The organism is Mycolicibacterium tusciae (assembly GCF_002086795.1).
GTDB lineage: Bacteria > Actinomycetota > Actinomycetes > Mycobacteriales > Mycobacteriaceae > Mycobacterium > Mycobacterium tusciae.
The window spans coordinates 1-56578 of record NZ_MVIM01000011.1 but is presented as its reverse complement, the minus strand read 5'-3'; the positions used below and the strand labels follow the sequence as shown (position 1 = coordinate 56578).

The 56578-nt window shown below is 65.5% G+C and carries 54 protein-coding genes (1 of these 54 cut by a window edge); 21 read left to right on the top strand and 33 right to left on the bottom strand.

Going from position 1 to position 56578, the window contains the following annotated elements:
* The 4 genes in view from BST47_RS19735 to BST47_RS19720 are tightly spaced (at most 13 nt apart) and all read right to left on the bottom strand, a layout consistent with a single transcriptional unit that may run on beyond the window.
* A protein-coding gene (locus BST47_RS19735) for a RecQ family ATP-dependent DNA helicase (protein ID WP_083127447.1) crosses the window boundary here: on the bottom strand, positions 1 to 1740 show its 5' portion. 345 nt of this gene lie to the left of the window's left edge; the window shows 1740 of its 2085 coding nt (coding positions 1-1740); its start codon is at positions 1738 to 1740; its stop codon lies beyond the left edge, outside the window.
* A complete protein-coding gene (gene dmpG / locus BST47_RS19730) occupies positions 1737 to 2792 on the bottom strand; it encodes a 4-hydroxy-2-oxovalerate aldolase (protein ID WP_083127341.1) in 1056 nt (351 codons plus the stop codon). Before dmpG ends, BST47_RS19735 begins: the two co-directional genes overlap by 4 nt.
* On the bottom strand, positions 2789 to 3742 hold the full coding sequence (locus BST47_RS19725; protein WP_083127340.1) for an acetaldehyde dehydrogenase (acetylating): 954 nt from the start codon (positions 3740 to 3742) through the stop codon (positions 2789 to 2791). The genes dmpG and BST47_RS19725 overlap by 4 nt, the downstream gene beginning before the upstream one ends.
* Positions 3743 to 3755: 13 nt before the next feature.
* Positions 3756 to 4541 (bottom strand): 2-keto-4-pentenoate hydratase, encoded by a 786-nt coding sequence (locus BST47_RS19720; RefSeq protein WP_083127339.1) that lies wholly within the window; start codon positions 4539 to 4541, stop codon positions 3756 to 3758.
* 73 nt (positions 4542 to 4614) lie between these two features.
* Between BST47_RS19720 and kstD the strand changes: the two genes are divergently transcribed.
* Positions 4615 to 6297 (top strand): 3-oxosteroid 1-dehydrogenase, encoded by a 1683-nt coding sequence (gene kstD, locus BST47_RS19715; RefSeq protein ID WP_083127446.1) that lies wholly within the window; start codon positions 4615 to 4617, stop codon positions 6295 to 6297.
* A complete protein-coding gene (locus tag BST47_RS19710) occupies positions 6297 to 7166 on the top strand; it encodes an enoyl-CoA hydratase ChsH3 (RefSeq protein WP_083127338.1) in 870 nt (289 codons plus the stop codon). The genes kstD and BST47_RS19710 overlap by 1 nt, the downstream gene beginning before the upstream one ends.
* Here BST47_RS19710 and BST47_RS19705 read toward each other — a convergent pair.
* From BST47_RS19705 to BST47_RS19630, 16 genes are all read right to left on the bottom strand, one after another.
* Entirely contained in the window at positions 7163 to 8425 is a 1263-nt protein-coding gene (locus BST47_RS19705; protein WP_083127337.1) for a lipopolysaccharide biosynthesis protein, read from the bottom strand. The two genes, BST47_RS19710 and BST47_RS19705, sit on opposite strands and share 4 nt — an antisense overlap.
* On the bottom strand, positions 8425 to 9393 hold the full coding sequence (locus tag BST47_RS19700) for a glycosyltransferase family 2 protein (protein WP_165799827.1): 969 nt from the start codon (positions 9391 to 9393) through the stop codon (positions 8425 to 8427). The genes BST47_RS19705 and BST47_RS19700 overlap by 1 nt, the downstream gene beginning before the upstream one ends.
* An 18-nt stretch (positions 9394 to 9411) precedes the next feature.
* Positions 9412 to 10131, bottom strand: coding sequence for a glycoside hydrolase family 16 protein (locus BST47_RS19695; RefSeq protein WP_083127335.1), 720 nt, complete (start codon positions 10129 to 10131; stop codon positions 9412 to 9414).
* 101 nt (positions 10132 to 10232) lie between these two features.
* Entirely contained in the window at positions 10233 to 10424 is a 192-nt protein-coding gene (locus tag BST47_RS19690) for a hypothetical protein (RefSeq protein WP_083127334.1), read from the bottom strand.
* Positions 10421 to 12664, bottom strand: coding sequence for a hypothetical protein (locus BST47_RS19685; RefSeq protein WP_133056232.1), 2244 nt, complete (start codon positions 12662 to 12664; stop codon positions 10421 to 10423). The genes BST47_RS19690 and BST47_RS19685 overlap by 4 nt, the downstream gene beginning before the upstream one ends.
* A gap of 6 nt (positions 12665 to 12670) precedes the next feature.
* Positions 12671 to 13840 carry a DegT/DnrJ/EryC1/StrS family aminotransferase gene (locus BST47_RS19680; protein ID WP_234809795.1) on the bottom strand — a complete coding sequence of 390 codons (1170 nt, stop codon included), beginning with the start codon at positions 13838 to 13840 and terminating at the stop codon, positions 12671 to 12673.
* Between the two features lie 8 nt (positions 13841 to 13848).
* Entirely contained in the window at positions 13849 to 14619 is a 771-nt protein-coding gene (gene rfbF / locus BST47_RS19675) for a glucose-1-phosphate cytidylyltransferase (protein ID WP_083127331.1), read from the bottom strand.
* Entirely contained in the window at positions 14616 to 15662 is a 1047-nt protein-coding gene (locus tag BST47_RS19670) for an NAD-dependent epimerase/dehydratase family protein (protein ID WP_083127330.1), read from the bottom strand. Before BST47_RS19670 ends, rfbF begins: the two co-directional genes overlap by 4 nt.
* A complete protein-coding gene (locus BST47_RS19665) occupies positions 15650 to 16753 on the bottom strand; it encodes a glycosyltransferase family 4 protein (protein ID WP_083127329.1) in 1104 nt (367 codons plus the stop codon). The genes BST47_RS19670 and BST47_RS19665 overlap by 13 nt, the downstream gene beginning before the upstream one ends.
* Positions 16750 to 17598 (bottom strand): glycosyltransferase family 2 protein, encoded by an 849-nt coding sequence (locus tag BST47_RS19660; RefSeq protein WP_083127328.1) that lies wholly within the window; start codon positions 17596 to 17598, stop codon positions 16750 to 16752. The genes BST47_RS19665 and BST47_RS19660 overlap by 4 nt, the downstream gene beginning before the upstream one ends.
* A 682-nt stretch (positions 17599 to 18280) precedes the next feature.
* Positions 18281 to 19447: a 17-hydroxy-3-oxo-4-pregnene-20-carboxyl-CoA lyase gene (locus BST47_RS19655; RefSeq protein ID WP_083127327.1), complete on the bottom strand. Its 1167-nt coding sequence runs from the start codon at positions 19445 to 19447 to the stop codon at positions 18281 to 18283.
* On the bottom strand, positions 19447 to 19848 hold the full coding sequence (locus tag BST47_RS19650) for a MaoC family dehydratase (RefSeq protein ID WP_272937642.1): 402 nt from the start codon (positions 19846 to 19848) through the stop codon (positions 19447 to 19449). The genes BST47_RS19655 and BST47_RS19650 overlap by 1 nt, the downstream gene beginning before the upstream one ends.
* Positions 19845 to 20822, bottom strand: a complete 978-nt coding sequence (locus BST47_RS19645) for a bifunctional MaoC family dehydratase N-terminal/OB-fold nucleic acid binding domain-containing protein (RefSeq protein ID WP_083127325.1) — start codon at positions 20820 to 20822, stop codon at positions 19845 to 19847. Before BST47_RS19645 ends, BST47_RS19650 begins: the two co-directional genes overlap by 4 nt.
* Entirely contained in the window at positions 20819 to 21982 is a 1164-nt protein-coding gene (fadE29, locus tag BST47_RS19640; RefSeq protein ID WP_083127324.1) for an acyl-CoA dehydrogenase FadE29, read from the bottom strand. Before fadE29 ends, BST47_RS19645 begins: the two co-directional genes overlap by 4 nt.
* Positions 21967 to 22992, bottom strand: coding sequence for an acyl-CoA dehydrogenase family protein (locus tag BST47_RS19635; protein WP_083127323.1), 1026 nt, complete (start codon positions 22990 to 22992; stop codon positions 21967 to 21969). The genes fadE29 and BST47_RS19635 overlap by 16 nt, the downstream gene beginning before the upstream one ends.
* 50 nt (positions 22993 to 23042) lie before the next feature.
* A complete protein-coding gene (locus BST47_RS19630) occupies positions 23043 to 24296 on the bottom strand; it encodes a cytochrome P450 (RefSeq protein ID WP_083127322.1) in 1254 nt (417 codons plus the stop codon).
* Positions 24297 to 24426: 130 nt separating this feature from the next.
* Here BST47_RS19630 and BST47_RS19625 point away from each other — a divergent pair, with 130 nt between their 5' ends.
* From BST47_RS19625 to BST47_RS19610, 4 genes are read left to right on the top strand one after another with little or no spacing between them, the layout of a single operon-like run.
* Positions 24427 to 25590, top strand: a complete 1164-nt coding sequence (locus tag BST47_RS19625; protein ID WP_083127321.1) for a steroid 3-ketoacyl-CoA thiolase — start codon at positions 24427 to 24429, stop codon at positions 25588 to 25590.
* Positions 25590 to 25979 carry a DUF8021 domain-containing protein gene (locus tag BST47_RS19620; protein ID WP_083127320.1) on the top strand — a complete coding sequence of 130 codons (390 nt, stop codon included), beginning with the start codon at positions 25590 to 25592 and terminating at the stop codon, positions 25977 to 25979. The genes BST47_RS19625 and BST47_RS19620 overlap by 1 nt, the downstream gene beginning before the upstream one ends.
* A gap of 10 nt (positions 25980 to 25989) precedes the next feature.
* A complete protein-coding gene (locus BST47_RS19615) occupies positions 25990 to 26445 on the top strand; it encodes a nitroreductase family deazaflavin-dependent oxidoreductase (RefSeq protein WP_083127319.1) in 456 nt (151 codons plus the stop codon).
* A 51-nt stretch (positions 26446 to 26496) separates the two neighbouring features.
* Positions 26497 to 26940 (top strand): nitroreductase family deazaflavin-dependent oxidoreductase, encoded by a 444-nt coding sequence (locus BST47_RS19610; protein WP_083127318.1) that lies wholly within the window; start codon positions 26497 to 26499, stop codon positions 26938 to 26940.
* Here BST47_RS19610 and BST47_RS19605 read toward each other — a convergent pair.
* The 4 genes from BST47_RS19605 to BST47_RS19590 all read right to left on the bottom strand — a co-directional run bounded on the left by BST47_RS19605 (position 26864) and on the right by BST47_RS19590 (position 31693).
* Positions 26864 to 28843 (bottom strand): TRAP transporter permease, encoded by a 1980-nt coding sequence (locus BST47_RS19605; RefSeq protein WP_234809784.1) that lies wholly within the window; start codon positions 28841 to 28843, stop codon positions 26864 to 26866. The genes BST47_RS19610 and BST47_RS19605 overlap by 77 nt on opposite strands.
* An 80-nt stretch (positions 28844 to 28923) precedes the next feature.
* Positions 28924 to 29922: a TAXI family TRAP transporter solute-binding subunit gene (locus BST47_RS19600; protein ID WP_165799826.1), complete on the bottom strand. Its 999-nt coding sequence runs from the start codon at positions 29920 to 29922 to the stop codon at positions 28924 to 28926.
* A 58-nt stretch (positions 29923 to 29980) separates the two neighbouring features.
* The gene (locus BST47_RS19595) at positions 29981 to 30886 is read right to left on the bottom strand and encodes an SDR family oxidoreductase (protein WP_083127316.1); all 906 of its coding nucleotides are present in this window, start codon (positions 30884 to 30886) and stop codon (positions 29981 to 29983) included.
* 33 nt (positions 30887 to 30919) lie between these two features.
* Complete coding sequence (locus tag BST47_RS19590; protein WP_083127315.1) at positions 30920 to 31693, bottom strand: SDR family oxidoreductase; 774 nt, start codon at positions 31691 to 31693, stop codon at positions 30920 to 30922.
* Positions 31694 to 31757: 64 nt separating this feature from the next.
* Here BST47_RS19590 and echA20 point away from each other — a divergent pair, with 64 nt between their 5' ends.
* The 5 genes from echA20 (at position 31758) to BST47_RS19565 (ending at position 36217) form a co-directional block, all read left to right on the top strand.
* On the top strand, positions 31758 to 32510 hold the full coding sequence (gene echA20 / locus BST47_RS19585; RefSeq protein WP_083127314.1) for a (7aS)-7a-methyl-1,5-dioxo-2,3,5,6,7,7a-hexahydro-1H-indene-carboxyl-CoA hydrolase: 753 nt from the start codon (positions 31758 to 31760) through the stop codon (positions 32508 to 32510).
* Complete coding sequence (gene ipdA / locus BST47_RS19580) at positions 32507 to 33382, top strand: cholesterol ring-cleaving hydrolase subunit IpdA (protein ID WP_083127313.1); 876 nt, start codon at positions 32507 to 32509, stop codon at positions 33380 to 33382. The genes echA20 and ipdA overlap by 4 nt, the downstream gene beginning before the upstream one ends.
* Positions 33379 to 34125 carry a cholesterol ring-cleaving hydrolase subunit IpdB gene (gene ipdB, locus BST47_RS19575; RefSeq protein ID WP_083127312.1) on the top strand — a complete coding sequence of 249 codons (747 nt, stop codon included), beginning with the start codon at positions 33379 to 33381 and terminating at the stop codon, positions 34123 to 34125. Before ipdA ends, ipdB begins: the two co-directional genes overlap by 4 nt.
* Complete coding sequence (ipdC, locus tag BST47_RS19570; protein ID WP_083127311.1) at positions 34125 to 35189, top strand: (3aS,4S,5R,7aS)-5-hydroxy-7a-methyl-1-oxo-octahydro-1H-indene-4-carboxyl-CoA dehydrogenase; 1065 nt, start codon at positions 34125 to 34127, stop codon at positions 35187 to 35189. Before ipdB ends, ipdC begins: the two co-directional genes overlap by 1 nt.
* Before the next feature lie 83 nt (positions 35190 to 35272).
* Complete coding sequence (locus BST47_RS19565) at positions 35273 to 36217, top strand: DUF1214 domain-containing protein (RefSeq protein ID WP_083127310.1); 945 nt, start codon at positions 35273 to 35275, stop codon at positions 36215 to 36217.
* A 3-nt stretch (positions 36218 to 36220) separates the two neighbouring features.
* Here the strand turns inward: BST47_RS19565 and BST47_RS19560 are convergent, their stop codons facing one another.
* The 4 genes from BST47_RS19560 to BST47_RS19545 are packed head-to-tail and all read right to left on the bottom strand — an operon-like array spanning position 36221 to position 40799.
* Entirely contained in the window at positions 36221 to 37585 is a 1365-nt protein-coding gene (locus tag BST47_RS19560; RefSeq protein WP_083127309.1) for a WS/DGAT/MGAT family O-acyltransferase, read from the bottom strand.
* Between the two features lie 45 nt (positions 37586 to 37630).
* The gene (locus BST47_RS19555; RefSeq protein WP_083127308.1) at positions 37631 to 38404 is read right to left on the bottom strand and encodes an SDR family NAD(P)-dependent oxidoreductase; all 774 of its coding nucleotides are present in this window, start codon (positions 38402 to 38404) and stop codon (positions 37631 to 37633) included.
* Positions 38401 to 39303, bottom strand: coding sequence for an alpha/beta fold hydrolase (locus BST47_RS19550; protein ID WP_083127307.1), 903 nt, complete (start codon positions 39301 to 39303; stop codon positions 38401 to 38403). Before BST47_RS19550 ends, BST47_RS19555 begins: the two co-directional genes overlap by 4 nt.
* On the bottom strand, positions 39300 to 40799 hold the full coding sequence (locus BST47_RS19545) for a flavin-containing monooxygenase (protein WP_083127306.1): 1500 nt from the start codon (positions 40797 to 40799) through the stop codon (positions 39300 to 39302). Before BST47_RS19545 ends, BST47_RS19550 begins: the two co-directional genes overlap by 4 nt.
* Before the next feature lie 132 nt (positions 40800 to 40931).
* Here BST47_RS19545 and BST47_RS19540 point away from each other — a divergent pair, with 132 nt between their 5' ends.
* The 4 genes from BST47_RS19540 to BST47_RS19525 are packed head-to-tail and all read left to right on the top strand — an operon-like array spanning position 40932 to position 44781.
* Entirely contained in the window at positions 40932 to 42179 is a 1248-nt protein-coding gene (locus BST47_RS19540; RefSeq protein ID WP_083127305.1) for an Rv1453 family transcriptional regulator, read from the top strand.
* 49 nt (positions 42180 to 42228) lie between these two features.
* Positions 42229 to 42876: a SatD family protein gene (locus BST47_RS19535; protein WP_420094048.1), complete on the top strand. Its 648-nt coding sequence runs from the start codon at positions 42229 to 42231 to the stop codon at positions 42874 to 42876.
* A complete protein-coding gene (locus tag BST47_RS19530) occupies positions 42873 to 43610 on the top strand; it encodes a hypothetical protein (protein WP_083127303.1) in 738 nt (245 codons plus the stop codon). Before BST47_RS19535 ends, BST47_RS19530 begins: the two co-directional genes overlap by 4 nt.
* Before the next feature lie 55 nt (positions 43611 to 43665).
* A complete protein-coding gene (locus BST47_RS19525) occupies positions 43666 to 44781 on the top strand; it encodes an NDMA-dependent alcohol dehydrogenase (protein ID WP_083127302.1) in 1116 nt (371 codons plus the stop codon).
* Between the two features lie 3 nt (positions 44782 to 44784).
* Here the strand turns inward: BST47_RS19525 and fadA6 are convergent, their stop codons facing one another.
* Genes fadA6 through ipdE1 form a run of 4 tightly spaced genes read right to left on the bottom strand, consistent with a single transcriptional unit; the run spans position 44785 to position 48501 of the window.
* Positions 44785 to 45933, bottom strand: coding sequence for a steroid 3-ketoacyl-CoA thiolase FadA6 (gene fadA6 / locus BST47_RS19520; protein ID WP_083127301.1), 1149 nt, complete (start codon positions 45931 to 45933; stop codon positions 44785 to 44787).
* On the bottom strand, positions 45933 to 46538 hold the full coding sequence (kstR2, locus tag BST47_RS19515) for a TetR family transcriptional regulator KstR2 (RefSeq protein ID WP_083127300.1): 606 nt from the start codon (positions 46536 to 46538) through the stop codon (positions 45933 to 45935). Before kstR2 ends, fadA6 begins: the two co-directional genes overlap by 1 nt.
* Entirely contained in the window at positions 46535 to 47323 is a 789-nt protein-coding gene (gene ipdF, locus BST47_RS19510; protein WP_083127299.1) for a (5R,7aS)-5-hydroxy-7a-methyl-1-oxo-2,3,5,6,7,7a-hexahydro-1H-indene-carboxyl-CoA reductase, read from the bottom strand. Before ipdF ends, kstR2 begins: the two co-directional genes overlap by 4 nt.
* Positions 47323 to 48501 carry an acyl-CoA dehydrogenase IpdE1 gene (gene ipdE1 / locus BST47_RS19505; protein ID WP_083127298.1) on the bottom strand — a complete coding sequence of 393 codons (1179 nt, stop codon included), beginning with the start codon at positions 48499 to 48501 and terminating at the stop codon, positions 47323 to 47325. The genes ipdF and ipdE1 overlap by 1 nt, the downstream gene beginning before the upstream one ends.
* A 47-nt stretch (positions 48502 to 48548) precedes the next feature.
* Between ipdE1 and fadD3 the strand changes: the two genes are divergently transcribed.
* From fadD3 to BST47_RS19475, 6 genes are read left to right on the top strand one after another with little or no spacing between them, the layout of a single operon-like run.
* A complete protein-coding gene (gene fadD3 / locus BST47_RS19500; protein ID WP_083127297.1) occupies positions 48549 to 50114 on the top strand; it encodes a 3-((3aS,4S,7aS)-7a-methyl-1,5-dioxo-octahydro-1H-inden-4-yl)propanoate--CoA ligase FadD3 in 1566 nt (521 codons plus the stop codon).
* 8 nt (positions 50115 to 50122) lie between these two features.
* A complete protein-coding gene (locus BST47_RS19495; protein ID WP_083127296.1) occupies positions 50123 to 51256 on the top strand; it encodes an acyl-CoA dehydrogenase family protein in 1134 nt (377 codons plus the stop codon).
* A 4-nt stretch (positions 51257 to 51260) separates the two neighbouring features.
* Positions 51261 to 52226 (top strand): acyl-CoA dehydrogenase family protein, encoded by a 966-nt coding sequence (locus tag BST47_RS19490; protein WP_083127295.1) that lies wholly within the window; start codon positions 51261 to 51263, stop codon positions 52224 to 52226.
* Positions 52223 to 53164 carry an acyl-CoA dehydrogenase IpdE2 gene (gene ipdE2, locus BST47_RS19485; protein WP_083127294.1) on the top strand — a complete coding sequence of 314 codons (942 nt, stop codon included), beginning with the start codon at positions 52223 to 52225 and terminating at the stop codon, positions 53162 to 53164. Before BST47_RS19490 ends, ipdE2 begins: the two co-directional genes overlap by 4 nt.
* Before the next feature lie 10 nt (positions 53165 to 53174).
* Positions 53175 to 53915, top strand: a complete 741-nt coding sequence (locus BST47_RS19480; RefSeq protein ID WP_234809783.1) for a phosphate/phosphite/phosphonate ABC transporter substrate-binding protein — start codon at positions 53175 to 53177, stop codon at positions 53913 to 53915.
* The gene (locus BST47_RS19475) at positions 53912 to 55066 is read left to right on the top strand and encodes a pyridoxal phosphate-dependent aminotransferase (protein ID WP_083127293.1); all 1155 of its coding nucleotides are present in this window, start codon (positions 53912 to 53914) and stop codon (positions 55064 to 55066) included. Before BST47_RS19480 ends, BST47_RS19475 begins: the two co-directional genes overlap by 4 nt.
* Here BST47_RS19475 and BST47_RS19470 read toward each other — a convergent pair.
* Complete coding sequence (locus tag BST47_RS19470) at positions 55063 to 56484, bottom strand: HNH endonuclease signature motif containing protein (RefSeq protein WP_083127292.1); 1422 nt, start codon at positions 56482 to 56484, stop codon at positions 55063 to 55065. The two genes, BST47_RS19475 and BST47_RS19470, sit on opposite strands and share 4 nt — an antisense overlap.
* Positions 56485 to 56578: the final 94 nt, after the last annotated feature.

The following is a 56578-nucleotide window of genomic DNA, read 5'->3' as shown; positions in this document are numbered from 1 at the left end:
CGCCCAGTCCCAGGACGCCAGCACCTTCACCGCCGCGGCGACAAGGTCGTCGGATACCTCAGCGTCGGCTTCGTCGAGCACGCGCCGCAACCGCGCACCCCACCCCAGATCCGTCAGCCTGCCGATGGCGCGTCCTGGTTCCGGGCCGACGGCGATCCTGCCGCTCAGCTCCACGCCGAGCTTGGCCAGCCCGGACGGCCACTGCTTGCGTGGCGCGAGTTCCACGCCGGGACGCATGAGCCGTTGCCTCGTCTCCTCGGTGGTGCCGGGATCGACATCGGCGCTGACGTGCTCGCCCGTGCAGTTGTCGCAGCGGCCGCACCGCTCCCCCGCCGCGAGTGACGGGTCGTCGAGTTGCCCACGCAGAAACGCCATCCGGCACCCGTCGGTCGCCTGGTAGTCCAGCATCGCCTGCTGTTCGCGCTTGCGGGCTTCGTCGAGCTTGCGATACCGCGGCTCGTCGTACTCCCATGCCGCTCCGGTGCCGACCCAGCCACCCTTGACGCGGCGCACGGCGCCGTCGACGTCGAGCACCTTGAGCACCATCTCCAACCTTGACCGCCCCAGGTCCACGAGGGGCTCGAGCGCGGGCGTCGACTGCGGGCGCTCAGGGTCAAGCACGCCAATCACGTTGCGCACCATCGACTCCGACGGGAACGCCACCGAGGCGAAATACCGCCAGACGTCCTGGTCCTCGTGGCCGGGCAGCAAGATGACCTGCGCGCTCTCCGTGGCTCGTCCCGCGCGGCCCACCTGCTGGTAGTAGGCGATCGGCGAGGACGGGGCACCCAGATGGACGACGAAGCCGAGGTCGGGTTTGTCGAACCCCATGCCCAGCGCCGACGTGGCCACGAGCGCCTTGACCCTGTTGGCCAGCAGATCCGCCTCGAGCTGTTCGCGTTCGGCGGCTTCGGTGGACCCGGTGTAGGCGGCGACGGCGTGGCCCTGCTCACGCAACAACGATGCGACGTCATGCGCCTGAGCGACGGTCAGCGTGTAGACGATCCCCGACCCTGAAAGCGAATCGATATGTGCCGCAAGCCAAGCCGCGCGTTGCGCCGGATTGCCGGCCTTGACCACCGATAGTCGCAGCGACTCGCGATCCAGGCCGCCGCGAAGCACCAGCGTGTCCGTGCCTCCGACGCCGAGTTGGGCGGCGACGTCGTCCACGACCCTGTCATTGGCGGTGGCCGTGGTCGCCAGCACCGGCACGTCGGCACCGAGTTCACCGATCAGGGTGCGGATGCGTCGGTAGTCGGGCCGGAAATCGTGGCCCCAGTCCGACACACAGTGCGCCTCGTCGACGACGACGAGACCCGCGTCATGCGCCAGCGCGGGCAGCACCTGATCGCGAAAGTCGGGATTGTTCAACCGTTCTGGGCTCACGAGCAGGACATCGAGCTCGCGGCGGTGCACGCGCTCGTTGATCTCGTCCCAGTCGGCGACGTTGCTGGAGTTGATGGTGGCGGCGTGCACCCCGGCCCGCTCGGCGGCGGCCACCTGGTTGCGCATCAGCGCCAACAGCGGCGACACGATCACCGTCGGGCCCCGGCCCGCTTCGCGCAGCAATTTGGCGGCGATGAAGTACACCGCCGACTTACCCCAGCCGGTGCGCTGGACGACCAGTGCCCGCCGCCGTGCGACGACGAGCGCCTCGATCGCCGTCCATTGGTCGTCGCGCAGGACGGCGGTCGGCCCAGCCAGCTGTTCGAGCAGCGCCTGTGCGGCCTCGCGAGTCAGGACGTCGGCGCCGCTTCTTGTTCGCGCTTGATCTCCAGCGCGATGTCGATCAGCTGGTCCTCCTGGCCGCCGATCAGCTTGCGCTGGCCCGCCCGGTGCAGCAGTTGGTGCGCGGGCACGCCGTAGCGTTCGGACTGGCGGATGGCGTGCTTGAGGAAGCTCGAGTACACGCCGGAGTAGCCCATGATCAGCGCGTTGCGGTCCAGCAGGCACTCGGTCGGCATGGCAGGTGCGACGACCTCTTCCGCGGCGTCGGCGATGTCGAAGAAGTCGATGCCGGTCTTGACGCCGATCTTGTCGAACACGCCGATCAGCGCCTCGACCGGCGCGTTGCCCGCACCGGCGCCGAAGCGGCGGCACGAGCCGTCGATCTGTTTGGCGCCCGCCCGCACGGCCTCGATGGAGTTGGCGACGCCGAGGCCGAGGTTCTCGTGGCCATGAAAGCCGACCTGGGCGTCATCGCCGAGTTCGGCTACCAGCGCCGCGACCCGGTCGGCGACGCCCTCGAGCACCAGCGCACCCGCCGAGTCGACGACGTAGACGCACTGGCAGCCGGCGTCGGCCATGATGCGTGCCTGCGCCGCGAGCTTCTCGGGCGGAATGGTGTGGCTCATCATCAGGAAGCCGACCGTCTCCAGGCCCAGCTCGCGGGCCAGGCCGAAGTGCTGGATCGATACGTCGGCCTCGGTGCAGTGGGTGGCGATCCGGCAGATCACCCCGCCGTTGTTCTGCGCTTCCTTGATGTCCTCCTTGGTGCCGACACCGGGCAGCATCAGGAAGGCGATCTTGGATTCCTTGGCCGTCTCGGCGGCCAGCTTGATCAGTTCCTGCTCCGGAGTCTTGGAGAACCCGTAGTTGAAGCTGGACCCGCCGAGCCCGTCGCCGTGGGTCACCTCGATGACCGGCACGCCCGCGGTGTCGAGCGCCGCGACGATCGCCTGTACTTCATCCTTGGTGAACTGGTGCCGTTTGTGGTGGCTTCCGTCGCGCAGCGACGTGTCCGTCATCCGGATGTCCCACATGGGATCGAAGTAGATCTCGTCGGCGCTCATGAGAGGCCTCCCGCCGCTGTTGTCTGCTCTTCGCGCGAGCGCTCATCGCCGGCGCGATCCTTCGCGATCTCTTCGCCGACCTTGGTGGCCGCAGCGGTCATGATGTCCAGGTTTCCAGCGTAGGGCGGCAGATAGTCGCCCGCACCCTCCACTTCCACGAAGGTCGTGACCAGGTGGTTCCCACCGTTGTACACCGTCGGCTCGTCGAACTGGGGCTCGTTGAGCAGCCGATAGCCCGGCACGTAGGTCTGCACCTCGGCGACGACGTCCTTGATGGACTGCGTGATCGCATCGTGGTCGGCATCCTCGGGGATGGCGCAGAAGATGGTGTCGCGCATGATCATCGGCGGGTCGGCCGGGTTCAAGATGATGATCGCCTTGCCCCGCTTCGCGCCGCCGATGACCTCGACGCCGGCACTCGTGGTCTTGGTGAACTCGTCGATGTTGGCCCGCGTTCCCGGCCCTGCCGACGCCGAGGACACCGACGCGACGATCTCGGCGTACGGCACGTCGACGACGCGACTGACGGCGTAGACCATCGGGATGGTGGCCTGACCGCCGCAGGTGACCATGTTGACGTTGGGCGCGTCGAGGTGTTCACGCAGGTTGGCCGGCGGGATCACGCCGGGGCCGACGGCGGCTGGAGTCAGGTCGATGGCACGGATGCCCGCCTCGGCGTAGCGGGGTGCGGCGTCGCGGTGCACGTAGGCGCTGGTGGCCTCGAACACCAGATCCGGTTTCTCGCTCTGGGCCAGCAGCCAGTCCACGCCTTCGTGCGACGTCTCCAGACCCAGCTTGCGCGCCCGCGCAAGGCCCTCGCTCTCGGGATCGATGCCGATCATCCAGCGCGGCTCGAGCCACTCCGAGCGCAGCAGTTTGTACAGCAGGTCGGTGCTGATGTTCCCCGACCCGACGATGGCGACTGTGCTTTTCCCGGACCTTCCGGTCATTGTGATTTCCCTACTATTCGAAACTCAGGTGGACTGAACCTAACCCGGCGAAGTCGGCGACGAAATTGCTGCCAGGCGGTGCATCTATCGCACGCGTGCACGACCCGGGCAGCACGATGTCACCGGCCTTCAACCGGACCCCGAAGCCCTCGACTTTGCGCGCCAACCACGCCACCGCGGTGACCGGGTTGCCGAGCACCGCATCGCTGCGGCCCTCCGCGACGACCTCGCCGTTGTTGGTGAGCACGGCGTCGATGTTGCGGATGTCGATGTCCTTCGGCGAAACCCTGGCCTCGCCGAGCACCCAGCCCGCCGACGACGCGTTATCGGCGATCGTGTCGCAGAGCTTGATCTTCCAGTCGGTGATGCGGGTGTCGATCAACTCGATCGCGGGGGCGAACGCCGCCGTCGCCGCCAGCACGTCGTCCTCGGTGCATCCGGCACCGGGCAGGTCGTCGGCGAGGATGAAGCCGACCTCGACCTCCACCCGCGGGTACAGGTAGTTCGCCGAGGGCACCTTGCGGTCCTCGTGGACAGCCATCTCGTCGAGAAGGTGCCCGTAGTCGGGTTCGTCGACATTCATCATCTTCTGCATGGCCTCCGACGAGAGGCCGACCTTGTGCCCGATGACCCGGGCGCCCTCTGCGACCCGCTGACGGATGTTGATCAGCTGGATCTCGTAGGCATCCACCACATCGATATCGGCGTGCGCGTCAGTCAGCGGGGTGATGGGTACGCGGCTGCGTTCCGCCTCGGCCAAGTCGGCGGCGAGCTGTTCACGCACCTGGGCGCTGAGCATGTTTGCGAAGTCCCCTCGTTTGTTCGACCGGCGCAGTTGTTGTAACGCCGGGCAATTCTATAACGTGTTCTACATGACTGGTCAGGAGTATGACGTCGTCGTGGTGGGAAGCGGCGCCGCCGGCATGGTCGCCGCCCTCACCGCCGCCCACCAGGGACTTTCCACAGTAGTCGTCGAGAAGGCTCCGCACTATGGCGGTTCCACTGCGCGGTCAGGTGGCGGCGTGTGGATCCCGAACAACGAGATTCTCAAGCGTGACGGGGTCCAAGACACGGCCGAAGCGGCCCGCACCTACCTGCACGCGATCATCGGCGATGTCGTGCCCGCGGAGAAGATCGACACCTATCTGCAGCGTGGACCCGAGATGTTGTCGTTCGTGCTGAAGAACTCGCCGCTGAAGATGTGCTGGGTGCCCGGCTACTCCGACTACTACCCAGAAACACCTGGCGGGCGTCCCGCTGGACGCTCGATCGAGCCGAAGCCGTTCAACGCCCGCAAGCTCGGCCCCGACGAGAAGGGCCTCGAACCGCCGTACGGCAAGGTGCCGCTGAACATGGTGGTGATGCAGCAGGACTACGTGCGTCTCAACCAGCTCAAGCGCCACCCGCGCGGGGTGCTGCGCAGCATCAGGGTCGGCGTGCGCTCCGTGTGGGCCAACGCCACCCGCAAGAACCTCGTCGGCATGGGCCGCGCCCTGATCGCACCGCTGCGCATCGGTCTGCAGAAGGCGGGTGTGCCGGTCCAGCTGAACACCGCGCTGACCGACCTCTACGTCGAGGACGGCAGGGTTTGTGGGATCTACGTTCGTGACACCAATGCGCCGGAAAGCGCTGAGCCGCAACTCATCCGGGCACGCCGCGCGGTGATCCTCGGGTCGGGTGGTTTCGAGCACAACGAGCAGATGCGGGTGAAGTACCAGCGCGCCCCGATCACCACCGAGTGGACCGTCGGCGCGAAGGCGAACACCGGTGACGGCATCCTGGCCGCCGAGAAGCTGGGGGCCGCGCTGGAGATCATGGAAGACGCCTGGTGGGGGCCGACGGTTCCGCTGGTGGATGCACCGTGGTTCGCGCTGTCCGAACGCAACTCCCCCGGCTCGATCATCGTGAACATGGCCGGCAAGCGGTTCATGAACGAGTCGATGCCCTACGTCGAGGCGTGCCACCACATGTACGGCGGCCAGTACGGCCAGGGCCCGGGTCCCGGCGAGAACATCCCGGCGTGGCTGGTGTTCGACCAGACCTACCGCGATCGCTACATCTTCGCGGGATTGCAGCCAGGACAACGGATCCCGACGAAGTGGATGGAATCAGGGGTCATCGTCAAGGCCGACACCATCGCCGAACTGGCCGAGCAGACGGGGGTGTCCGCAGAAGCACTGACCGCGACGATCGAGCGCTTCAACGGCTTCGCCCGCTCGGGTGTCGACGAGGACTTCAAACGTGGCGAGAGTGCGTACGACCGCTACTACGGCGACCCCACGGTCAAGCCGAATCCGAACCTCGGTGAGATCGCCAAACCGCCGTTCTACGCGGCCAAGATGGTGCCGGGTGACCTGGGCACCAAGGGTGGCGTCCGCACCGACATCCACGGGCGTGCGATGCGCGACGACGGTTCGATCATCGAAGGCCTCTACGCCGCGGGTAATGTCAGCTCACCGGTGATGGGCCACACCTATCCCGGTCCTGGCGGCACCATCGGCCCCGCCATGACGTTCGGATACCTGGCAGCACTACACATCGCGGGGAAGAACTGATGCCCATCAATCTCGACGAGGCGCTGGGCGCCGAGCTTCCACCCGCTGAATTCTCCTGGACCAGTAGCGATGTCCAGCTGTACCACCTCGGCCTCGGCGCGGGTGGCGACCCGATGGACAAGCGCGAACTGCGCTACCTCACCGACGGCACCCCGCAGGTACTGCCGACGTTCGCCAACGTGGCGCAGAGCTTCCACATGACCGAACCGCCCAGCGTTCGCTTCCCCGGGATCGACATCGAGCTTTCGAAGGTGCTGCACGCCAGCGAAGCGGTGTCTGCGCCCGGGCCGATCCCGCCGTCGGGCACCGGCGTCGCTGTCACCCGGTTCACCGACATCTGGGACAAGGGCAAGGCCGCGGTGATCTGGTCGGAGACCACGGTTTCCACACCGGACGGCACGGTCCTGTGGAAGCAGAAGCGGTCGATCTTCGCCCGCGGCGAGGGCGGCTTCGGCGGCGAACGGGGCCCGTCTGGGTCTTCTACGTCATCGGACCACACGCAGCGCGCCGCGGATTTCGAGATATCGATCGCGGTGTCGCCGCAGCAGGCCCTGCTGTACCGCATGTGCGGTGACCGCAATCCGTTACATTCGGATCCCGAATTCGCGGCCGCCGCAGGCTTTCCGAGGCCGATCCTGCATGGTCTGTGCACCTACGGCATGACCTGCAAGGCGATGGTCGACACCTTGCTCGACGGCGACACCGCCCGGGTCGGGAGCTACGGCGCCCGGTTCGCGGGTGTGGTGTTCCCCGGCGAGACGCTGCTGGCCAGCATCTGGAAAGAGGGCGACGGTTTCACCGCCGTGGTCACCGCGCCCGAGCGTGACAACGCGGTGGCACTGGCGGGCGTGGAGCTCGTCCCGGCCTAGCGGCTGCCGCCGAGCCAGCGTCGCTTGAGGTCCCACGCCCCAAAGCCACCGAGCAGGGCAGAGCCGATGGCGAGGCCGACGGCGGCGCCGACGCCCCCCCAGTAGTGGGTCAGATAGCCGATCGTCGGCAACGAGACGACGAACGTCGCCGTGTTGACTCGCAAGATCGTGCGGGTCTCCAGTGATGCCCGCAGCACCGACATCCAGATCGAGTACGGCACGCGCAGAACCGAACCCACTGCGACCACGATCAAGCAAGCGCGGAAATCGGCGCCGTCGTAGCCGTCCCCGAACAGCCGACCTACCCAGGGCGAGCCGATCGCGAGAACCACCGCGCCGGTGCCGACCAGCACCGTGGAGATCAGCCAGATTCGCCGCACGTGAAAGGTCGCCGCCGCGGGTTCGCGGGCCATGTGAGAGGTCAGTGCCGCGCCGGCCCCGTCTGGAACGAAGTCCAATGCCTGCGCGACGGCCATCGCGATCGCCAGCGTCGCGCCCGCAACCGGCCCCGCCAGCCAGGTGGTGACAAAGGGCAGCACCAGGATGAGGCCGAACGACGTCGAGCTGGCGACTCCGTCACGAAAGACGAACGCGCCCATCGCCCGACGGCTGAGCCGGGGATCCGGCACGTCTTGCGACGGGACACCGCCGGGATACTTGACCAACGCGGGAATGATGAATACGAAGGCAAACAATGCCGTCGCGGCGGCCGGTATGACGGTCGCCCACACTGCGGGCAGGTCCAGCCACCCCGCAAGTAACAGTACGAGACCGACCTTGACCAAAACCGAGACCAGGTTGAGGACCGGCAGCCACCGCGTGGCGTGCAGGCCAATCAGCGCCGCGTCCTTGAGCACGAACAATGCCAGCACCAGCGCGCCGGCAGGCACCAACAGCGCAGTTATGGAATCGCCGGCCACAGCCTCGCCGGCGAACTGGCCTGCCAGCGCCCCGACGGTCAGCGACACCACAACCGTGATGATCAGACCGTCGACGAGGCGCTGACGGCGGACGCACCCGGGCGCGGACAGCATGGCTTTGTAGGCACTGCCGACGCCGTAGGCGGTGACGGTACCGATGGTCGTGATCAGCGAGATGAGCGCAGTCTGCACACCGAGTTCGTGGGCAGGTATCGTCCTGGCCGCCACGATCCAGAACAGCATGCCCGCCGCCGCGGTGAGAAAGTACGTCAGGACGATCGCGATCGAATCCCCGGCCAACCCACTGCGGGGCTGCGGGCCCGAAACGGTGATCGACATCAGTGCCGTCTCTCCCGAGCCGCGGCGTACACGTAACCGGCCCCGGCCGCCGATACGCCAAGGACCAGTACCGCCGATCGGGCCAGACCGCCGGGCGCGAAGCGACGAGCCCTCGGCGACAAGCCCTCCCGCACACCGCGCAGCAGCGCCCGCGGCACCGTGACGGTCAGGTAGCTTCGCTCCGCGCTGGTGGCATCACGCGAGCCGACGAGCCGTGATATCTGGCGCTTCGATATGCCTTCTCCGAAGCACCGCCGCACCGCGTACCGAAGTTTGGTGCGGTCGGCCGATACATAATGTGAAACCCGGAGATCGGGATCGAACAGGATTTTCTTCGACGGCCACCGCTGCGATATCCGGATACAGAATTCGGTCTCCTCGCAACCGACCGGGTGTCGTCCCACTCGTCCGAGATCGGTATTGAAACCGCCTACCGAACCGAGGATTTCACGACGAAACGACATGTTGCAGCCCATTACGTTGCGTACCGGCAGCACCGTCGTCGGCAGACCGACGTAGGCGCATCCGACGATCCAGTCGTACTCACCGGGCAGCCATCGCGGTCGTTCATTCGGCCACACCGGTTGGGCAGAGCCTCCCACCACTGCCACCGCGGCATCGGCATAGTGGCCGGTGAGGGCGTCACGCCAGCCGGGATGCACAGCGGCGTCGTCGTCGACGAATGCAACGATGTCACCAGTGGCACAAGCGATCCCGCTGTTGCGGGCGCCAGACAGACCTTTCTTCTCCGTACTGGCGACGATCTGTAGCGCCGGTCGCCCGACGTCGTCGATCTCCCGTTGCGCGCGAGCCAAGAGTTGCGCGTTGTGGTCGACGACGACAATCAACTCGTCGTCATCGAGGAGCGTCTCGGCGGCGTTGCCCACTGAGCGCACCAGGTCGTCCCAGCGCTCTTCGGTGTATGCGCAGATGATCACGCTGACCCGGTGTGTCGCTGTCGTCGTCACGGCAGTCTCCATATTTCGCTATCCGCTGTAGGACCAAACGGAAACCCAATCGACGAGCAGCCGTCCACTGTTGTTTCCGTTTCCGCGAGTTTCGGTTTGCAGCTGCCAGCGCATCGGAGTGTCCGGCACCGACTCGGTGCTATCGAGAACCACCACATCGTCCAGTAGGTAGCGCACCCGCCCCGGTGACCACTCGATGGTGTAGGTGTGCCAGTCGGTGAACCGCGCACCGACGTCCCGGGAAGGTATCTTGCAGCCGTTGCACGAGGCGGGGCCGGCGAAGTGCTGGAAGCCACCGACAGGACCGGCCAATCCGCCTTCTGGGAAGTCCAATTCGCCGTCGTACGGCCAGTTTTCGGATTGCGGCCACAATAACCAGGCGACGTAGTACTCGGTGAGATTGGGATTGTCGACGCGCATCCGTGCGGAGTACCGGCCGTAACGCTGGTACTGACTGCCGCTGCGCAGTATCGGGGAAGGGTTGGCGCCCGCAGGCTGACCGTCCACGTTCTGCAGGTTGAAGATGAGCATCCCGTCGGCCACCTGCAGCACCTGTTCCGACCGGTAGGGTCGGCGATCGATGGTGTCGTTGAAGCAGCGCGGGTAGCTGAGCCACTGTTGGCCCTGCTGACCCTGGTACGCCACCTTCCCGGGATCACAATCGTTGGCCCAACTTCCGATCGGCGCGTCCCGATCGAAGTCGTCGTAGAACACCGGCGTCCAGCCTGGCAACTCCATCCGCGGCGCTTGCCCCGAAGCCGATGTCGGACAGGTAGCCACGACCACGGCCGTAAGCAATATCGCCGCCGAAACGGCACGTCTGGGCAACGTCAAGCCTTTCACGTCTGTAGCACCATTGAGAGGGCTGCGATTGCCACCGCGAAAACAGAGACGGTCACAGCGGCGAAGGTGAGCACGGTTTTCATGTCGTCCTGGCGCAGATCGCCGTAATAGGACACCTGCCACTCACGGCGCAGGGTCGCCAAGACATACAGCAGTCCCGCAAGGGCAAAGAGCGCGATGCCGGTCATTGCGGTATCCCGAGCAAAACGGGCTTGGCACCGGCGCGCTCGAGCACTGTGACGAGCTCGCTGCTGTAAACCGGGGTAAAGGCGTAGTAGGACACCAGCAACTCGATCGCCCGCGCCACCGCATCGTGGTCGACGCGATAGCGGTATTCGAGAAGCCTTTCGTCCTGCCGAGTGACGATGAGATACGACGCGTCTCCTTCGGCGGTGCACTCGGCGAGATCGCGACCCGCCTCGATGCAGGCGGCACCGACGTCGTGACCCCTGGGCAGGCCGAGCAACGTGCCTTGACCCCAGAAGGCAACCGACCCCGGAGCAACCTGCTTTGCCAGTTGCTCCGAGATCGCCAGCTCGGCTGGGTCGGTGTGCTCGAACGATGTGTTCAACCCCCGATTGGTCAGGCCCCACAGCCCCAGGATGAGCAACAGCACACCTGTCACCAGGGTGATGCCCCATCGTCGTTCGCGCCCTCTCGTTCCCAGCCGCAGCACTGACCGAAGTGCGATTGCCGCCAGCGGCGCCAATACCGGGGACGCGTAGAGGAAGCAGCGGATCACGACCTCCCCGCCGTAGCTCTGCACCACGACCAACATGAAGGGCTGCAACGCGAGGGCCGCCGCAATGAGCCAGAACTTGCTCCGCCGTATCCGATAAAGGCCGACCGCGGCCATGACGAACAGAAGGGCGCCGGCGCCGATCCGCAGCAGCTGCATGGTGCTGTAGACGGGATCCCCAGCGATACGATTCGACACGCCGACGCCCAAGCTACTGCGCACGCTGCCGAGTTCGTGAAGCACTTCGCCGAGGTGGCCCTGCCAGTAGGCGCTGGCGCCGTAGGTGAACCACGCGACGAAGATGAGAAGCGCTGCAAGCCAAAGGAGTTTGAGCCGCGTGACGCCGAGCATCGACATCGATAGCAGTGCGCCGATGGTCACCAGCGGTGTCAACTGATGCGACACCACCATGGCCGCGATCAGCACGACCAGCGCAACCTCCATCGCAAGTGACCATCGCGCATCGGTACGGGGAACCAGTCCGGGCAGGCGACTCCAGGGTTTCGTCAGTCCCGCGAATCGACGGCCGTGCAGTACCGGCAGCCGCGCTGCCCGCAGCTGCCAGATCAGCACCGCCAGGATTGTGGCGTAGAGCTGCATCGCGACCGCTTGGGGCGCAAAGTAATCCTGCTGATACCAGTTGAAGAGGACGAAGACGGTGACACCGAGCCAGGCCGTCCGGGCATTCCCGCTCAGGGCCAGAGCGATGGCGTAAACCGGGAAGATCAGCAGAACGCCGAAGAAGAAGGACGCACTGGTGACGAACACTGCGCTGTCGTTGAGCGACCCGATACTCATCAGGTGCGCGGCGCCGGAAAAGAAGCCGCCCCAACTGATTCTGGCGTCGACAGGTGGTGGCATAGCGCCGATGTCGACGATCCAGTCGGCGATGTATCGGTGAACGTATGCCGTCGAGAATGGCGCCGTGCGATCCGACCACGCTACCGGCATGGTCATGTACATCACCAACATCACGTTCGATAACGCGAGCATCGCCTTGTCGATGACGGTCCTGCTGTACTCCACGGCGAGCACCACGCACAAGAGCGCGAACCCGGCAACGTATTTGATACCCAAGATGCCGATCAGCCCGGTGGCGCCGCTGCGGTCGGTATCGAGTTCGGACACTCCGGCGACGAAGAGCGCAAGGGCGATGGCCAACATCGCGATGCTGTATCCGCTGGCTCGCCCGAGCGTTGCGCGAACACTGACAAGGAAACTGCGGCCGGGCGACGCGCGAAGGACACTCGGTTGCGTGCGCCATCGGTTCGCGAGAAGCACGGTGGGCACCGTAGCCATGCCGAGAATCAGAAGCTGAACAGCAAAGGGGTGATGTAGGCCGGCCACATTGCTCAACTGTGACAACAGCAGGGTCGACGCAAGTGACAGCGCAACCGCCACACTGGCGAATATCCCGTTACGCGGCAGGCATAACCACGACGCAATCGGCAAGCCGGGCAGCGTGACGGCGGTGAGGACCACCAGCGCAACGCGGACTGACTCGGGCACCAACTCACTCAGACCGATGATCGAGAGCATCGTCAATATGGACGAGGCACAGATCAATACGGCCGACAGCACCAGGATCGTCGGCGTCTCGAAAGCGCTCGGGGGCGCCGGACCGACGGTGCCACGCCGGTGCTGCCCGGCCGGGTGGGCTCTGCGTGTGGTGTCCAGGGAGCTAACCACCCGCGGCTATGCCTTCCTCATGTGCATCGTCATGAAGTCGCGGACACCGTCGATCACCCTGTCCAGGGTGCTTCTACTCATGTAGGGATGCAGCGGTAGCGTCAGCACACTGTCGGCAGCGACCTCGGTGACCTCGAGACTGCCGCGGCGGCAATCTCGGTAGTAGCTGAAGTGGTGCGCACCAAGGAAATGAATGCCGGTGGCGATGCCGAGGCGTTTGAGGTGGTCGATCAGGGCTCCGCGGACACCGGCGTCGGGCAGCCTGATGACGTAAATGTACGGGGCGACGTCGGTCCAGTCGGTATCGAACAGCGTCACGCCGTCGAGATCGGCGAAGGCCTCGTCGTAATACCGGCAATACAGCTGCCGGTTGTCGATGAACTCATCGACGCGGGCGAGCTGCGAGAGACCGATCGCGGCAGGGACCGAACCCAAGTGACAGCGGTAGCCCTGCCGGACCACGTCGAAATCCCAGTTGCGCTGATTGCGGTATCTGGCGTCGGTGTCTGAGTCGATACCGAGATGCCGTAGCTCGTGCAATGCCTGGACGTCGTTGACATCAGACGTGATCACCGCGCCGCCCTCCAGGCTGGTGATCGTCTTGACGGGCCCGAAGCTGAAGCAGGTGATGTCTCCGAACGAACCGATCGCTCTGCCCTTGCTGACGCTGCCGAAGGCGTGTGCCGCATCCTCGATGACCCTCAGGCCATGCTCGCGCGCGATCGCCATCAGCTCGTCGAGATAGCAAGGGAGACCGAGGTAATCGACAGCCAGAATGGCCTTGGTCCGCGGACCGATCAGCTTGCGGACCTCGGCGGGGTCGATGCTCAGATACGTTGGCTCGATGTCACAGAACACGATCTCGGCGCCGGTGCGGCTGATCGCCTGGTGTCCAGCGACATAGGTGAAGGAGGGGCAGATCACCTCGTCACCGGGTCCGAGACCGATCAGGCGGCCGGCCAGGTGCAGTGCCTCGGTGCACGAGTTCGTGGAGACCACCCGACGATCCTGCAGGCCGAGATAGCGCTCGATGGAGATCTCGAACTCCTGGCTGAGCTTTCCCATGCCCAACCACCCCGCGGCGAGCGCGTCGGTCGCCGCTTTCTGCACATCGTCGCCGAGATAGGGCCGATAGACCGGTACGGGTCCGTCGCTCTTGTCGACGACGTCGGTCATTTCGCGCACTAGTCGTCCCAACCCTTCCACGGCGGGTTGCCCTGATTCCACAGGTCGTTGAGGTAGATCTTGTCCCAGATGGTGTCCATCCCGCGCCAGAAGCCATGGTGCTTGTACGCGGCGAGTTGTCCTTCGGCAGAAAGTCTTTCAAGTGGCTCGCGTTCGAGAAGCGTGCTGTCACTGTCGATGTAGTCGAGGATCTTCGGCGAGGACACGAAGAAGCCGCCGTTGATCCAGCCACTGCTGCCCTTCGGCTTCTCCCTGAACTCTGCGTGCATGTCATCGATCTCGAGGGTTCCGAACCGGCCTGGCGGCTGCACCGCGGTCACGGTGGTGATCGAGCCCGCGTTCTTGTGGAAGTCGACTACCTTCGCGACGTCGATGTCTCCGACGCCGTCGCCGTAGGTGAACGCGAAGTCGTCGTTGCCGATGTGCTCTCGGGCGCGCAGCAGTCGGCCACCGGTCATCGTTTCTAACCCGGTGTCCAGCAACGTGACACGCCAGGGTTCACTGGTGGACTTCAATGTCTTGATCGTGTTGTTCTCGAGGTCGATCGTCACGTCGCTGGTGTGCAGGAAGTAGTTGGCGAAGTACTCCTTGATCATGTAGCCCTTGTATCCGAGCAGCACGATGAAATCGGTGATGCCCGCAGAGGCGTAGATCTTCATGATGTGCCAGATGATCGGGTGTCCACCGATCTCTACCATCGGTTTCGGACGGTCCTGCGACTCCTCACTGATGCGAGTGCCTCGACCGCCTGCCAAAATGACTGCTTTCATTCGGGTGACTCCTCATCTCTGCGATTCCATCTCAATTCGTCGTCCAGCAGACCTTTCTCGATGAGTTGCTGAAGGGTGCGCAACCGTACATAGTCCGGCCCGTCGAACAGTTCGGCCGTCATGTTTCCGGCGGAGAAAGCGTCGCGAAGCTGTGTGATACCCGCTGGCACAGTCCATGTCGGGCGGTACCCGGGCAGCTGCGTCTCGATCTTCGTGAAATCGACGAGGTAGTTTCTGATATCCGGCGCGGCGTGTTCACCGCACGTGACGACGCAGTCGGGAACCAGTTCGGCGACGAGCTTTGCGACGTCGGCGATCCGATAGTTCTCGGTTGATCTGCCCACGTTGAAGGCTTCGTCGTGAACGGATTCGCGTGGTGCGGCGAGCGTCTGGGCGAATGCGTGCGCTATATCGAGAACGTGGACCAGCGGGCGCCACGATTGGCCGTCGCTGAGCAACAACACACGACCACTGGTCATCGCGTGTCCGACCAGGTTGTTGACAACCACATCCTCACGCAGCCGCCTCGACAGCCCGTATGCCGTCGCGTTCCTCAGATAGGTCGGCGAAAAGGTGTCGTCGGCGAGCGCCGACAGTGCGCGCTCGACCTGGATTTTCGACTCACCGTATGGAGTCACCGGATTGAGCGGGGCCAGTTCGGAAAGTGCCTTGTCACCGCCGCGACCGTAGAGGCTGCACGACGATGAGAACACGAAGCGGGTAACGCCCGCGGCCTTGGCTGCCTCAGCCAAGCTGACGCTGGCGTGCAGGTTGATGTCGTAGGTCAGCTGCGGATTCAGTGCCGATACCGGATCGTTCGAAAGCGCGGCCAGGTGCACCACGGCGTCGAACCCTCGCAGCTCGCGGGCGCTCACGTCGCGGATGTCCATGGCGAGCATCGGAACCGGATCGGGCGAGCGCAGGAAGTCGCGCCCGGCATAGTAATCCGTGTCGAGCCCGACGACGTCGTGCCCCAGTTGTCTCAGGACTGGGACCATCTCTGCGCCGAGGTAGCCGCGATGGCCGGTCATCAAGACTCGCATAACACCCCTCCTTCGCTTGGCATCCGATGAGGAACATCGGGCCACGCGCTTGGCTTCACCGATCTGTAGATGAGTTCGACCATGGCCGTCATGCCGTCCTCGGAGAAATCGTCGGCGACCGAGAATGCGTTGGTGGAGTTGCTTTCCCAGAGCAAGCGGTCGGAGGTCAGCGACATCAGGGTTGACGTCCCTGCCTCGAGGTCGGAATCCAACACCGCCCCGCAGCCGTTGTTCTCGATGATGTCGGCGATCTCACCGCAGGGTGTCGTCACCACGGGGGTGCCACTGGCGAGCGCCTCGAGAGCCGCGAGTGGCAGGCCCTCCCACTTCGACGTCAAGAGGAACACCCTTGACTGTGCGATCAGGTCCCGAGTGGCCTCATGGGTGCCGCCCTGCGCTACCGTCACGGTTTCGTTCAGCCCCAGCAGGCGTTGATGATCAATGAACTGCTGCTGCAGCGATCCGGCGCCGGGCGCGATCCACACGGCTCTCAGGCCGGCGTTGTGCCGGTGCAGTCGCGCCACCAAGTCGAGGAAGGCGAGGGGATCTTTCTGCTCCTCGAACCGGCCGACACCGACGATGTCGTAGCACCGGCGTCCGAACGGCAGGGGATCACCGGGACGTTTGCGCGCGCCGTTGGGCACGACGCTCAGATGGCGTTTCGCCAGCCGCGGATATTGCGACTGCAGTCCGCTTCGTACGTGATTCGAGACCGCGACGATGGTCGAGCCCCGAAATGACAGCAATCGGTAGCCCGACATGACGTTGTGGACGTGTTCGATGGTGCGGGCGCGTGCGCCGAGAAGGACGGCAAGCAGGCCGAGAATCCGTTGTTGACAATGGATCACGTCGGCCGACCGGATCAGCCCGACGACCTTGCGACTCGGCACTGTATGGACGTCGACGCCGGATTCGACCAGCCGGTGATCCCACTCTCCGGGGCGCAGTGTCACGACGTCGACCTGGCACCCCCGAGCGCGGAAGTGATTCGCCAGCTGTAAGACGAAGTGTGAGACTCCCCCCGGACTCAACCGGTCGGTCGCCAGGACGATGCGCGGCGGCCGAACCAACATGGTCGACGCCTGGCTCACGATCCCGACCCGGCTGCTGCTTCCGACGCGAGCGAACTGGTCCCGAGCTCGTGGATGAACTGGCCCACATTGCGCCGACGTGGCGCGCGCCGTCCGCGCAGGGTGGTCTCCAATACCCTTCTGCCGTCGCGGATGGCACGCAAGTTCGACTTGCCCGCGCGGCGCGGCATTTCGAGGCTGGGGACCTCGGCGATTCGGAGACCGGATTGCACTGCCCGAACTGTCATCTCCGCCTCGATCTCGAATCCGGTTGCGGTGAGATCGAGGAGGTCGAGATAGCGGCGGTGGAATGCGCAGAACCCGTAGCACAGATCGGTGAGTTCCGTCCCGTACAGGTTGTTGAAGACGGACAGCAGGAATCGGTTGCCGATCCGCCGGAACGGCGTGATGTCCAGTGACCCCCCGCCACCCATGAACCGCGAGCCCTTGACGAAGTCATAGCCATTGGCGAGGAAGTGCACGTAGTGCCTGATCTCCTGGGGCGACATGCTGCCGTCCGCGTCCATCATGACGATCACGTCGCCGGTCGCCGCGAGGAAGCCGGTTCGCAATGCGCTGCCCTTGCCGGTGCCCTCCTGCGCCACGACCTTGACGTCCGGTCGGTAACTGCGGGCAGTGATCAAGGTGGCGTCGGTCGATTCGCCGTCGACGAGGATGATCTCGTCGACATCGTCGGCGATCTGCTCCAGCACCCACGCGATGTTGCGGGCCTCGTTACGTACGGGGATGACGAGACTGACCGAAGAGGTTTGGGCGCCGCCGGATGGTTTGGGTAACGGGCTGAGTATCGGTGCTACGTGTTCGGCAGATCCGTTGCTGCTGCCGTTGGTCACTGCACTGGTCATTTGAGTACTCCGATCAGAGATGGGTGTGATGGGGCAGCAACGAGGTGCCTCGATGAACCAGTTCTTGTCTCGCGTCCGTCCGGCGCGGGGCTCCTGCGGCCTGCCAAGTTCAAGACTCCTGACTTGTTTTCGTCGCCCCCGCGAACGTGATTTCCAGCCGGGCTCGATCACCGTCCCAGCGGCCGATGGACTCTCGTTGTCCGTGAGAAGGCCGCTGTGACTGCTCTTACCTAGATCAGCTTTCCGACTGCGCCATGAACAGAGTAGGAGTTTGCCAGATTTGCAGCAACTCGAAAATTAGCATGACCTGGGCAAAGCTTGCGTTTTCAAGCAAATTGCCCCGCGGCGGCTCTTCGCGGATTGGCTACCAGCGTAGCGTCTTCCCTGCTGCGGGCGCATATCACGCTCAGGGCCTCGATATTTCGCCACGGTCGACTTGCATTTACTTTCGTATCCGTTAGTGACGGATCCCACACGTCTGCACTATTTGTCGACTCCCAGATATGGGACAGCAATGTCGTGCGACGGCCGATATCGCCTACCTATTTGTTTGCTAGATTTGCAGTTTGATGCACGGTTCGGTCTTAACCTGCTGGCCGATGGGCAAGTCGTCGAGATCGTCGACAGACGACCGGTAGCCCGACCGCATCCAGCGGTCGGGCATCGTGATCGAGAGCGGGCGTCAGCCCAGAATCAACCCGGAGGTGGGGACGCCGGTGCCGGCGGTAACCAACACGTGCTCGACGTTGTCCACCGGATTCACCGATGTTCCGCGCAGCTGCCGGACACCTTCGGCGATGCCGTTCATGCCGTGGATGTACGCCTCACCGAGCTGACCACCGTGGGTGTTGATCGGCAACCTACCGCCGATCTCTATCGCGCCGTCCTTGATGTAGTCCTTGGCCTCACCCGGAGCGCAGAACCCCAGCTCCTCCAGCTGGATGAGCGTGAACGGCGTGAAGTGGTCGTACAGGATCGCGGTCTGGATGTCGGCGGGCGTCAGCCCCGACTGCTCCCAGAGCTGCCTACCGACCAAGCCCATCTCCGGCAGCCCCAGTTCCGACCGGTAGTAGCTTGTCATCGAATACTGATCGGGGCTGGAACCCTGCGAGGCCGCCTCGATGACGGCCGGCCGGTGCTTGAGATCCTTGGCCCGCTCAGCGGACGTAATCACCAGCGCCACACCACCATCGGTCTCCTGACAGCAGTCGAGCAGCCGCAACGGCTCGGCAATCCACCGCGAGTTCTGGTGATCCTCGATGGTGATCGGCTTCTCGTAGAAGTACGCCTTCGGATTGTTGGCGGCGTGCCTACGGTCGGCCACCGACACGGCGCCGAAGTCCGCGCTGGTCGCACCGGAGTAATGCATGTAGCGCTGGGCGATCATCGCCACCTGAGCGGCAGGCGTGGACAGCCCGTGCGGATACGAGAACGAATTGTCCACACCGGTGGAGTCGGCGTTCTCCACCAGTCGCATCTGAACCTGGCCGAAGCGCATCCCCGACCGCTCGTTGAAAGCCCGGTATGCCACAACGCAATCCGCGACCCCGGTGGCCACCGCGATCGCTGCCTGCTGGACTGTGGCGCACGCCGCGCCACCACCGTGATGGATCTTGGAGAAGAATTTCAACTCACCGATTCCGGTGGCGCGCGCAATCGACACCTCGGTGTTGGAGTCCATGGTGAAGGTGACCATGCCGTCCACGTCGGCCGGTGTCAGGCCGGCGTCGTCGAGCGCGTCCAGCACGGCTTCGGACGCCAGCCGCAATTCGCTGCGGCCGGAGTTCTTGGAGAAGTCGGTGGCGCCGATCCCGACGATCGCCGCCTTTCCGGAAAACTCACCCGGCATCAGGCATCTCCGATCGTCAACGTCGCGGTGGCGATCACATGGTCGCCAAGGCTGTTGCTGCCAGTCACTTTCAGTGAGATCAGGCCGTCCTCGACGGCGGTGACTTCACCTCTGAACGTCACGGTGTCATACGCGTACCACGGCACACCGAGCCGCAGCCCGATCGTCTTGATGATCGCGTTCGGTCCGGCCCAGTCGGTGATGTAGCGCTGCACGAGGCCGGTGTCGGTCAGGATGTTGACGAAGATGTCTTTGGAACCCTTGGCCTGCGCCTTGTCCCGGTCGTGGTGCACATCCTGATAGTCACGCGTGGCAATCGCTGTCGACACGATGAACGTCGGATCGCCGTAGAGTGCGAGCTCGGGCAGCTTCGTCCCCACCTCGATCGCGGGTGCGCTCACTTTGCAGGCTCCCATGCGTAGTTGGTCCAAGCCGGCCCGGAATCCCCTTCGGGGAAGTCGATATACATTGCGCGGACCGGCAATCCGATCTTCACCTCCGCGGGGTCGACGTTGCGGAGCTCGCCGAGCATCCGCACACCCTCCTCGAGTTCGACCAACGCGATGACGAAGGGCAGCGTGCGGCCGGGCACCTTCGGGGCGTGGTGCACCACGAAGCTGAATACCGTTCCTTTACCGGAGGCGACGACGTAGTCGGTCTCCAGCTCCTTGTCCTGCCAGAGTGCCGGCACGGGTGGATGCTGCAGCGTGCCGTCGCCGCGCTTCTGAATACGCAGCTCGTGCGCGTTGAGGCCGTCCCAGAAGAACTTCGTGTCACGGGACGACGCGGGACGCATCATGCTGTCCGCGTCGAGATCGTCGGGCACCGGCGATGATGATTCGGAATCCTGATCTGTGCCTGATTCCAAAGGTCGGAACTTCATGATGCGCCACATCATCTCGGCGACGTCTTCGTCGCCGACCTGCCAGGAGATGCGCTGGGTGATGAAGAAACCCTCGCCGAGCGCGGTCCGCTTGGGGCCGACGACGTCGGTCAGCTCTGCGGCGACGCTGACCTGCTCGCCGGGACGCAGGTAGCGGTGATAGGTCTGCTCGCAGTTCGTCGCGACGACGCCGATATACCCTGCGTCGTCGAACAATCCGAGGATCTTGCCCAGCGGATCGTCGTCGAGCCGGTTGCCGCCCAGCCCCATCATGGTCCACACCTGGATCATCGCGGGAGGTGCGACGGTGCCCGGATGACCCGCCGCCTTGGCGGCTGCCTCGTCGACGTAAATGGGGTTGTTGTCCCCCATTGCATCGAGCCAGTGGTCGATCATCGGCTGGTTCACCGGGTGACGGGCAACCCGCGGCTTGCTCTTGCCTTCGGCCTTGACCCGCTCGGCGGCCTTCTGGATGTCCTCGACCGCGCTCATCGGGGAACCCTCGGCACCTTCAGTCCGGCCGCCGCGATCATTTCTCGCATCACCTCGTTGACACCTCCACCGAACGTGATCACCAAATTGCGCTTGGTCTGCGAGTCCAGCCACTCGAGCAGTTCTGCGGTTTCCGCATCCGCCGGGTTGCCGTACTTACCGACGATCTCCTCGGCGAGCCGACCGGCATATTGGATCCGTTCGGTGCCGAACACCTTGGTGGCGGCGGCATCTGCCACGTCGATGGTCTCGCCGGAGGCGGCCACCTGCCAGTTCAGCAGCTCGTTGATCCGCCACATCGCCTTGAGTTCGCCGAGTGACCGCTTCACGTCGTCGTGATCGAGGGGGGTGTCGCCGTTCGAACCGGGCTTGGCTGCCCAGTCGTGCACCCGGTCGTACAGTGAGGCGAATCGCCCTGCCGGACCGAGCATTACGCGTTCGTTGTTCAGCTGAGTCGTGATCAGGCGCCAGCCGCCGTTCTCCTCGCCGACCAGCATCTCGGCGGGCACCCGGACGTCGTTGTAGTACGTCGCGTTCGTGTGGTGAGCGCCGTCGGACAGAATCATCGGCGTCCAGCTGTAGCCGGGATCGGTCGTGTCGACGATCAGCATCGAAATGCCCTTGTGCTTGGCGGCTTCCGGGTCGGTACGGCACGCCAGCCATACGTAGTCGGCGTCATGCCCACCGGTGGTGAACACCTTCTGGCCGTTGACGATGTATTCGTCGCCCTGCTTGACCGCGGTGGTGCGCAGCGATGCGAGGTCGGTGCCCGCCTCGGGCTCCGTGTAGCCGATCGCGAAATGGATCTCGCCCGCGAGGATGCCGGGGAGGAACTTCTTCTTCTGGAGATCGGTGCCGTACTGCTGCAGCGTCGGCCCCACGGTCTGCAGGGTGACGGCGGGCAGTGGCACGTCGGCGCGATGTGCCTCGTTGACGAAGATCGACTGCTCGATGGGGCCGAAGCCCAGGCCGCCGAATTCCTTGGGCCAGCCGACACCCAGCTTGCCGTCGGAGCCCATCCGCTTGATGATCGCGCGGTAGGCCTTGCCGTGGCGGTCGCTCTCCATCTCCTTGTGCTCTTCAGGGGAGATGAGGTTCGAAAAGTACTGTCGCAGTTCGGCTTGGAGCTGCTTCTGCTCAGGGGTCAGTTCGATGTACATTGCGCTCCCACCAGATCGAGTCGGTGCGACGGGCCGCCAACCAGCCGGGTCAGGTCCTTGACGCCGGAGTAATAGCGGTCCATCGGATAGTCGATGTCCATTCCCATCCCACCGTGCAGATGGTGGCACAGCTGCATCGCCGGCGGCGCCTCTGAGGCCAGCCAATAGCCGAGGATGTCGGTGTCGTCGTCAGCGTCCAACCCTTCCGAGAGCCGCCACAACACCGAGGTCGCGGCCAAGGTCAGTGTGCGCGAGGCGATGTAGACCTCAGCGAGCTGTGCGGCGACGGTCTGGAACGTCGACAGCGGCTTGCCGAACTGCTCACGGTTGGCCACGTAGTCCGCGGTGAGCCGTAGGGCGCCCGCGACCAGACCCGACGCGAACGCGCCGATGCCCGCCAGCGCCAGCTGGTTCACCCGCCGCGGCTGCGCACCGTCGAGCACCCCGTCGACCTCGGCATCGGAGAACGTCACCGAGTACTCGTCGCCGTGATTGGCGGTCGGCGTCTTGACCACCTGTACGCCCGCGGCCTTCGGGGAGATCACCGCAACAGCGCCGCCAGCGGTCACGATCAGCCAATCCGCCTGCTCCGCATAGGGAACCGCGACCTTGACCCCGTTCAGCTTCAGCCCGCCGGAGACGGCGGAAAGCACAGTCGCGGGCCGGTCCGGCAGCGGTGCGCCGGGCTCGTTGAGCGCCGCGGTGAGCACGGAGCCCTTCGGCACCCCGGCGAGGTAGCGATCCTGCTGCTCGTCGGACGCCAGCTCCAGCAGCGGGATCAACCCGAGACCCAGCGTCGCAAGCGCGGGGCTCACGGTGCCGTGTCGGCCGATCTCGATGAGTGCGGTGCCGACCTCGGCGAGGCCCAGACCGTCGCCACCGAGGCGGTCGGGTACGCCGAAGGCCGTGATGCCGCCGGACACCAGCGCGTCCCAGCTGTTGTCCCTGCCGAGCGCCGACGTCACCACATCGGCGACAGCCTGCTGCCCTTCGTCCGGACTGAAATCCACCGAATCCTCCTTGAGCCGACTGCGCGCACCGCGCGCGTGATCCGCGAAAGCTACTGGGCGACGGGTGCGCTCGCTCCCGTGTAGTCAACCTGCCAGTGCTTGATGCCGTTCAGCCACCCCGACATCAACCGCTCGGGCTCCCCGATCGGCTTGAGATCGGGCATCGCGTCGGCCACTGCGTTGAAGATCAGGTTGATGGTCATGCGGGCCAGGTTCGCACCGATGCAGTAGTGCGCACCGGTGCCGCCGAAGCCGACGTGGGGGTTCGGATCCCGAAGGATATTGAATTGATGAGGACTGTCGAAGACCTCGTCGTCGAAGTTGGCCGAGCGGTAGGACATCACCACACGCTCGCCCTTCTTGATCTTCACGCCCGCGAGCTCGGTGTCCTCGAGCGCGGTGCGCTGGAACGCGGATACCGGTGTGGCCCAGCGGATGATCTCGTCCGCAGCGGTGGCGGGGCGCTCCTTCTTGTACAGCTCCCACTGATCGGGATGCTGGGAGAACGCGATCATGCCGTGGGTGATCGAGTTGCGCGTGGTCTCGTTGCCCGCGACCGCGAGCATCACGACGAAGAAGCCGAACTCGTCGTCGGACAGTTTCTCGCCCTCGATGTCGGCCTCGATCAGCTTGGTGACGATGTCCTCGGTCGGGTTCTTGGCCCTCTCCTCGGCCATCTTCATCGCGTACTGGATCAGCTCGAACGAGGAAATCGCCGGATCGACATCGGCGTACTCCGGATCCTCACCGGCGGTCATCTCGTTGGACCAGCGGAACAGCTTGTCACGGTCGTCCTGCGGCACACCGAGCAGTTCGGCGATCGCCTGCAACGGCAGCTCGCACGAGACCTGTTCGACGAAGTCTCCGGAGCCTTCCGCCGCGGCGGTCTCGGCGATCTTCTGGGCACGGGCGCGCAGCTCGTCCTCGAGCCGCCCCACCGCACGCGGCGTGAAGCCGCGGGAGATGATCTTGCGTAACCGGGTGTGCTGCGGCGCGTCCATGTTCAACAGCACCGCCTTCTGCAAGTCGATGGCGTCGCGGGTCATCCCCTGGGGCCACGTCGGGATGGCACCATCGGGCGAACTGCCGAAGAGGTCGCTGCGCTTCGACACCTCTTTGACGTCGGCGTGCTTGGTGATGAGCCAGTAGCCCTTGTCTCCGAATCCGCCCGTGCCGCCCGGAACGTCCACCCAGTGGACGGGGTCCGAGGCCCGCAGCTCGGCGAGCTCCTCCACGGGTAGACGCTCGAGGTTCAGGCTCGCGTCGAGGAAGTCGAAGTCTGCGGGAATGTTGTGGGGTGCCATGACCGTGCGCTCCTTTTCAACACAAATTGCAACGTGTTCTAGTGCCAGTAAAACATGCCTTCTCCGCAGATAAAAGGCAGGTCACCATCCTCGCTTGTCAGAGTAATGAAACGTGTTCTAGCCTGACGGAATGGGTAACCCTGTCATCGTTGAAGCCACTCGCAGTCCGATCGGTAAGCGGAACGGATGGCTATCCGGCCTACACGCCACCGAGTTGCTGGGCGCAACACAAAAGGCTCTAGTCGAAAAGGCCGGTATCGATGCCGGTGACGTCGAGCAGGTCATCGGCGGCTGCGTCACGCAGTTCGGCGAGCAGTCCAACAACATCACGCGGGTCAGCTGGCTGGTCGCCGGGTTGCCCGACCACGTCGGCGCCACCACCGTCGACTGCCAGTGCGGCAGCGCCCAGCAGGCCAACGGCCTGATCATGGGTCTGATCGCGGCCGGCGCCATCGACGTCGGCATCGCGTGTGGCATCGAGGCCATGAGCCGCGTCGGGCTTGGCGCCAACGCCGGCCCCGATCGCGGGATCCTGCGGCCCTCGTCGTGGGACATCGACCTGCCCGACCAGTTCACCGCCGCCGAGCGCATCGCCCAGCGCCGCGGCATCACCCGCGCAGACATCGACCAGTTCGGCTTCGACTCGCAACGCAAGGCCGCCCAGGCCTGGGCCGAGGGGCGCTTCGACCGCGAGATCAGCGGTATCGAGGCGCCGGTGCTCGACGAGAACAAGCAGCCGACCAGCGACCGTCACATCGTGAGCAAGGACCAGGGCCTGCGGGAGACCACGCTGGAGGGTCTGAACTCGCTCAAGCCCGTGATCGAGGGCGGTATTCATACCGCGGGGACGTCATCGCAGATCTCCGACGGCGCCGCCGCCGTGCTGTGGATGGACGAGGACAAGGCCAAGGCGCTCGGTCTGAAGCCGAGGGCGCGGATCGTCAGCCACGCGCTCGTCGGTGCCGAGCCGTATTACCACCTCGACGGCCCGGTGCAGTCGACGGCGAAGGTGCTCGAGAAGGCCGGCATGAAAATGGGCGACATCGACATCACCGAGATCAACGAGGCGTTCGCGTCGGTCGTGTTGTCGTGGGCGCGGGTGCACAACCCGGACATGGACAAGGTGAACGTCAACGGCGGCGCGATCGCGCTCGGCCACCCCGTCGGATCGACCGGCGCCCGCCTGATCACCACCGCCCTGCACGAGCTGGAGCGCACGGATCAGAGCACCGCACTCATCACGATGTGCGCTGGCGGCGCTCTGTCCACCGGAACGATCATCGAGCGGATCTGATGTCCGCGGCCCCATCGTCCATGGAAGCCCAGCGCATCGCGGCCGCCCAGTCCTACATCGACGCGCTGGTCTCTCACGACGCGGACAAGGTGCCGTTCGCGCCCGGATGCACGCGCATCGAGGTGGGGCTCAAGACCGGATTCTCGGGAGATCACCTGCGCCGCAGCCTGAATCGCGGCTTGCAGTACCGGGTGATCCAGGCGACGACCGTGCCCGAGTTCACCGTCGTCGACGGCAACACCATCCGGGCGAAGTTCGATCTCGTGACGAAGCCTTCTCTGTTGGGGCGCAAGGTCGGCGCGCACATCGACGAGACGTTCCAGATTCCGGCCGACGGTCTGATCCACCACATCCGCGCAGGGATTCGCCCGTTCCTCACCTCGTCTTAGGATCACGTGCATGGCCAAATCGCGCCCCCGCTTCACGGACACGAAGGCGTCCGACACCTTCATCAAGTGGATGTCGAAGCTCAACACCTACATGTACCGACGTAGCGGGGGCGAAGGCTTCGGCAGCGATTTCCAGGGCATCCCGGTGGCACTGCTGACCACCACGGGCCGCAAGACCGGTGAGCCGCGGATCAGCCCGCTGTACTTCCACCGCGACGGCGACACCGTCGTCGTCGCGGCCTCCAAGGGCGGCAGCGACAAGCATCCGATGTGGTACCTGAACCTGAAGGCCAACCCGAAAGTCCAGGTGCAAATCAAGAAAGAGATCCTCGATCTCACCGCGCGCGACGCCACCGAGGAGGAACGCGCGAAGTACTGGCCGCGCCTCGTCGAGATGTATCCGTCTTATGAGGATTACAAATCCTGGACCGACCGGGTGATCCCGCTCGTCATCTGCGAACCCTGACAACGCTCGGTCAAGGGTTTGCCGAGACTTCCAGACGGCTAGACACGCGGTATGGCAGGCGCTATCCGCAACTCCCGGCCGCTGCGGGCGGCCATGAAGTACTTCGCCCGCGCGCACATCTGGGTCTACCGCCGCACCAACGGCCGCGTCGGCGCCAGACTGCTCTGGTTTCCCGCGGCGCTGGTCACCACGACGGGACGCAAGACCGGTCGCCCGCGCACCACACCGACGCTATATCTGGCCGACGGCGATCGGGTGATACTGCCGGCCTCGTTCGGGGGACGCGATTCCGATCCGGCGTGGTATCTCAATATCGAGTCCAATCCCGAAGTGCGGGTGCAGATCCGCGACCGGCAGTTCGATCTGATCGCCAGGGACGCGACCGTGGAAGAGCGAAAGCGCTACTGGCCCAGCCTGATCAAGATGTACCCGCCGTATCGGGGATATCGGGAGGCTGCTGATCGGGTGATTCCGATGGTCGTCTGCGAGCCATGACGACGTTCACCGCCGCGGCCACCGCCAACAGACCCGCACCGACGGCGATCGTCACCGGGTTCAGATAGAGCAGCAGCGCGGACGCCGGTACGCACAGCACGCGCTCGGGCCAGCCCGCCCGCCGGATCATCCAGCCGCCAGTGACGACAGCCAGCGCGGCCACCGCCAGCGCGGCCACCGCGCCTGTCCACACCATGTCGACGAACGACCGCAGACCGAGCAGACCTTCACCGTTGTCGGTCAAGACGAACGCGAACGGGACGAGGAACGCGGGCAGGGTGTACTTCCACGTCTGCATCATCGTGGGGATGACACGACCGCCGGTGATCGCCGACGCCGCCACCGACGCCAGCGCCGTCGGCGGCGTGACTTCGGAGAGCACCGCGAAATAGAAGACGAACATCGCCACCGCCGGCGCGGCGACACCCAGGTCCTGCAGCGCGGGCCCGACGATAACCCAGCTGATCACGAACGACGCGGTGACGGGCACCGCGAGCCCTAGCACCGAGACCGCCAACGCGGCGAATATCGCCGTGAAAATCAATACGACCGTTGGGTTTTCAGATATGAGGCGGGCGGTGTTGACGAGGATGGAGTTCAGCTGCAGACCGAGTCCCGTGCGCGTGATCATCGCGGCGACAACGCCCGCAGCCGCGCACACCGCCGCCACCGAGAGCACGCCGCGCACCCCGGTGGCCAGCGCCCGGTAGAGCCGCACCGGGGTCAGTCGGTGTTCGCGGTCGAAATACGACAGCACGATCTGGACGGCGATGGCGTAGACGACCGCGCGCATCGCCGACACATCCAGCGCGAGGAATACGACGATCATCACCAGCGAGATGAGGTGGTAACCGAACCTGCCGAGCAGACGCCAGAACGATCCTGCGTCGACATCGACCTCGCGCGTGCCGTACCGCCGCGCGTCGATCTCGACGGCCAGCAGAATGCCCAGGTAGTACAGAATCGTCGGCACCACCGCCCAGACCAGGACGGTCAGGTACGGCACCCCGAGGTACTCGGCGATGATGAACGCCGCAGCGCCGAGCGTCGGCGGCGACAGGATCGCGCCGATGCCCGCGGCCGCCAGCATTCCGCCCGCGTTTTCGCGCGGGTACCCGGCGCGGCGCAACACCGGCCACGTCACCGACCCCAAGCTGACCGTCGTCGCCGTCCCGGATCCGGACACACTGCCCATCAGGAACCCGGCCAGTGTCACCGTCCGTCCCGGTGCCGCCCGCGACCGGCGGAACGCGGCGAACGAAAGGTCGATGAAGAACTTGCTCGCCCCTGACGCCTCGAGCACCGCGCCGTAGATGGTGAACAACACGATGTAGGTCGCCGCGACATCCAGTGGCACGCCGTACAATCCCGTCGACTGCATGAACGACGCGCTGACGATCTGCACCCAATCCACGCCGGCGTGGGCGATCGCCGCCCCCTGCGGCAGGTACCCGCCGTAGTAGGCGTAACCCAGTGCAAGCAGGCACACGGTGGGCAACGCCACGCCGGTGGTCCGGCGGCACGCCTCAAGGACGAGTAGGACGACGATCGTTCCGACGACGACATCGAGCATCGCGGGTGTGCTCTGCCTGCTGAGAAACTCGTCGAATCCCCCTCCGCCGTCACCGATTTGGAACGGCAACACCGGATACAGGCAGGCCAGCAGCGCGGTCGCCGCCAGCAGCCAGTCGAACCACGTCGGATTCTGCCGCGGCGCGTCGTCGGTGTTCTCCGTCTTTTCCGTCGTTCGGCGGCGCAACCGCACACCGGATCGGTAACACAGCAGCGTGAGTGGAAGGACCGCCGCCAGGAACAGGATCAGCGAAACCTGATTGCCCTGCGCCAGCGGGAAGAACACCTGATACAGCGCGAACAGCCCGATCAGGACACAGCCCACGGTCACCAGGTGGTGAACCCAGCCGGTCAGCCGCCGGGCCGGCTTCTCGTCCTCGTAGGCGGCCGACGCAGCCGCTTCGGTGGAGGTCAGTTCGCCGCGCCGAGGTCGTCGAGGGCGCGCTTGGCGCCGGGATGCAGCGGCACGGGCATGGTCTCGCGGGCGGTGTCCAGCGAGATGCCTTCGGCCGCCTTGTTGACCTTGACCAGTTCGGGCTTGTGGTCGAACAGCGCCTTGGTCAGCACGCAGGCGGTGTTGCCGTCCATATCGTTCTTGACCAGAAGCAGATTGGGCACCACGACGGTCGCGACGTCCGTGGGCGTCTGATATGTGTCGGCCGGGATGACGCCCTCTTCGTAGATCGGGTTGATGTTCTGCAACTTCGGCAGCGTGTCGGTCACGTCGATGAACTTGACGTTGTCGCGCTGGCTGACGAACAGGTCGGTGATGCCGCCGGTCGGCAGCCCGCCCGACCAGAACATCGCATCGATCGAACCGTCCTTCATTCCTTCGACCGTCTTGCCGAGTTCGGTGCGCTGGGCCTGCACATCGGTCTTCGGGTCGAGACCGGCGGCCTCCAGCATGCGGTTGGCGATCACCTCGGTGCCGGAGTTCGGCGAACCGGTGGACACCCGCTTGCCGCGCATGTCGAGGATCGAGTTGATGCCTGCGTCGCTGCGGACGATCACCTGGGTGTAGTTGGGGTACAGCCGGGTCAGCGCGGCGATCGGCTGGTCGTCGTCGAACGCCGCCATGCCGTTGACCGCGTCGGCCGCGGTGTCGGCCAGCGAGAACGCCACCTGATGGGTGCCGGCCACGAGTTGCTGAATGTTTTGCAGCGAGGCCGACGTCTCGGCGGCGGTGGCCTTCAACTTGCCATCGGTCTGCTGATTGATGGCTTCGGCGTAGGCGCCACCGAGGGCGTAGTACACCCCGGTCGTGTTGCCCGTCGCGATGCTCAGCCTGGCGTCGGACGTGACCTCACACGACGTCGGATCGGTCGCCGCCGCCCCGTTCTCGCCGCCACGCTGACCCCCACAACCGGCCACCACCAACAGGATTGCGCACAGAACTCCGTAGCGTCTCACCACTCCATCATGGAAGGCGGCGCGCTATCGCACGGCGTTTCGGCGCAATCGGCGGCGATCAGGCCCCGTAGACCGGCACGGGTGGGCGCGCCTGGGCCAGCAGTTTGCCGACGACGGGACCGAGCTCCGCCGGATCCCAGCGCGCGCCCTTGTCGATCTGTGGGCCGTGGGCCCAGCCCTCGGCGACGCGGATGATGCCGCCCTCGACCTCGAACATCTTGCCAGTGACGTCCTTGGACTCGACACTGCCAAGCCAAACCACGAGTGGCGAAACGTTTTCCGGTGCCATCGCGTCGAATTCCTTGTCCTGGGTGGACATCATCTCCGCGAACACCGTCTCGGTCATACGGGTCCTGGCTGACGGCGCAATGGCGTTCACGGTGACTCCGTAGCGGCCCATCTCCGCGGACGCGACGAGCGTCATGGCCGCGATTCCCGCCTTGGCCGCACTGTAATTGGCCTGTCCCACACTGCCTTGCAGGCCGGCACCGGAGCTGGTGTTGATGATGCGCGCGTCGACGGCGTTGCCGGCCTTGGACAGGGCGCGCCAGTAGGCGCCGGCATGGCGCATGGTCGCGAAGTGCCCCTTGAGGTGCACCGCGACGACGGCGTCGAACTCTTCCTCACTGGTGTTGGCGAACATCCGGTCGCGGACGATGCCGGCGTTGTTCACAAGTACGTCGAGCCCGCCGAACGAGTCGACGGCAGTCTGGATCAAGCCTTCGGCGTGTGCCCAGTCCGCGACGTTGGCGCCGCTGGTCACGGCTTCGCCTCCGGCAGCGGTGATTTCGTCGACCACGCCCTGTGCCGCGCTACCGCCGCCCGCGGGCGAGCCGTCCAGCCCCACACCGATGTCGTTGACCACCACTCGCGCACCCTCGGCGGCGAACGCCAGCGCATGTGCGCGCCCAATGCCGCCGCCTGCACCCGTCACGATGACCACGCGGCCGTCGAGCAGTCCCATATCTCTTATCTCCTCAGTTGTTCGAAGAATGCGTTACTTGATGTCAGCAGAGGTGGTTGCCAGGTAGTGCGGAGGTTCGCCGCCACCATGCACCTCGATGGAGGCGCCGCTGATGTAGGACGCCGCGTCGGAGGCCAAGAACGCGGCGGCCCAGCCGACGTCGTCCGGTTTGGCGAGCCGTCCCAGCGGGACGTTCTTGGAGATGGCCGCGATGGAATCGGCGTCGCCGTAAAACAATTCGGATTGCTCGGTTTCCACCATCCCGACGACCACCGAGTTCACCCGCACCTTCGGCGCCCATTCGACGGCCAGGGTGGCGGTGATGCTCTCCATGCCCGCCTTGGCCGCGCCGTACGGTGCGGTTCCGGGTGTCGGCCTGCGCCCACTGACGCTGGCGATGTTGATGATCGAGCCGCCCTGGGCCTGCTCCTGCATCACCGCGTTCGCGTGGATAGACACGGAAAGGGGTCCGAGCAGGTTGAGCTCGACGATCTTCGTGTTGAACTTCGCCGACGACTCCGCGGCCAGCACATAGGGCGATCCGCCCGCATTGTTGACGACGACGTCCAGGCGCCCGTGGCGGCTCGTGATCGCGTCGATCAACGCCGCCACCGACTCGTCGTCGCGAACGTCGCAGCTGTGGAATTCGTACGGCGACCCCTCTACCGGCCTGCGGGCACACGTCACCACGGTCGCACCTTGGGCGGCGAACACAGAGCTGATGCCCGCGCCGACGCCGCGAACTCCTCCGGTCACCAGGACGACCCTGTCATTGAGTCCGAGGACTATCTCTGGGCGGTCGGTCACTGTGCTAGCGTACCAAGCAAGTGCTTGCTTAGGTAGAGACCCCCAGAGTAACCGAGGTATCCGCATGACGATCACCACCAAGACGGTCGAACCGGGCATCGTCTCGGTCACCGTGGACTATCCGAAGGTCAACGCGATTCCATCGCGCGGCTGGTTCGAACTCGGCGACGCGATCACCGCGGCCGGCCGCGACCACAGCACCCACGTCGTGATCCTGCGCGCCGAGGGCCGCGGCTTCAACGCGGGTGTGGACATCAAGGAGATGCAGAACACCGAGGGCTTCACCGCGCTCATCGACGCCAACCGCGGTTGCTTCCACGCGTTCCGCGCCGTGTACGAGTGCGAGGTGCCCGTGGTCGCCGCGGTCAACGGCTTTTGCGTCGGCGGCGGCATCGGGCTGGTCGGCAATGCAGACGTCATCGTCGCGTCCGACGACGCGACCTTCGGCCTGCCCGAGGTCGAGCGCGGGGCCCTGGGTGCGGCGACGCACCTGTCGCGACTGGTGCCGCAGCACATGATGCGACGGCTGTTCTTCACCGCGGCCACCGTCGACGCCGCGACTCTGCACCACTTCGGTTCGGTGCACGAGGTCGTACCGCGCGACGATCTCGACGAGGCCGCACTGCGGGTGGCACGCGACATCGCCGCCAAGGACACCCGCGTCATCCGCGCGGCCAAGGAAGCGTTGAACCTCATCGATGTGCAGAGGGTGAACTCGAGTTACCGCATGGAACAGGGCTTCACGTTCGAGCTCAATCTCGCAGGCGTGGCCGACGAGCACCGCGACGCGTTCGCGGGGACGAAGAAGGGCAAATGAGCGACAAGAGAACAACTTTGGACGAGGCCGTCTCGTCCATCGAGAGCGGTATGACCATCGGCATCGGCGGCTGGGGGTCGCGGCGCAAGCCGATGGCGTTCGTTCGCGCGCTGCTGCGCACCGACGTGAAGGACCTGACGGTCGTCACCTACGGCGGTCCCGACCTCGGCCTGCTGTGCTCGGCAGGCAAGGTCAAGCGCGTCTACTACGGCTTCGTGTCGTTGGACTCACCACCGTTCTATGACCCGTGGTTCGCCAAGGCCCGCACCAGCGGCGCCATCGAGGCCCGCGAGATGGACGAGGGCATGGTGCGCTGCGGTCTGCAGGCCGCCGCACAGCGCCTGCCGTTCCTGCCGATCCGCGCCGGGCTGGGCAGCGACGTCCGCGCGTTCTGGGGCGACGAGCTCAAGACGGTGAAGTCGCCCTACCCCACAGGAAATGGCTTCGAGGAACTGATCGCCATGCCGGCGCTGAACCTCGACGCCGCATTAGTCCACATGAATCTCGGTGACGCCCACGGCAATGCCGCATACACCGGCATCGACCCGTATTTCGACGACCTGTTCCTGATGGCAGCGCAGCAGCGGCTCTTGTCCGTCGAGCGGGTGGTGCCGACGGAGGAGTTGATCAAGGCGGTGCCGCCGCAGGCCCTGCTGATCAATCGGATGATGGTCGACACCGTGGTCGAGGCACCCAACGGTGCTCACTTCACCACGGCCGAACCCGACTACCGCCGCGACGAGAAGTTCCAGCGGCATTACGCCGAGGCGGCGGGTTCCGACGAAACGTGGCAAGACTTCGTCACGACGTATCTGTCCGGCAGTGAGGCCGACTATCAGGCCGCCGTGCGGAAGTTTGGAGAGAGCCAGTGATGTCAGTGACCCGTGCCGAGGTATGCGCCGTCGCGTGCGCCGAATTGTTCCGCGACGCAGGCGAGATCATGGTCAGCCCGATGGCGAACATGGTGTCGATCGGGGCCCGGCTGGCGCGCCTGACCTTCTCCCCCGACATCCTGCTGACCGACGGAGAGGCCCGGCTGCTGGCCGATACCCCCGCGCTCGGTGCGGCCGGGGCGATCGAGGGCTGGATGCCGTTCGGCCGTGTCTTCGAGACGCTGGCCTGGGGTAGGCGCCATGTCGTCATGGGTGCCAATCAGGTTGACCGCTACGGCAATCAGAATTTGTCGGCGTTCGGCCCGCTGCAGCATCCGACCCGCCAGATGTTCGGCGTGCGCGGCGCTCCCGGGAACACCATCAACCATGCGACGAGCTACTGGGTTGGCAATCACTCCAAGCGGGTGTTCGGCGATTCCGTCGACATAGTATCCGGAATCGGCTGGGACAAAGTCGATCCCGACAACCCCGCCTACCGGTTCGTCAACGTTTTTCGGGTGGTTTCCAACCTCGGAGTCTTCGATTTCAACGGACCCGACCACCAGATGCGCGCGGTGTCGCTGCACCCCGGCGTCGAGGCCGAGCAGGTCGCCGAGAACACCTCTTTCGAGGTGCACGGCCTCGGGGAGGCCGATACGACACGGCTGCCCACCGAAGAGGAACAGAAGCTGATCCGCGAGGTCATTGATCCGAAGTCGCTACGGGACAAGGAAATACGATAATGGTCAAGCTGCGCACTCCGCTGACCGAGCTGGTCGGCATCGAGCATCCGGTGGTGCAGACCGGCATGGGCTGGGTGGCGGGTGCGCGGCTGGTGGCGGCGACCTCCAATGCCGGTGGGCTCGGCATCCTGGCATCGGCGACCATGACCCTCGAGGAGCTGGCGACCGCCGTCGCGAAAGTGAAGGCCACCACCGACAAGCCGTTCGGCATCAACATCAGGGCCGACGCCGGTGACGCGAATGAGCGAATCGACCTGCTGATCCGCGAAGGCGTGCGGGTGGCCTCGTTTGCGCTGGCGCCCAAACCCGACCTGATCGCGAAGCTGAAAGACGCCGGGGTGGTGGTGATTCCGTCGGTCGGCCTGGCGAAGCACGCCAAGAAGGTGGCCGGTTGGGGTGCCGACGCGGTGATCGTCCAGGGCGGCGAGGGTGGCGGCCACACCGGTCCGATCGCCACCACGCTGCTGCTGCCGTCGGTGCTGGATGCGGTCGACATTCCCGTCGTCGCGGCGGGCGGATTCTTCGACGGCCGCGGACTCGCCGCGGCGCTGTCGTACGGCGCGGCCGGCGTCGCGATGGGCACGAGGTTCCTCCTGACGTCGGATTCGACGGTGCCCGACGCGGTCAAGCAGCGGTACCTCGAGGCGGCACTGGACGGCACCGTCGTATCGACGCGGGTCGACGGTATGCCGCACCGGGTGCTGCGTACCGGGCTCGTGGAGAAACTCGAAAGCGCTTCGCGCCTGCGGGGCTTCGCCGCGGCGGTCCGCAACGCGCAGAAGTTCAAGAAGATGTCCGGCATGACATGGCGTTCGATGATCAGCGACGGCCTGGAGATGCGGCACGGCAAGGAACTCACGTGGGCGCAGGTCGTCATGGCGGCCAACACCCCGATGCTGCTGAAGGCCGGCCTCGTGGAAGGCAACACCGACGCGGGTGTGCTGGCTTCGGGCCAGGTCGCGGGCATCCTGAGCGACCTGCCGTCATGCGCCGAACTGGTCGAGTCGATCGTCGGCGACGCCGTGAAGCACCTGACCGAAGCCTCTTCCTTCATTCAGTCGTAATGCAGCCGGAGGCACGCACCGCACGCTGATGGTGTTCGGTAATTCTGCGGGCGCATGTCGAACATGCGCGAGATACTTGTGGAATGCACGTCAACGTCGACAATTTCGTCCGAGCAGAGACCGACCGAATGTTCGCCGACATCCAGAGGGATGCAGGCGGGATCGACACATTCCGGCACAATCGCGAACCTGCCCCCGTCGACCAACAGACCGTGATCCGCCTCAATCGCGACACCCTTTACAGCTTCGCGATCGTTGACATATCCGCCGGCGCCGCCTTGACACTTCCCGACTCCGGCGAACGCTATCTCTCGGCGATGATCGTCAACCAAGACCATTTCATCAACGCCGTATACCACGACGCCGGCACCTACCGACTCACCGTAGATCAGTTCCACACGCCGTACGTGCTTGTGGCCGTGCGCATCCTCGTCAACCCCCTCGACGAGGGCGACCTCGCCGAAGTCGCCCAACTTCAGGACGCACTGAAACTCGAATCCGGCTCCGGCAAACCGTTCGGGTACCCCGACTACGACGCCGCGAGCATGGACGCCACCCGCGATGCGTTACTCGCGCTGGCCAAGGGCCTGCACGCTTTCGATCGCACCTTCGGTGCCCGCGATCAGGTCGACCCCATCCGCCACCTCATCGGGACAGCCGCCGGATGGGGTGGACTCCCGACCGAGGAAGCCACCTATATCGGCGTCGACCCGGCGCCGTCTGACCACGTCCAGACGCTGACGTTGCGTGATGTTCCGGTCGATGGATTCTGGTCGGTCTCGGTCTACAACGCACGGGGATTTTTCGAGCCGAACGAACACGATCAGTACACCGTCAACAGCGTCACCGGCATCAAGAATCCGGACGGCTCGGTCACAGTCCGGTTCGACCCCAACGGATCCGGCGACAAACCCAACACCATCGCGACACCCGAAGGATGGAACTTCCTGGTCCGGCTTTACCGGCCACGCGCCGCAATCCTCGACGGAACCTGGCAGCTGCCCGACCTGACCCCGGCAACTGACTGAATGCTAAGTGGCGGGTCCGCCGGCTTCCAGCGCCGCGAGGCTGTCCTCGAGGTGGCCGAGCAACCGCTGCAAGTGCGCAACGTTTCGTCGGCAGCCGATCAACCCGAACTCCAGGTTGTTCCCGTAGCTGAGCACGGTGATGTTCAGCGACTGCCCCTCGATCGGCATCGACACCGGATACCACCCCTCCAATTCGGCCCCCTGCCAGTACAACCGCTCCCGCGGACCGGGCACATTCGAGATCACCACGTTGTATGGCGGCGGCGCGGCCGAGCCGAACCCTGGCATCGCATTGAGGGCGGTCGGTCCGAACGACGTCAACATGCCGATCGTCGACAACTGCAGCGGAGTGCGTCCCTGCATCGTCTGCTTGGCCGCGAGCATCGACGCCTGAATGCGGCCGAGTCGCTCGCCGGGATCGGCGATGTCACTGGCCAGCCGGCACAGCACCATCGTCACCGCGTTACCGTCAACGTCGGTGCGTGGCAGCGCGACCGGCACGGCGGCCACCAGTGACTTCAACGGCAACCGGTCCTCGGTATGCAGGTACGCGCGAAGCGCTCCCGAACACATCGCCAGCACGACGTCGTTGAGGGTGGCGTCATACCGCTTGGCCACCAGCTTGATCCGCTCGATCGACCAGGATTGGGCCGCGAAACGGCGGGCACCCGTCAGCGGCCGGTTCAGCACGGTCTTGGGTGCGCTGAACGGCAGCGCGGCATCGGGATTACGAACCCCCTTCACCGCGACGTCGGCGACGGTGGGCAATACGCCCCCGATGTTGGTGGCCAGTGCCCCAGCCCGGGCCAGCGGCGCGGCGGAAACCGCGACGGGCGCGTCCACCGCCACGGTGGGCCGCGGCCCCGGCGACCACAGCGCGCCTAGCCGGCCAGTGGGTTTCACTGAGAGCATGCGCCTCGTGTTGCGGACCGCGTTCACCCCGTCGGTTAGCGCATGGTGGACCTTGGCGTAGACGGCGAATCGGTTGTCGTCCAGTCCCTCGATCAAATGGAACTCCCACAGCGGACGGTGCCGGTCGAGCAGCGTGCCGTGCAACCGGGACACCAGGGCGAGCAGTTCGCGGACCCGGCCGGGACGTGGCAGCGCAGAGTGCCGCACGTGGTAGTCCAGGTCGACGTCCTCGTCGTCGGTCCACCGCACCGCACCGAGCGCGCCGGGCCAGGACGGCTTGCGCCGATACATGGGGGCCAGTTCGGTGCATTCGAGCAGCCGTTGGTGCAGCGTCTGCACGTAGTCGGCCGGGGCGTCTTCGGGCAGCCGGAAGATATGTAGCCCGCCGACATGCATTGGGTGCTCACGGGTTTCGGACGCCAGGAACATGGCATCGAGGGGCGCGATGATCGTCATGATGGGTGCTCCGGTTTGCTCTTGAGTTTGTCTTTGATGAAGTACTCAGGTGAGGCGCATGCCGCCGTCGACGGTCAACTCGCTGCCGGTCATGTAACTGCTCGCGTCCGAGGCGAGGAAGACCAGCGCGGCGGCCAGTTCGTCCGGATCACCCATCCGCCCCATCGGCAGCCGGTCGTCGAGAAGCCCTTGCGGCAACGCGGCGACCATGTCGGTCGGGAAGAACCCGGGAAGTAGCGCATTGACGCGAATTCCCCTGCGCCCGCTCCACTGTCGAGCCAGCGAACGGGTCAGGCCCAGGACCGCGGCCTTGGAGGTGCAGTACGCCGTGGTCGGGATGTCGAGCGTGGTGTAGGCCATGATGCTGCCCACGTTGACGATCGACGATCCGCGCGGCATCACCGCCGCCGCCCCCTGCGCGAGTTCGAAACAGGCGGTGACGTTGACGTCGAGCACCCGGCGGAAGTCCTCGACTGCCAGCCGTGACGCGGGGGCGTGGTCCTCGACGCCGGCGTTGTTCACCAACACGTCGATGCGGCCGAATCGGCCTACTGCGGCGTCGACGACAGAGCGGCAGCCGTCGGCCGCGGCCACGTCGACAGCCACGGCGAGGCCCTCACGGCCCGCGGCGCCGACGAGTTCGACGGTCTGTTCCAGTCGGTCCCGACGACGTCCGACGGCGACGATGTCTGCGCCCGCTTCGGCGCACGCATGGGCGAAGGCGACCCCGAGGCCCGAGGAGGCCCCGGTGACGACGACGACCTTGTCGTCGAGCCGGAACCGGTCCGATAGCGCCCGGCCGGCGGCAACCGTGGTCATTGGGTCACACCAGCCGCCGACTCGGCGGCGTTCCGGACGATCAGGTCGACGATCCGGCCGATAACCCCAGGCGCGACGTCGTGGCCCATGCCGGCGATGGTGACGTGGCGGGCGCCGTGGATCGCCGCGGCGGTCGCCGCCCCGCCGCTGGGCGCCACGATCAGGTCGCGGTCGCCGTGGATCACCATCGTCGGGGCGGTGACGTTACGCAGTTCGGCGGTGCGGTCACCGGATTTGAGTATCGCGTTCACCTGGCGCGCGACACCCTCGCCGGCCGCCTCCCGAAGCCCACGATCCCAGGCCCGGGCCGCGTACTCGGCCGCGCCGGCCTTGTCGATTGGGTAACCGGTGCCCGCCAGGTGGCCCATCAACTTGACGTGCTTGCCGATGAACTCGGCGCGGTTGCGTGCTCCGGGGTTGACCATGCGCAACTGCGTCGAGACGGCGGTCTGGCCGACCCGCTTGGCCCCGGTCGTGGAGAAGATCGTCGTCAACGACGCCGTCCGGGCGGGATGGCGGGCGGCGATCGTCTGCGCGATCATGCCGCCCATCGACATTCCCACCACGTGTGCGCGGTCGACGCCGAGATGATCGAGCACCGCGATCGCGTCACCCGCCATATCCGCCAGGTCGTACCCGTCCCGGCGGTGGCGGCGCAGCGCCCGGCGCAGCAGCCCCGGCGGCGGTGTTGTGGCCGGACTGGTCCTGCCGACGTCGCGGTTGTCGAACCGGATCACGTAGAAGCCCTGTGCGACAAGGCTATCGATCATGTCCTGCGGCCACGAGGTCAGGTCCAGCGTGAGCCCGGCGATCAGCAGCAGCGATGCGGCAGACGGGTCACCGTCGGTGCGATAGCACACCTTCCGATCGACACCGGCCCGGCAGAATTGGTCGTTCATGCGGTCACCGCCATCGCGTGCGCGGCCGCAACCGGGTCGTTGGTGTCGAACTGCAGGTTGGGGTCCAGCACCGAATCGCTGCGCAGGAGTCTGACGTCCGCGGTGTAGCTCGACGACATCATCCACGGGGCACCGTCACCCTGCCTGGGCATGAGATCCAGCGCTCGCTTGACATAACCGGCGGAGAAGTCCAACAGCGGCCGACCCTCCATCTCCGGGTCGCCGATCTCGGGACGTGCGGTGTCGAATCCGTTGTCGTCCATATGGGTCAGCAGCCGGCAGAAGTGCTCGCACAGCAGTCCGACCTTGAGCGTCCACGACGAGTTGGTGTAACCCACGGCGAACGCGAAGTTCGGCACGCCCGAGAGCATCATGCCCTTGTAGGCGAACGTCTTGGCGAAGTCGACCTGCTCACCATCCACACTCAGGCTCACCCCACCGAACATCTGCAGGTTCAAACCTGTTGCGGTGACGATGATGTCGGCATCGAGATGCTCACCGGACTCCAGCTGGATCCCGTTCTCGGTGAAGGTCACGATGCGGTCGGTCACAACGGATGCGTTGCCGTCGGTGATCGCTTTGAACAGGTCGCCATCGGGCACCGCGCACAGGCGCTGATCCCACGGGTTGTAGGACGGGTTGAAATGTGTGTCGACCGGATAGCCTTCGGGCAGCCGCTTGGCGTTCAGGTGACGGATGAGCTTGCGGGCCGGCGCAGGGAAGGTCTGGCAGAACTGGTACACCGCACGTTGTTTGACGATGTTCTTGCGGCGTGTGAGCGCGTACCCGCGCTTGTCACCGAGCATCTTCTTAGCGGTGTTGGCGAACACGTCCTTCGTCGGGGTCGGCATGATGTAGCTCGGCGAGCGCTGCAGCATCGTCACGTGCGCGGCCTTGTCGGCCATCGCAGGCACCAGCGTGACCGCGGTCGCGCCGCTGCCGATGATGACCACCTTCTTGTCGGTGTAGTCGAACGCCTCCGGCCAATGCTGCGGGTGCACAATCTGACCGTTGAAGCGGTCACGACCTTCGAACTCCGGGGTGAATCCCTCGTCGTAGCGGTAGTAACCGCCGGCCATGAAGATCCAGTTCGCGCTGAATTGCAGCAGCTCTGCGGTCTGGGCGTGCTCGACGTCGACCGTCCAGCGGGCCTCGGCGCTCGACCAGGCCGCGGCCAACACCTTGTGGTGGTAGCGAATTTGCTTGTCGATGCGGTTCTCAGAGGCGGTCTCGCGCAGGTAGGCCAGGATCTTGTCGGCGCTGGCGATGGCGTCGTCGTCGCGCCAGGGCTTGAACTCGTAGCCGAAGGTGTGCAGGTCGGAGTCCGAGCGGATCCCCGGGTAGCGGAACAGGTCCCAGGTGCCGCCGGAGGCGCCGCGCGCCTCCAGGATCGCGTAGCTGCGGTCCGGATGATCCTTCTGCAGGTAGTAGGCGGCGCCGATGCCGGAGATGCCGGCTCCGACGATCAGTACGTCGACGTGTTCGGTGTGGACCATGACTGTGACTCCTGTCGGTGCGTTGATGCGATGTGACAATCGTCGCCTTGCCGACAGCTCCAACCAACGTCAAAATGACCCAATATCGGCTAGCTCTTGGTGCAGTCTGCACCGCGGCCCTACAGTGGCCAAATGGCATGGAAAGAACCCTCAGCGCACGTCAGGGACCTGATCCGGCGGTGCGCGCAGGTCGTTGTCAATGCCCAACCGGAATGGCTCGCCGAACTCGACGCGGGCGTCCTCGGAGCCAACCCGACGATCGCCTCGGACCCCGAGCTCGCGGCGGCGGTCAGCGTCAGCAACCGGGCCAACATGTATTTCTGGGGCACGGCCAACGTGCGCGACCCGGGCGCGCCTGTACCCCCGAACACCGGACCCGAACCGATGAACATCGCTCGGGAGCTGGTTCGCAGGGGTCTCAACGCGTACGTCTTGGACGCCTACCGAGTGGGTGAGGGGGTGGCCTGGCGACGCCTCATGGAAATCGCGTTCGAATTGACCTCGGACCCGGCCGAGCTTCACGAACTACTCGATGTGTGCTCACAGTCGATCAGCGCGTTCATCGACGCCACCCTGGCGTTCCTCGCCGCGCAGATGGAATTAGAGCGCGACGAACTCACCCGCGGCACCCACGCCGAGCGCCGCGAAACCATCGCGCTGATCCTCGAGGGCGCACCGATTCCCCGCCGACGCGCCGAAGACCGGCTCGGCTACGCACTGACCGGTAGCCACACCGCCGCGGTCATCTGGAGCGTCAACCCGGACCGCGACCTGGCACGGCTGGACCGGACGGCTGAGGCTTTCGGACTTGCGGCCGGCGGGGCGCGCCCGCTGAGCGTGCTGGCCAGCACGGCCACCCGATGGGTGTGGGCGCACGGCGGCGGCACTGTCGACACCGACACGCTGCTCCGGTCGATATCGACCATGCCCGACGTCCGGATTGCAATCGGACCGACAGCTGACGGGATGGATGGCTTCCGGCGCAGCCACTTCGACGCCCTCAGCACTCAGCAGATGATGGCGCGCCTGCACTCACCACAACAGATGGCGATGTTCGCCGACATCGAACTGGTCGCGTTGATCACCGCCGATGCCGACCGCGCCGCCGCTTTCGTCAATCACGTCCTCGGCGCCTTCGAGTCCGCGAGCACCGAAATGCACGACACGGTAAGGACTTACGTCGTCGAGCAGTGCAATGCCTCGCGCACCGCGACCCGGCTCTACACGCACCGCAACACTCTGCTCCGTAAGCTGTCCCGCGCCGACGAACTGCTGCCCCGCCCACTGGCCGAGTCCAGCGTCGATGTCGCCGTTGCGCTCGACGTGCTGCGCTGGCGAGGTGGCCAGCCCGCAAACCTGCCGACGATCCGCGCCCGATGAAGAATATTGCTTAATTTTGCCCTAGTGAAGCTATACTGTTCATATGGCCATGATGGAGGTATCAGCTTCATCAGATGTGCGAGCGACGATCATCGGCGACGTCGTCGGATCCCGGCGAGTCAGCGACCGCACAGCCCAGCATCGTGCTCTGAATCAGGCGTTGCGCGACATCGGTGCGGGCGCGATCGATCCGCCGGCATTCACAGTCGGCGACGAATTCCAGGGTAGTTACCGCAGCGTCGGTGCGGCGATCGACGCCGCACTGTCCATCAGGCTTGCCGTCGCGACCCACATCGATGTCCGATTCGGCATCGGCTGGGGCGCGGTGTCGGTGCTCGATCCCGAGCGCGGTATCCAGGATGGTCCGGGTTGGTGGGCCGCGCGTGAGGCGATCGAGTGGACGGCCGCCGCGCAACGGCAGCCCGGCCTGGCCATGGTTCGCACGTCGTTCCGGGTCAACGGCGTTGACCGCACCGACGCCGACGCCATCAACGCCGCCCTGCTGTGTCGGGACCATCTGCTTGGATCGCTGGACGACCGATCGATACGGATAGTGAAGGGCCTGTTGACCAACCAGACGAAGAAGGACATCGCCGCCGCCGAGGGCATCAGCGCATCGGCGGTGTCCCAACGCGCCGGGCGTGACGGCCTTGACTTGATCGTCGTCGCATCGCAATACCTGCGTGGTGTCCCGTGAGCGCACTGGCGGTGATGCTGATCGCGATGGGCATCGCCGATCTGACGCGGCGGTTGACCGACCGGTCCTGGGTGCCGCCCGTCGTCGCGGTGGCTGTGGTCATCGGGTCTGCGGCGCTTGCCGGGCTGTGGCACCCCCGCGACATCGTGCTGCTGGAGATCGCCATCGCGGCGAGCGTCACGTGGGTCGTGCTGTGTGCGCGCTCCGAGCGAACCGGCGACAGCCAGCTGGCTCCGCTGGTCGTGTTCGCCGCGGCGGTCGGTCTGCTGATTCTGTTGTCGGGCTTGGGGTCTGAAGCAGGGGGCCTGGTGCGGCGATGGTCGACGTGGGTCGACCTGCCAGGAATCGCAGACCTGGAAACCGACCGGATACTCATGGTCGTCGCGGTGGTGCTCCTGCAAATCGTGACCGGTAACCAGTTGGTGCGGCTCGTCCTCGCCTCGGTCGGTGCGGTGAAGCCCGCCGGCCAACCGCAGGCATCGGATCGACTCAAGGGCGGTCGTCTGCTTGGCCCGATGGAACGGCTGCTGATCCTCGGGCTCGGGCTGGCCGGTCAGCTCGCGGCCGCCACCGCGGTGGTCGCGGCCAAGAGCATCATCCGGTTCCCGGAAATCAATGCGCAGAAGACCCGTGAGAACGGGCACATCGGGATCGATGACGTCACGGAGTACTTCTTGGTCGGCAGCTTCGCCAGCTGGATCGTGGCACTGGGCGGGCTGGTTCTCGCGCAGTAAACAGTGAGCCTTTCGATCCAGCCCAATCCGCGTCCCAGTTTCCTAAACTCGGCCCATGAAGACGAACGCCGCCATGCTGTGGGGACTCAACGAACCGTGGAGCGTCGAGGAGATCGATCTCGATGGTCCGCAGGAAGGCGAGGTTCTCGTCGCGTTCGAGGCCACCGGGTTGTGCCATTCCGACCACCATGTCCAGACCGGTGATCTGGCTGGCGTGACACTTCCGATGATCGGCGGGCACGAGGGTGCCGGCGTCGTGCAGGAGGTCGGCCCCGGCGTGAAGGACCTCAAGCCGGGCGACCACGTGGTGGCGTCCTTCCTGCCCGCGTGTGGCCGCTGCCGCTGGTGTGCCAGCGGACACCAGAACCTGTGCGATATGGGCGCAATCATCCTGTTGGGCCTGCAGGCGGACGGCACGTACCGGCGCCGGGCAAAGGGCAAGGACGTCGGTGTGATGGTCGGCGTCGGAAGTTTCTCCGAACTGAGCACGGTGTCGGAGACCTCGTTGGTCAAGGTCGACGACGACCTGCCGCTGTCGCGCGCGTGCCTGCTGGGCTGCGGGGTGATGACGGGCTGGGGGTCAGCCGTCAACACCGCCGACGTGACTCCCGGTGACACCGTCGTGGTCATCGGATGCGGGGGTATCGGCAGCGGTGCGATTCAGGGTGCCAGGCTGGCGGGCGCCGAGCACATCGTCGTCGTTGACATCGTGGAATCCAAGCGGGACAAGGCGTTCGAGTTCGGCGCCACCCATTTCGTGACGTCGATGCCGGAAGCCATGGAGTTGGTCGCCGATCTGACCCGCGGCGTGATGGCCGATTCCGCGCTGCTGACGGTCGGCCTGCTCAAGGGCCCGATGATCAACGAGGCGATGGACATCATCCGCAAGGGCGGCGCGGTGGTGATGACCGCCATCGCGTCGATGGCCGACGTGACGCCGACCCTGCCGATGGCGATGGTGACGCTGTACCAGAAGCGGCTGCTGGGCAGCCTTTACGGCGAGGCGAATCCGCGCGCGGACATTCCGCGGCTACTCAACCTCTACCGCGACGGCAAGCTTCTGCTCGACGAGACGGTCACCGCGGAGTACAAGCTGGCTGACATCAACGAGGCCTACGACGACATGCTCGCCGGCCGCAACATCCGCGGGGTGATCGTCCACAACCACTGACGGTCAGAGGCGCTCGATGATCGTGACGTTGGCGGTGCCGCCGCCCTCGCACATCGTCTGCAGACCGTAGCGACCGCCGGTGCGCTCCAACGTGTTCAGCATCGTCGTGAACAGCTTGGCGCCCGTCGCACCGAGCGGGTGACCGAGCGCGATCGCGCCACCGTTGGGGTTGACCTTCGCGTGGTCGACGTCGAGCTCTTTCATCCACGCCATCACGACGGGTGCGAACGCCTCGTTGATCTCGACGGTGTCGATGTCATCCATCGTCAGGCCGGTCTTCTTCAGCGCGTACTGGGTGGCGGGGATCGGCCCGGTCAGCATGAACACCGGGTCGGCACCGCGGGCGCTGATGTGGTGGATGCGGGCGCGCGGCTTCAGATTATGAGCCTGCACTGCGTTCTCCGATGCGAGCAGCACCGCGCTGGCGCCGTCCGAGATCTGGCTGGCCATCGCGGCGGTCAGCCGACCGCCCTCGACAAGGGTCTTGAGGCCGGCCATCTTCTCCAATGACGTGTCGCGTGGACCTTCGTCGATGGCGAAACCGTCGACGCCGATGATCTCGTTCTCGAAGTGCCCGGCCCGGATCGCCTCCTGAGCGCGCTGATGGCTGATCAGTGAGAACTCCTCCATCTCCTCACGCGAGAGGTTCCACTTCTCGGCGATCAGCTCCGAACCACGGAACTGCGAGATTTCCTGGTCGCCGTAACGGTGCAGCCAGCTCTTGGATTCGTTGGTCGGCGAGGTGAACCCGAACTGCTCGGCGACGGTCATGGCCGACGAGATCGGGATCTGGCTCATGTTCTGCATTCCGCCCGCCACGATCAGGTCGGCGGTACCGGACATGATCGCCTGCGCGCCAAAGGAAATGGCCTGCTGGCTCGACCCGCACTGGCGGTCGACGGTGACGCCCGGCACCTCTTCGGGGTATCCGGCGGCCAGCCATGACAGCCTGGCGATGTTGCCTGCCTGGGGTCCGATGGCGTCAACGCAACCGGCGATGACGTCATCGACGGCGCCGGGGTCGACGTCGACGCGGTCGAACAGTCCGCGCCACCCGGCGGCGCCCAGATCGACGGGATGCACGCCCGACAGACCGCCGTTGCGCTTGCCCACAGCGGTGCGGACAGCTTCGATGACATATGCCTCAGGCATTACTCGACTCCTTCTTTGGTGATCCCACCGAGAACTATGGATAGGTACTGTCGGCCGACCTCTTCGGCCGTGAGCGGTCCGCCCGGCTGATACCAGCGGACCGAAACCCAGGTGGTGTCGCGGATGAACCGGTAGACCAGGTCGACGTCGATGTCGGGCCGGAAGTACCCGTCTTGGACGCCCTGGTCGAGCAGGTCCAGCCACATCTTGCGCTGCTCTTGATTGCGTTTCTCGACATAGGAGAACCGCTCCTGGCCCGCGAGCCGCTTGGCCTCGTCCTGGTAGATGACGACCTGCGCGTGCCGGTGCTCGATCGCCTCGAACGACGCCATGAACAGGCCTTTGAGCCGCTCCAGCGGATTGGGTTCTTCTGCGACGATCTGCTCGTACCGATCGAACAGCCAGTCCAGGAAACCACGCAGCACCTCGTCGACCATCTCCTCCTTCGACGAGAAGTGGTGATAGAGACTGCCGGACAGGATTCCGGCCGAGTCGGCGATGTCGCGCACCGTCGTCGCCCGTAGTCCACGCTCGGCGAACATCGTCGCGGCGAGCTCGAGGAGCTCGTCGCGCCGTGTCTGTCCAGCGGGACTTTCGGCACTCATGCCCGTTGGCTCGACACCGAAATCACTTCTCCAGTCAGGTAACTGGAGTAGTCGCTGGCCAGGAACGCGATGGTGGCGGCGATCTCCCATGGCTCGGCAGCCCGGCCGAAAGCCTCGCCCTCCGAAAGTCGGTCCAGCAGCTCTGAACTGCTGACCTTTTCCAGGAACTTGTGCCGGGCGATGCTCGGTGAGACCGCGTTGATCCGAACGCCGTGCTCGACGGCTTCGATTGCGCTGCAGCGTGTCAGCGCCATCACGCCTGCCTTGGCGGCGGCATAGTGCGACTGAGAGTGTTGCGCACGCCAGCCGAGGACGCTGGCGTTGTTGACGATCACACCGCCGTGGTCGGCGTCGCGGAAATACCGCAGCGCGGCGCGCGTCGCACGCATGACCGACGTCAGGGTCACGTTCAGGACGCGGTCCCACTCCTCGTCGGTCATGTCGACGACGGGCGTCTCGCCGCCCAGACCGGCGTTGTTGACCAGCACGTCGAGCCGTCCCATTCGGGCGGTCGTCGACGAGATCAGCGCGTCGACCTGCGCGGTGGACGTCACGTCGCACACCACGCTCTCGACACGACCGAGGCCGAGTTCGAGGAGCTGATCGCGGGTTTCACCGAGGCGCCGCTCGTGGTGGTCGGAGATCACGACGTCGGCACCCTCGGCCAGCGCGCGTCGTGCGACCGACGAGCCGATGCCGGTGCCTGCGGCAGCGGTCACCACCACGACCTTGTCGGTCAGAAGTCCGTGGCCCTCAATCTCTTTCGGCGCGTCGGCCAGAGTCATCAGCCCTTCACCTCACGGGGTAGGCCGAGCACCCGCTCGGCGATGATGTTGCGCTGGATCTCGTTGGAGCCGCCGTAGATCGTGTCCGCCCTGGAGAACAGGTACAGCCGCTGCCATTCGTCGAAGCCGCCGTCGGTCAGCGTCAGGCCATCGCGGCCCAGCACCTCCATTGCGATCTCGCCGAGCTCACGATGCCAGTTGGCCCACAACAGTTTCGAGACGTTGTCTTGACCGGGTCCCATGTCGCCGCCGGGGCGGCTCCCGTGCTGCCCGAGGTCCATGGTCGCCAGCGCGTAGGACCGCATGGTGCGCAGACCGGCCCACGAACGGGTGAGCCGCTCGCGGATCAGCGGATCGTCGGCTGCGCCGTTGCGCTTGGCGAGCTCGGCGACGCCGGAAAGCTCACGGGCGTACTCGATCTGCTGGCCAAGCGTCGACACGCCACGCTCGAACGTCAACAGTCCCATGGCGACTCGCCAACCGTCGCCCGGCGTCCCGACCACCAGATCGGCCTCGGTGCGCGCGTCGTCGAAAAACACCTCGTTGAACTCGGAGTCCCCGGTCAACTGCACGATCGGCCGCACCTCGACACCCGGCTGATCCAACGGCACCAGAAGGAAGGACAGTCCGGCGTGACGCTTGGAACCCTTCTCGGTGCGGGCGACGACGAAGCACCACTGCGCCCAGTGCGCCAGCGATGTCCACACCTTCTGCCCGTTGATCACCCACTCGTCGCCGACGAGCTCGGCGGTCGTCGACACGTTCGCCAGATCGCTGCCCGCGCCGGGTTCGGAGTAGCCCTGACACCACAGCTCGGTGACATCGAGAATCTTGGGCAGGAAGCGCTGCTGCTGCTCTGGGGTTCCGAACGCAATCACCGTCGGCCCGAGCAGTTCCTCTCCGAAGTGGTTCACCTTCGCGGGCGCGTTCGCGAGGGCGTACTCCTCGTAGAACGCGACGCGGTGCGCAACGGTCAGGCCGCGGCCGCCGTGCTCCTCCGGCCAGCCGAGACATGTGTAGCCGGCGGCCGCGAGATGCTGGTTCCATGCGCGTCGTTCCTCGAACGCCTCATCCTCGCGACCCGGGCCTCCGAGGCCTTTGATCGCGGCGAATTCGCCGGTGAGATTCTCGGCGAGCCAGTCGCGGACCTCGGCCCTGAACTCCTGGACCTCTATCACCCCTGTAGGCTAACCTACCAAGCACTTGCTTTGTTAGAGGAGCATCGATGACGGACCGTTCGAGGACCATTCCGCAGGTCCTGGATCGGATTGCTGACCAGTTCTCGGACCACGACGCGCTGGTCACGACCGCCGGCGGTGCCGGCAATCCAGCCGGAGATCGTCAGCTGACTTACGCGCAGTTGCGCACCGAGGTGCGCCAGGCCGCCGCAGCCATGATCGACCTGGGCGTGCAGGCCGGGGACCGGGTCGCGATCTGGTCGCCCAACACCTGGCATTGGGTGGTCGCGTGCCTTGCCACGCACTATGCCGGCGCTGTGGTGGTGCCGCTGAACACCCGCTACACCGCGAGCGAGGCCACCGACATTCTCGCCCGCACCGCCGCTCCGGTGCTGTTCGCGGCGGGCGAGTTCCTCGGAGCCGACAAGGCCGCATCCATCGATCGGGGTTCCCTGCCCGACTTGCGGCACGTGATTCGCGTCCCGATCGAGCAGGCCGACGGTACGTGGGACGAGTTCGTGGCGCGCGGGACCAACCTGGCGGCGGTCGACGCGCGCGTCGCCGCGCTGACCCCCGACGACGTCTCCGACATCCTCTTCACATCCGGCACCACCGGTCGCAGCAAGGGCGCGCTGTGCGCGCATCGCCAGTCGCTCGACGCGCCCGCGGCGTGGGCCGCCTGCGGACAGCTCACGAGCGCCGACCGCTACCTGTGCATCAATCCGTTCTTCCACAACTTCGGCTACAAGGCCGGCATCCTGGCGTGCCTGCAGACCGGCGCGACGCTCATCCCGCAGCTGACGTTCGACCCGGAGAAGGCGATGGCCGCGGTGGCCGAACACCGCATCACCGTGCTGCCCGGTCCGCCGACGATCTACCAGACCCTGCTGGACCATCCGAAGCGCGGCGACTACGACCTGACATCGCTGCGATTCGCGGTGACCGGCGCGGCGACGATCCCCGTGGTGCTGATCGAACGCATGCAGACCGAACTCGACATCGACATCGTGCTGACCGCGTACGGCCTGACCGAGGCCAGCGGGTTCGGCACGATGTGCCGCGCGGAGGACGACGCGGTCACCGTGGCCACGACGTGCGGGCGCCCGATCGCCGACTTCGAACTGCGCATCGACGACCCGTCCGACGACGGCTCGGGTGAGGTGCTGCTGCGCGGGCCCAACGTGATGCTCGGATACCTCGATGATCCCGAAGCCACCGCCGCCGCCATCGATTCCGACGGCTGGCTACACACCGGTGACGTCGGCCGATTGGACGAGCGCGGAAACCTGACGATCACCGATCGGCTCAAGGACATGTACATCTGCGGCGGATTCAACGTCTATCCCGCCGAGATCGAACAGGTGCTGGCGCGCCTCGACGGCGTCGCCGAGTCGGCCGTCATCGGGGTGCCCGACGATCGCTTGGGCGAGGTCGGCAAGGCGTTCCTCGTACTCAAGCCAGGCGCGGAACTAGACGAAGAACAGGTAATCACTTACACGCGTGAGCATCTCGCGAACTTCAAGGCGCCACGCTTTGTGGAGTTCCTCGAAGTGCTGCCGCGTAATCCGGGCGGCAAAGTGGTCAAGCCAGTTCTCCGCGGGATGCGGAAATAGGAGCACTGATGGATCTCAATTTCGACGACGCGACCTTGGACTTCCAGTCCGAGGTCCGCGAATTCCTCTCGGCGAACAAGGACAAGTTCCCGACCAAGTCATACGACACCGCCGAGGGCTTCGAACAACACCGGACCTGGGACAAGGTGCTCTTCGACGCCGGCTTGTCGGTGATCACGTGGCCCGAGAAGTACGGCGGCCGCGACGCATCGCTGCTGCAGTGGGTGGTCTACGAGGAGGAGTACTTCCGCGCGGGCGCGCCCGGCCGCGCGAGCGCCAACGGCACGTCGATGCTCGCGCCGACCCTGTTCGCGCACGGCACCCAAGATCAGCTCGACAGAGTGTTGCCCAAAATGGCCAGTGGCGAAGAGATCTGGGCGCAGGCCTGGTCGGAACCCGAGTCGGGCAGTGACCTGGCGTCGCTGCGGTCCACCGCCACCAAGACCGACGGTGGCTGGTTGCTCAACGGCCAGAAGATCTGGAGCTCGCGGGCGCCGTTCGGCGAGCGTGCGTTCGGGTTGTTCCGCTCGGATCCCGAGGCGCAGCGCCACAAAGGGCTGACGTACGTCATGTTCGATTTGAAGGCCGACGGGGTCACGGTGCGCCCGATTGCCCAGCTGGGCGGCGACACCGGTTTCGGGGAGATCTTCCTCGACGACGTGTTCGTGCCTGACAACGACGTGATCGGTGAGGTGAACGAGGGCTGGCGTGCCGCAATGAGTACGTCGAGCAATGAGCGCGGGATGTCGCTGCGCAGCCCGGCGCGCTTCATAGCGCCCGCCGAAAGACTGGTGTCCCAGTGGAAGGCACTGCAAGCCGATTCCGCTGAGCACTTCGTCGACCGGGTAGCCGACGCATGGATCAAGGCGCAGGCCTACCGGCTGCACACGTTCGGCACCGTGACCAGAGTGAGTGGCGGCGGTGAACTGGGCGCCGAATCGTCGGTGACCAAGGTGTTCTGGTCGGACCTCGACGTGGCGATCCATCAAACCGCGCTGGACATGCGCGGCGCCGACGCCGAGCTGGTCGACTCGTGGACCGAAGGTCTGCTTTTCGCACTGGGCGGCCCGATCTACGCGGGCACCAACGAGATTCAGCGCAACATCATCGCCGAGCGCCTACTGGGCCTGCCGCGGAAGTAGACACATGAACTTTGAGATTGACGAACAGCAGCGCGACTTCGCCGCCAGCATTGACGCCGCACTCGGTGCGGCCGACATGCCCGCCGCGGTGCGCGCGTGGGCCGCGGGCGACCCCGCGCCTGGCCGCAAGGTGTGGGCACAGCTGGCCGACCTGGGTGTGACAGCCCTGATGGTGCCCGAGAAGTTCGACGGGATCGACGCGCACCCCGTCGACCTGGTGGTCGCTGCCGAGCGGCTCGGCCGGTGGTGCGTTCCCGGCCCGGTCGCCGAATCGATCGCCGTGGCACCGGTTCTCCTTGCCAGCCACGATGACGGGGCCGAACGGAGTGCAGCGCTGGCGGCCGGTGAGCTTATCGCCACCGTGGCGATGCCCCCGCAGGTGCCGCGGGCGGTGGATGCCGACACCGCAGGTCTGATTCTGGTGGCGGCCGATGGAAAGGTCAGCGACGGCACCGCGGGCGAGCAGGTGGAATCCGTCGACCCGAGCCGAAAGTTGTTCAACGTCAGCGTGTCCGGTGACGGCCAGGCCGCCGATGTGACACGCGCATACGAGTTCGGCGTGTTGGCGACTGCCGCGCAGCTGGTCGGGGCAGGGCAGGCGCTGCTCGACATGTCGGTCGAGTACGCCAAGCAGCGCAGCCAGTTCGGCACGGTGATCGGTACGTATCAGGCAATCAAACACAAACTCGCCGACGTACACATTGCCCTCGAGCTGGCTCGGCCCCTGGTCTACGGGGCGGCGCTTTCGGTGGCCGATCAGACGCCGGAGACGGCGCGCGACGTCAGTGCCGCCAAGGTCGCCGCGTCGGACGCCGCGCTGCTGGCCGCCCGCTCTGCGTTGCAGACCCACGGCGCGATCGGATTCACGCAAGAGCATGACATGTCGCTGTCGCTGTTGCGGGTGCAGGCACTGCGTTCGGCGTGGGGCGATCCCACGCTGCACCGGCGACGGCTTCTGGAGGCATTGTGAGCGAAGAACGGGAACTGCTGCGGGGCACGGTAGCCGCACTGGTCGAAAAGCACGCGTCGCCCGAGGCCGTGCGGCAGGCGATGGAGTCCGAGCGAGGTTTCGACGAGTCGCTGTGGAAGTTGTTGTGCGAGCAGGTGGGCGCCGCCGCTCTGGTGGTACCCGAGGAGCTCGGCGGTGCTGGTGGTGAGCTCGCCGATGCCGCCGTCGTCCTCGAAGAGCTCGGCAAGGGCCTGGTGCCGACGCCTCTGCTCGGCACGACGCTGGCTGAGCTGGCGCTGCTGACCGCCGAGCAACCCGACGCCGAAGCGCTGGAAGAACTCGCGGCCGGTACCAAGATCGGCACCGTCGCGTTCGATGCGAATTTCGTGATCAGCGGCGACGTCGCCGACATCGTGATCACCGCTGACGGAGAGCGACTGAAGCGGCTGTCGGAGTTCACCGCGAACCGCGTCGACACCATGGATCCGACGCGTCGGCTGGCCCGCATCGAACCGCAGAGCGATACCGAGATCGGCGCCGACCCGGGGCTGGCAGATACGGCGGCGATCCTGCTGGCCGCCGAGCAGATCGGAGCGGCCGCGCGGTGTCTCGATCTCACCGTCGCCTACACCAAGGACAGGGTTCAGTTCGGCAGGCCGATCGGCAGCTTCCAGGCACTCAAGCACCGGATGGCCGACCTGTATGTCGCGGTGCAGTCGGCGCGCGCGGTGGTGAATGACGCGGTAGCCGAACCGTCGCCGACATCAGCGGCGCTGGCGCGTTTCTCGGCGAGCGAAGCGTTCTCCAAGGTGGTCGGCGAGGCGGTCCAGATGCACGGCGGGATCGCCATCACGTGGGAGCACGACATTCAGCTGTACTTCAAGCGAGCGCACGGCAGCGCGCAACTGCTCGGACCGCCCAGGGAGCATTTGCGCAGGCTCGAGTCCGAAGTGCTCTAACGTTGGCCACGTGACGTCGCTGACCTTCGTCCTGGACCAGAATCTCGGGTTGCCGACCAGCGATGAGCCGTGGAAGAGCATTCTCACCACGGCCGACATCGTCGCGAGCCAGACCGCCGATCTCGCCGCCATCGATGAGGCTCTCGCCCGACACCAACCGGACATCGCGTATGTGCCGACAGCCGACTTTCACCGGATCGTCCGAAGTGGCGACGACACCTACCGAGGACTGGCAATCGCCACCTCGAAGTTCACCGGCGATCCTCGTCAGACCAGCCTGCTCGTAGTCAGGGCCGACGACCCCGCGACGGGGTGGGCCGATTTGCAGGGCGCTGACTACGGATACATCAACACGGCCTGTACGTCGAGCTACTTCTCACCGGCGATTCTGTTGGCCAGGCAGGGCAAAGATCGGGATGAGTTCTTGCATCTAATCGCAGTCCCGGCGTGGCAAGGCCAGATCGATGCCGTTGTCTCCAAGCAAGTTCGGGCGACGATGGTCCTGGAGGATGTCTGGCGAGCAAGGCCAGAGAACGCCAAGGACACGAAGATCATCGGACAGTACGACAACTGCAAGCCACCGGTGGTGATCGCGCGCAAGGGACTGGACGACGGCACCCGCACAATGCTTCTCGACGCGCTGGTCGCGTGGGTGCCTGATTGGAGCGGCGTGTACGGCGGACTCAAGCCGTTCTATTACGCCGACGTGCACGGGTTCTTCCACGACCTCGATCAACTCCCGGCCCGATGAACGTCTCGTTGCGTGCCGGCATCCCGCCGTTCTACGTGATGGACGTGTGGCTGGCTGCGGCCGAGCGTCAGCGCAGTCACGGCGACCTGGTGAATCTCTCGGCGGGTCAGCCGAGTTCCGGCGCACCGGCGGCGGTGCGCGCAGCGGCGAAGGCAGCGCTGGATCATTCGGTGCTTGGTTACACGGTGGCCCTTGGTATTCCGGAGCTGCGGGCGGCGATCGCAGCGTCGTATCAGACTCGGCGCGGCCTGACGGTCGAGCCGGCAGACGTGGTGGTGACCACCGGTTCGAGTGGCGGCTTCCTGCTGGCGTTCCTCGCATGCTTCGACGTGGGCGACCGGGTGGCGATCGCGAGCCCCGGCTACCCGTGTTACCGCAATATCCTGTCGGCCCTGGGGTGTGAGGTCGTGGAGATCCCGTGCGGACCGCAGACGCGGTTCCAGCCGACGACGCAGATGCTGGCCGAACTCGATCCACCGGTGCAGGGCGTCATCGTCGCGAGCCCTGCCAACCCGACGGGGACGATTATTCCGCCAGAGGAACTGGCGGCGATCGCGTCCTGGTGCGAGTCGACTGGTGTGCGGCTGATCAGTGACGAGGTCTACCACGGGCTGGTCTATGAGGGTGCGCCCGAGACGAGTTGCGCATGGTCCACGTCGCGGCAAGCCGTTGTGGTGAACAGTTTTTCGAAGTACTACGCCATGACCGGCTGGCGGCTGGGCTGGCTGCTGGTCCCGCAGGAGTTGCAGCGGGCCGTCGACTGTCTGACGGGAAATTTCACCATCTGCCCACCGACGCTGGCACAGGTCGCCGCGGTGGCGGCGTTCACGCCGGAGTCGATCGCCGAGGCAGACGCGCTGCTGCATCACTACGCGAGCAATCGGACACTCCTGCTCGACGGACTTCGCGGCATCGGCATCGACAAACTCGCGCCGACAGATGGCGCCTTCTACGTGTACGCCGACGTATCGCACCTGACGGCCGATTCGCTGTCGTTCTGCTCGAAGCTGCTGGCGGATACCGGTGTCGCGATCGCGCCCGGCGTCGACTTCGACACGGTGCGGGGCGGATCGTTCGTGCGGCTGTCCTTTGCAGGCCCCGAGAGCGATATCGAGGAGGCTGTTCGCCGCATCGGCGCGTGGCTTGCCTAGAACGGTGGGGGCGAGTTGTTTTGTTCGCGTTCGGCTTTGATGCGCGCGGCGCGGTCTTGGGCTCGGGTGCGTTTGCGTTGGGGCATCATCACGGCCCGGTCGGTGCTGAACGTCTGGGGTTGCGGTGGGGCTGGCAGGTCCCCGGTGGTGGTGTCCCAGTCAGGGAAGTACGCCCGTGATCCCGGATGAGTCGTATACGTGCGACCGGTCGGCGACGTCCACACCGCGGCACCATCGGCTCTCAGTGTCAGCTCCCAATCCCCGGTCCAAAATGTTTTGAGCAGGTGATGTTTTCGACACAAACACACCAGATTAGATGCATGCGTGGCCCCCAACGGGTAAGGGATCACGTGGTCGATATCGCAGAACTCCGCCGCCGTGGTGCACCCCGGGAACCGGCACGTCAAATCTCGCGCCCGCACCCAGCGGGCGAGCTTCGCCGACGGCCGATACCCCGACTCGGGCTCCTCGGCCGGGGTGCACAAGGGTTGTAGTTTCGCGCCATCACGGAGCAACTCGGCCAGCAACGGTGTTGGCATCACCTCCGTCCCCGACAGGATCGCCGTGCCAAAGGATTTGGGGGTGGCAGGGGCCGGAGTCTTCAGGCCGTCGAGGGTGGCCTGATCGGTGTAGACGTTCACGACCACCGAGGACTTGGATGCCGGCTGGGCGGCCCGGGCCGGGCAGGACGGGCTGTCACACGCACACGGCAGGTGATCGTTGCCGTGGCTCCACGCCCCCACCGCCGCCGCGCGTCGCTCACCGGCGGTGCGCGGATCGTTCTCGCACACCGTGGCCACCATCGCGGTGATCTTCTTCTTCAACACCGCCGCATCAGCAGCCGACAATCGCCCCCACACCGACGTCGTCCCGTTCTCGTCCTCGCGATCCCCCACCACAAAATCGCGGGCGCGCGCCGCGGCCTTGGCCACCATCACCGCAGCCTCATCGAATTCCAGCACCAACGCATCCACCGCGGCGATCAGCTTGTCCTCGGCCAACGGACCCCACCCTCGCGCACGTTCGGCGATCGCGACATCGATGAGCGCCCACACCGGCGCCTCGGTGATGAACTGCGTACGCCAGGTGATCGCCGCGACCACCCGCGCACTGAGCTCACCACGACCAAACAACGCTGCCACCGCCGGCAGATGATCACACAACGCCTCAGCCATACGCATCTGACCCGAGGCCCTGCGGCTGCTGACGTTCATCGCCGCGGCCACCTCCGCGGCCGCGCAATCCCACCCATCACACGCCCACAACGCCCGCTCATCCTCATCACCAACACGACGACGCTTCAGTTCAGCGATCGCCGCCAACCGACGCGCCGAGGTCGCAGCTTCAGCTTTTGTCAGGTCCGCGATGGCCGCAACGACAGTGGCCTCGTCGACTCCCGCGAACTCTGACTCGAACATGTGTTCGACATTACATCGCTCCACTGACTCAAACTTCTTGTCATGTTCGTCGGGTTAAGACTGGCGGCATGTCAGAAGGAGTGTCAGATGACGA

Excerpts from the sequence above, each read along its gene's own strand:
- dmpG (WP_083127341.1), bottom strand. The coding sequence starts at position 2,792 with ATGAGCGCCGACGAGATCTACTTCGATCCCATGTGGGACATCCGGATG.
- BST47_RS19725 (WP_083127340.1), bottom strand. The coding sequence starts at position 3,742 with ATGACCGGAAGGTCCGGGAAAAGCACAGTCGCCATCGTCGGGTCGGGG.
- BST47_RS19720 (WP_083127339.1), bottom strand. The coding sequence starts at position 4,541 with ATGCTCAGCGCCCAGGTGCGTGAACAGCTCGCCGCCGACTTGGCCGAG.
- kstD (WP_083127446.1), top strand. The coding sequence starts at position 4,615 with ATGACTGGTCAGGAGTATGACGTCGTCGTGGTGGGAAGCGGCGCCGCC.
- BST47_RS19710 (WP_083127338.1), top strand. The coding sequence starts at position 6,297 with ATGCCCATCAATCTCGACGAGGCGCTGGGCGCCGAGCTTCCACCCGCT.
- BST47_RS19705 (WP_083127337.1), bottom strand. The coding sequence starts at position 8,425 with ATGTCGATCACCGTTTCGGGCCCGCAGCCCCGCAGTGGGTTGGCCGGG.
- BST47_RS19695 (WP_083127335.1), bottom strand. The coding sequence starts at position 10,131 with ATGGAGTTGCCAGGCTGGACGCCGGTGTTCTACGACGACTTCGATCGG.
- BST47_RS19690 (WP_083127334.1), bottom strand. The coding sequence starts at position 10,424 with ATGACCGGCATCGCGCTCTTTGCCCTTGCGGGACTGCTGTATGTCTTG.
- BST47_RS19680 (WP_234809795.1), bottom strand. The coding sequence starts at position 13,840 with ATGACCGACGTCGTCGACAAGAGCGACGGACCCGTACCGGTCTATCGG.
- rfbF (WP_083127331.1), bottom strand. The coding sequence starts at position 14,619 with ATGAAAGCAGTCATTTTGGCAGGCGGTCGAGGCACTCGCATCAGTGAG.
- BST47_RS19670 (WP_083127330.1), bottom strand. The coding sequence starts at position 15,662 with ATGCGAGTCTTGATGACCGGCCATCGCGGCTACCTCGGCGCAGAGATG.
- BST47_RS19660 (WP_083127328.1), bottom strand. The coding sequence starts at position 17,598 with ATGACCAGTGCAGTGACCAACGGCAGCAGCAACGGATCTGCCGAACAC.
- BST47_RS19655 (WP_083127327.1), bottom strand. The coding sequence starts at position 19,447 with ATGCCGGGTGAGTTTTCCGGAAAGGCGGCGATCGTCGGGATCGGCGCC.
- BST47_RS19645 (WP_083127325.1), bottom strand. The coding sequence starts at position 20,822 with ATGAGCGCGGTCGAGGACATCCAGAAGGCCGCCGAGCGGGTCAAGGCC.
- fadE29 (WP_083127324.1), bottom strand. The coding sequence starts at position 21,982 with ATGTACATCGAACTGACCCCTGAGCAGAAGCAGCTCCAAGCCGAACTG.
- BST47_RS19630 (WP_083127322.1), bottom strand. The coding sequence starts at position 24,296 with ATGGCACCCCACAACATTCCCGCAGACTTCGACTTCCTCGACGCGAGC.
- BST47_RS19625 (WP_083127321.1), top strand. The coding sequence starts at position 24,427 with ATGGGTAACCCTGTCATCGTTGAAGCCACTCGCAGTCCGATCGGTAAG.
- BST47_RS19620 (WP_083127320.1), top strand. The coding sequence starts at position 25,590 with ATGTCCGCGGCCCCATCGTCCATGGAAGCCCAGCGCATCGCGGCCGCC.
- BST47_RS19615 (WP_083127319.1), top strand. The coding sequence starts at position 25,990 with ATGGCCAAATCGCGCCCCCGCTTCACGGACACGAAGGCGTCCGACACC.
- BST47_RS19610 (WP_083127318.1), top strand. The coding sequence starts at position 26,497 with ATGGCAGGCGCTATCCGCAACTCCCGGCCGCTGCGGGCGGCCATGAAG.
- BST47_RS19595 (WP_083127316.1), bottom strand. The coding sequence starts at position 30,886 with ATGGGACTGCTCGACGGCCGCGTGGTCATCGTGACGGGTGCAGGCGGC.
- echA20 (WP_083127314.1), top strand. The coding sequence starts at position 31,758 with ATGACGATCACCACCAAGACGGTCGAACCGGGCATCGTCTCGGTCACC.
- ipdA (WP_083127313.1), top strand. The coding sequence starts at position 32,507 with ATGAGCGACAAGAGAACAACTTTGGACGAGGCCGTCTCGTCCATCGAG.
- ipdC (WP_083127311.1), top strand. The coding sequence starts at position 34,125 with ATGGTCAAGCTGCGCACTCCGCTGACCGAGCTGGTCGGCATCGAGCAT.
- BST47_RS19565 (WP_083127310.1), top strand. The coding sequence starts at position 35,273 with ATGCACGTCAACGTCGACAATTTCGTCCGAGCAGAGACCGACCGAATG.
- BST47_RS19560 (WP_083127309.1), bottom strand. The coding sequence starts at position 37,585 with ATGACGATCATCGCGCCCCTCGATGCCATGTTCCTGGCGTCCGAAACC.
- BST47_RS19555 (WP_083127308.1), bottom strand. The coding sequence starts at position 38,404 with ATGACCACGGTTGCCGCCGGCCGGGCGCTATCGGACCGGTTCCGGCTC.
- BST47_RS19550 (WP_083127307.1), bottom strand. The coding sequence starts at position 39,303 with ATGAACGACCAATTCTGCCGGGCCGGTGTCGATCGGAAGGTGTGCTAT.
- BST47_RS19545 (WP_083127306.1), bottom strand. The coding sequence starts at position 40,799 with ATGGTCCACACCGAACACGTCGACGTACTGATCGTCGGAGCCGGCATC.
- BST47_RS19540 (WP_083127305.1), top strand. The coding sequence starts at position 40,932 with ATGGCATGGAAAGAACCCTCAGCGCACGTCAGGGACCTGATCCGGCGG.
- BST47_RS19535 (WP_420094048.1), top strand. The coding sequence starts at position 42,229 with ATGATGGAGGTATCAGCTTCATCAGATGTGCGAGCGACGATCATCGGC.
- BST47_RS19525 (WP_083127302.1), top strand. The coding sequence starts at position 43,666 with ATGAAGACGAACGCCGCCATGCTGTGGGGACTCAACGAACCGTGGAGC.
- fadA6 (WP_083127301.1), bottom strand. The coding sequence starts at position 45,933 with ATGCCTGAGGCATATGTCATCGAAGCTGTCCGCACCGCTGTGGGCAAG.
- kstR2 (WP_083127300.1), bottom strand. The coding sequence starts at position 46,538 with ATGAGTGCCGAAAGTCCCGCTGGACAGACACGGCGCGACGAGCTCCTC.
- ipdF (WP_083127299.1), bottom strand. The coding sequence starts at position 47,323 with ATGACTCTGGCCGACGCGCCGAAAGAGATTGAGGGCCACGGACTTCTG.
- fadD3 (WP_083127297.1), top strand. The coding sequence starts at position 48,549 with ATGACGGACCGTTCGAGGACCATTCCGCAGGTCCTGGATCGGATTGCT.
- BST47_RS19495 (WP_083127296.1), top strand. The coding sequence starts at position 50,123 with ATGGATCTCAATTTCGACGACGCGACCTTGGACTTCCAGTCCGAGGTC.
- BST47_RS19490 (WP_083127295.1), top strand. The coding sequence starts at position 51,261 with ATGAACTTTGAGATTGACGAACAGCAGCGCGACTTCGCCGCCAGCATT.
- BST47_RS19475 (WP_083127293.1), top strand. The coding sequence starts at position 53,912 with ATGAACGTCTCGTTGCGTGCCGGCATCCCGCCGTTCTACGTGATGGAC.
- BST47_RS19470 (WP_083127292.1), bottom strand. The coding sequence starts at position 56,484 with ATGTTCGAGTCAGAGTTCGCGGGAGTCGACGAGGCCACTGTCGTTGCG.